General features: G+C 71.4%; 43 protein-coding genes (2 of these 43 running past the window's edge). 24 read left to right on the top strand and 19 right to left on the bottom strand.

The window, feature by feature from the left end; genetic code table 11:
- Positions 1-1,267: the 5' portion of a hypothetical protein gene (locus tag FM112_RS17250; protein WP_176386777.1), read on the bottom strand. 1,685 nt of this gene lie to the left of the window's left edge; the window shows 1,267 of its 2,952 coding nt (coding positions 1-1,267); the start codon lies at positions 1,265-1,267; its stop codon lies off the left edge, out of view.
- A 226-nt stretch (positions 1,268-1,493) separates the two neighbouring features.
- On the opposite strand from FM112_RS17250, the gene FM112_RS09910 reads away from it, so the two are divergent.
- From FM112_RS09910 to FM112_RS09900, 3 genes are all read left to right on the top strand, one after another.
- On the top strand, positions 1,494-1,790 hold the full coding sequence (locus FM112_RS09910) for a rhodanese-like domain-containing protein (protein ID WP_087007129.1): 297 nt from the start codon (positions 1,494-1,496) through the stop codon (positions 1,788-1,790).
- A gap of 92 nt (positions 1,791-1,882) precedes the next feature.
- Entirely contained in the window at positions 1,883-3,691 is a 1,809-nt protein-coding gene (recQ, locus tag FM112_RS09905) for a DNA helicase RecQ (RefSeq protein WP_087007007.1), read from the top strand.
- 592 nt (positions 3,692-4,283) lie between these two features.
- The gene (locus FM112_RS09900; protein WP_087007004.1) at positions 4,284-5,399 is read left to right on the top strand and encodes a Gfo/Idh/MocA family protein; all 1,116 of its coding nucleotides are present in this window, start codon (positions 4,284-4,286) and stop codon (positions 5,397-5,399) included.
- 60 nt (positions 5,400-5,459) lie between these two features.
- On the opposite strand, the gene FM112_RS09895 is transcribed toward FM112_RS09900, so the two are convergent.
- The 5 genes from FM112_RS09895 to FM112_RS09875 all read right to left on the bottom strand — a co-directional run bounded on the left by FM112_RS09895 (position 5,460) and on the right by FM112_RS09875 (position 11,929).
- Positions 5,460-5,834 carry a hypothetical protein gene (locus FM112_RS09895; RefSeq protein ID WP_087007002.1) on the bottom strand — a complete coding sequence of 125 codons (375 nt, stop codon included), beginning with the start codon at positions 5,832-5,834 and terminating at the stop codon, positions 5,460-5,462.
- 3 nt (positions 5,835-5,837) lie between these two features.
- Positions 5,838-6,797, bottom strand: a complete 960-nt coding sequence (locus FM112_RS09890; RefSeq protein ID WP_176386776.1) for a neutral zinc metallopeptidase — start codon at positions 6,795-6,797, stop codon at positions 5,838-5,840.
- A gap of 495 nt (positions 6,798-7,292) precedes the next feature.
- Positions 7,293-9,320, bottom strand: coding sequence for an acyl-CoA dehydrogenase (locus tag FM112_RS09885; RefSeq protein WP_254910447.1), 2,028 nt, complete (start codon positions 9,318-9,320; stop codon positions 7,293-7,295).
- A gap of 489 nt (positions 9,321-9,809) precedes the next feature.
- Positions 9,810-11,042, bottom strand: coding sequence for an ABC transporter permease (locus FM112_RS09880; RefSeq protein WP_087006998.1), 1,233 nt, complete (start codon positions 11,040-11,042; stop codon positions 9,810-9,812).
- The gene (locus FM112_RS09875; protein ID WP_087006996.1) at positions 11,042-11,929 is read right to left on the bottom strand and encodes an ABC transporter ATP-binding protein; all 888 of its coding nucleotides are present in this window, start codon (positions 11,927-11,929) and stop codon (positions 11,042-11,044) included. Before FM112_RS09875 ends, FM112_RS09880 begins: the two co-directional genes overlap by 1 nt.
- 247 nt (positions 11,930-12,176) lie before the next feature.
- Between FM112_RS09875 and FM112_RS09870 the strand changes: the two genes are divergently transcribed.
- From FM112_RS09870 to FM112_RS09860, 3 genes are read left to right on the top strand one after another with little or no spacing between them, the layout of a single operon-like run.
- Positions 12,177-12,908, top strand: a complete 732-nt coding sequence (locus tag FM112_RS09870; RefSeq protein WP_087006994.1) for an ECF transporter S component — start codon at positions 12,177-12,179, stop codon at positions 12,906-12,908.
- A complete protein-coding gene (locus FM112_RS17575; protein WP_087006991.1) occupies positions 12,905-14,995 on the top strand; it encodes an ABC transporter ATP-binding protein in 2,091 nt (696 codons plus the stop codon). Before FM112_RS09870 ends, FM112_RS17575 begins: the two co-directional genes overlap by 4 nt.
- Positions 14,988-16,016, top strand: coding sequence for an energy-coupling factor transporter transmembrane protein EcfT (locus FM112_RS09860; RefSeq protein ID WP_176386775.1), 1,029 nt, complete (start codon positions 14,988-14,990; stop codon positions 16,014-16,016). The genes FM112_RS17575 and FM112_RS09860 overlap by 8 nt, the downstream gene beginning before the upstream one ends.
- Positions 16,017-16,773: 757 nt before the next feature.
- Here FM112_RS09860 and FM112_RS09855 read toward each other — a convergent pair.
- The 3 genes from FM112_RS09855 to FM112_RS09845 all read right to left on the bottom strand — a co-directional run bounded on the left by FM112_RS09855 (position 16,774) and on the right by FM112_RS09845 (position 25,256).
- The gene (locus FM112_RS09855; protein ID WP_087006986.1) at positions 16,774-19,833 is read right to left on the bottom strand and encodes a lamin tail domain-containing protein; all 3,060 of its coding nucleotides are present in this window, start codon (positions 19,831-19,833) and stop codon (positions 16,774-16,776) included.
- A gap of 317 nt (positions 19,834-20,150) precedes the next feature.
- Entirely contained in the window at positions 20,151-21,941 is a 1,791-nt protein-coding gene (locus FM112_RS09850; protein WP_087006984.1) for a DEAD/DEAH box helicase, read from the bottom strand.
- 3 nt (positions 21,942-21,944) lie between these two features.
- Positions 21,945-25,256, bottom strand: a complete 3,312-nt coding sequence (locus FM112_RS09845) for an efflux RND transporter permease subunit (protein WP_087006982.1) — start codon at positions 25,254-25,256, stop codon at positions 21,945-21,947.
- A gap of 1,139 nt (positions 25,257-26,395) precedes the next feature.
- Between FM112_RS09845 and FM112_RS09840 the strand changes: the two genes are divergently transcribed.
- The 4 genes from FM112_RS09840 to FM112_RS09825 all read left to right on the top strand — a co-directional run bounded on the left by FM112_RS09840 (position 26,396) and on the right by FM112_RS09825 (position 29,370).
- Positions 26,396-27,715, top strand: coding sequence for a DUF4097 family beta strand repeat-containing protein (locus FM112_RS09840; protein ID WP_140400651.1), 1,320 nt, complete (start codon positions 26,396-26,398; stop codon positions 27,713-27,715).
- Positions 27,712-28,440 (top strand): PadR family transcriptional regulator, encoded by a 729-nt coding sequence (locus tag FM112_RS09835; RefSeq protein WP_087006978.1) that lies wholly within the window; start codon positions 27,712-27,714, stop codon positions 28,438-28,440. The genes FM112_RS09840 and FM112_RS09835 overlap by 4 nt, the downstream gene beginning before the upstream one ends.
- Positions 28,441-28,507: 67 nt before the next feature.
- Positions 28,508-29,005, top strand: a complete 498-nt coding sequence (locus FM112_RS09830) for a CrcB family protein (protein ID WP_254910440.1) — start codon at positions 28,508-28,510, stop codon at positions 29,003-29,005.
- Entirely contained in the window at positions 29,002-29,370 is a 369-nt protein-coding gene (locus FM112_RS09825) for a CrcB family protein (protein ID WP_087006976.1), read from the top strand. The genes FM112_RS09830 and FM112_RS09825 overlap by 4 nt, the downstream gene beginning before the upstream one ends.
- Before the next feature lie 91 nt (positions 29,371-29,461).
- On the opposite strand, the gene FM112_RS09820 is transcribed toward FM112_RS09825, so the two are convergent.
- Positions 29,462-30,595, bottom strand: coding sequence for an NAD(P)/FAD-dependent oxidoreductase (locus FM112_RS09820; RefSeq protein ID WP_176386774.1), 1,134 nt, complete (start codon positions 30,593-30,595; stop codon positions 29,462-29,464).
- Between the two features lie 189 nt (positions 30,596-30,784).
- Between FM112_RS09820 and FM112_RS09815 the strand changes: the two genes are divergently transcribed.
- The 4 genes from FM112_RS09815 (at position 30,785) to FM112_RS09800 (ending at position 33,815) form a co-directional block, all read left to right on the top strand.
- Positions 30,785-30,994: a DUF3073 domain-containing protein gene (locus tag FM112_RS09815; RefSeq protein ID WP_087006972.1), complete on the top strand. Its 210-nt coding sequence runs from the start codon at positions 30,785-30,787 to the stop codon at positions 30,992-30,994.
- Between the two features lie 18 nt (positions 30,995-31,012).
- Entirely contained in the window at positions 31,013-31,390 is a 378-nt protein-coding gene (locus FM112_RS09810) for an SdpI family protein (RefSeq protein ID WP_140400650.1), read from the top strand.
- 73 nt (positions 31,391-31,463) lie between these two features.
- On the top strand, positions 31,464-32,243 hold the full coding sequence (locus FM112_RS09805) for a hypothetical protein (RefSeq protein WP_087006968.1): 780 nt from the start codon (positions 31,464-31,466) through the stop codon (positions 32,241-32,243).
- A gap of 357 nt (positions 32,244-32,600) precedes the next feature.
- Entirely contained in the window at positions 32,601-33,815 is a 1,215-nt protein-coding gene (locus tag FM112_RS09800) for a dipeptidase (protein ID WP_087006966.1), read from the top strand.
- A 10-nt stretch (positions 33,816-33,825) separates the two neighbouring features.
- Here the strand turns inward: FM112_RS09800 and FM112_RS09795 are convergent, their stop codons facing one another.
- The 6 genes from FM112_RS09795 to purM form a co-directional block, all read right to left on the bottom strand.
- Positions 33,826-36,114: a zinc-dependent metalloprotease gene (locus FM112_RS09795; RefSeq protein ID WP_087006964.1), complete on the bottom strand. Its 2,289-nt coding sequence runs from the start codon at positions 36,112-36,114 to the stop codon at positions 33,826-33,828.
- Entirely contained in the window at positions 36,111-37,772 is a 1,662-nt protein-coding gene (locus tag FM112_RS09790; protein ID WP_217874504.1) for an ABC transporter ATP-binding protein, read from the bottom strand. The genes FM112_RS09795 and FM112_RS09790 overlap by 4 nt, the downstream gene beginning before the upstream one ends.
- On the bottom strand, positions 37,772-38,635 hold the full coding sequence (locus tag FM112_RS09785) for an ABC transporter permease (protein WP_087006960.1): 864 nt from the start codon (positions 38,633-38,635) through the stop codon (positions 37,772-37,774). Before FM112_RS09785 ends, FM112_RS09790 begins: the two co-directional genes overlap by 1 nt.
- A complete protein-coding gene (locus FM112_RS09780) occupies positions 38,622-39,650 on the bottom strand; it encodes an ABC transporter permease (RefSeq protein ID WP_087006958.1) in 1,029 nt (342 codons plus the stop codon). The genes FM112_RS09785 and FM112_RS09780 overlap by 14 nt, the downstream gene beginning before the upstream one ends.
- Positions 39,628-41,271: an ABC transporter substrate-binding protein gene (locus FM112_RS09775; protein WP_087006956.1), complete on the bottom strand. Its 1,644-nt coding sequence runs from the start codon at positions 41,269-41,271 to the stop codon at positions 39,628-39,630. Before FM112_RS09775 ends, FM112_RS09780 begins: the two co-directional genes overlap by 23 nt.
- 318 nt (positions 41,272-41,589) lie before the next feature.
- Positions 41,590-42,699: a phosphoribosylformylglycinamidine cyclo-ligase gene (gene purM / locus FM112_RS09770; protein WP_254910439.1), complete on the bottom strand. Its 1,110-nt coding sequence runs from the start codon at positions 42,697-42,699 to the stop codon at positions 41,590-41,592.
- A 142-nt stretch (positions 42,700-42,841) separates the two neighbouring features.
- Between purM and purF the strand changes: the two genes are divergently transcribed.
- Complete coding sequence (purF, locus tag FM112_RS09765; protein ID WP_087006951.1) at positions 42,842-44,296, top strand: amidophosphoribosyltransferase; 1,455 nt, start codon at positions 42,842-42,844, stop codon at positions 44,294-44,296.
- A 295-nt stretch (positions 44,297-44,591) separates the two neighbouring features.
- Here the strand turns inward: purF and FM112_RS09760 are convergent, their stop codons facing one another.
- Both FM112_RS09760 and FM112_RS09755 read right to left on the bottom strand, forming a co-directional pair.
- Positions 44,592-45,008 (bottom strand): hypothetical protein, encoded by a 417-nt coding sequence (locus tag FM112_RS09760; protein ID WP_087006949.1) that lies wholly within the window; start codon positions 45,006-45,008, stop codon positions 44,592-44,594.
- 42 nt (positions 45,009-45,050) lie between these two features.
- Positions 45,051-45,425, bottom strand: a complete 375-nt coding sequence (locus FM112_RS09755; RefSeq protein WP_087006947.1) for a sterol carrier family protein — start codon at positions 45,423-45,425, stop codon at positions 45,051-45,053.
- 35 nt (positions 45,426-45,460) lie between these two features.
- Between FM112_RS09755 and purD the strand changes: the two genes are divergently transcribed.
- Together purD and FM112_RS09745 are read left to right on the top strand one after the other, a co-directional pair.
- On the top strand, positions 45,461-47,821 hold the full coding sequence (purD, locus tag FM112_RS09750) for a phosphoribosylamine--glycine ligase (RefSeq protein WP_087006945.1): 2,361 nt from the start codon (positions 45,461-45,463) through the stop codon (positions 47,819-47,821).
- Positions 47,822-48,386: 565 nt separating this feature from the next.
- On the top strand, positions 48,387-49,349 hold the full coding sequence (locus FM112_RS09745; protein WP_140400649.1) for a hypothetical protein: 963 nt from the start codon (positions 48,387-48,389) through the stop codon (positions 49,347-49,349).
- Positions 49,350-49,939: 590 nt separating this feature from the next.
- Here FM112_RS09745 and FM112_RS09740 read toward each other — a convergent pair.
- Entirely contained in the window at positions 49,940-51,172 is a 1,233-nt protein-coding gene (locus FM112_RS09740) for an AI-2E family transporter (RefSeq protein ID WP_087006941.1), read from the bottom strand.
- A gap of 141 nt (positions 51,173-51,313) precedes the next feature.
- Here FM112_RS09740 and purS point away from each other — a divergent pair, with 141 nt between their 5' ends.
- The 7 genes from purS to FM112_RS09705 all read left to right on the top strand — a co-directional run.
- Positions 51,314-51,670 (top strand): phosphoribosylformylglycinamidine synthase subunit PurS, encoded by a 357-nt coding sequence (gene purS / locus FM112_RS09735; protein ID WP_087006939.1) that lies wholly within the window; start codon positions 51,314-51,316, stop codon positions 51,668-51,670.
- 2 nt (positions 51,671-51,672) lie between these two features.
- Positions 51,673-52,368, top strand: a complete 696-nt coding sequence (gene purQ, locus FM112_RS09730; RefSeq protein WP_087006937.1) for a phosphoribosylformylglycinamidine synthase subunit PurQ — start codon at positions 51,673-51,675, stop codon at positions 52,366-52,368.
- Between the two features lie 127 nt (positions 52,369-52,495).
- The gene (locus tag FM112_RS09725) at positions 52,496-53,734 is read left to right on the top strand and encodes a DMT family transporter (RefSeq protein WP_087006935.1); all 1,239 of its coding nucleotides are present in this window, start codon (positions 52,496-52,498) and stop codon (positions 53,732-53,734) included.
- A 29-nt stretch (positions 53,735-53,763) separates the two neighbouring features.
- Positions 53,764-54,195 (top strand): DUF3817 domain-containing protein, encoded by a 432-nt coding sequence (locus tag FM112_RS09720; RefSeq protein WP_087006933.1) that lies wholly within the window; start codon positions 53,764-53,766, stop codon positions 54,193-54,195.
- Between the two features lie 116 nt (positions 54,196-54,311).
- Entirely contained in the window at positions 54,312-55,559 is a 1,248-nt protein-coding gene (locus FM112_RS09715; RefSeq protein WP_087006931.1) for a hypothetical protein, read from the top strand.
- A 12-nt stretch (positions 55,560-55,571) separates the two neighbouring features.
- Positions 55,572-56,696, top strand: coding sequence for a hypothetical protein (locus FM112_RS09710; protein WP_087006929.1), 1,125 nt, complete (start codon positions 55,572-55,574; stop codon positions 56,694-56,696).
- Between the two features lie 125 nt (positions 56,697-56,821).
- Positions 56,822-57,671 carry the 5' portion of an NAD(P)/FAD-dependent oxidoreductase gene (locus tag FM112_RS09705; protein WP_087006927.1) on the top strand. It continues 599 nt past the right edge of the window, so 850 of the gene's 1,449 nt are visible here — the first part of the coding sequence; the start codon lies at positions 56,822-56,824; its stop codon lies off the right edge, out of view.

Raw genomic sequence — 57,671 nt, 5'->3', positions numbered from 1 at the left:
TGAGCGCCACCGCTGCGACGACGAGCAGGCTGAGGCCAGCGCCGTTGAACCAGCGCGCGACGGGGTGCATCGGCTTGACCCGAGCCTCGGCATCGGGCGAGAGCGCGAGCGCGCCGATCGGGGCCGCGAAGACGAGGAGCGCGGGGACGCCGAACAGCGCCGCCGACTCGCGGCCGGTGATCGAGAAGCCGAGGCCGAAGGTGCCGTCGAGCAGCAGCGCGACGAGCGCGGCGGCGCCGACGCCGATGGCCACGAGCCGGCCCGGGGCCGAGCCGAGCAGGAACAGCACGGCCGGCAGCCCGAACAGCGCGAGGTGGAGGATGAGGACCGCGAGCAGGAGCACGATCTGGCCGAACGCCTCCGCCTGGCCCATGTAGATGAAGCTCGCGATGAGGCCGAGCAGCAGGGAGAGCACTGCCAGGCCGGCGAACACGTAGGCCAGCGTCTTGCCCACGAGCGACATGGTGCGGCCGAGCGGCGACTGCAGGCCGCCGATGGCGCGCAGCTCGTAGTCGCGCGGCTGCAGGATGAGCACCGCGCCGACCAGCGCGGCGGCCACGCCGCCGCCCAGGCCGAACAGCGGCAGCGAGGGCCCGCTGCTGCCGGTCACCTGGAACGCGAACATCGCGTCGAAGACGAAGTAGACGAGCGTGGTGACGATGACCGGCGCCTGCGCGCCGAGCCGGATGTAGTAGGTGCTCTGCGGCGAGAGCGGCAGGACGCCGAAGCGCGCGAGCAGCTGGAGGAAGCCGCCGAGGGCGCCGACGATGGCGGTGATGAGCGGCGCGATGCTCACCGCGGTGAGCGCGACGCCGTTCCGGCGCTCGAGGTCGCCGCCCCAGACCATGACGAGGGCGAGCAGCAGCAGCACGGGGCCGCCGATGTCGCGCAGCCAGTCGAGCTTCGAGCCCTGCACGGCCTGCGGCTTCGGACGCGGGGGCGCCTGCTGCTGGCCGAACTGGCCGGGCTGGCCCTGCTGGTCGTACTGTCCGGGCTGGCCGAACTGCGGCTGCCCCTGCTGGGGAAACTGGCCCGGCTGCTGCTGACCGAACTGCGGCTGCGGCGCGCCCTGCGCACCGAACTGGCCGTTCGGCGCCTGACCCTGCGACGGCTGCGGGGGCTGCCCGAAACCCTGCGGAGGCTGCGGCGTCTGGCCGAACTGGCCCGGCTGCTGGCCCTGGTTCTGCTGGCCGTAGCCGGGCTGGCCCGAGCCGCCGAACCCGCCGGGCTGGCCGCCCGGCGCCTGGTTCCAATTGCTGTCGGTCACTTTGGCTCCTTCGTACGCGGAGCGAATCGCTCCACGGATCGATCGCGTGTCATCAAGACGATCCGAGCGGCACATGGGCCCGGAGGTCCACGGGCGCCGGACACGGTCATCGCCCAGCCACCGAGCCTAGCGTCATCGTCCAAATATGCGGAGAGCGTCCGCGCAATACGACCTCAACGGCCGCGAATATCCGTCGGCAGTCGGACGCCCGTTCTACTATGCGGCCATGAACGAAATCACGCCCACCCAGCTCTTCTCGCTCGGCACCAACGTGCAGATCATCGACGTCCGCGAACCGGACGAGGTGGCTGCGGTGCGCATCCCCTGGGCGAAGAACGTGCCCCTGAGCGAGTTCTCGGAGCGCCTCGACGAGGTGCCGGTGGGCGCGTACATCATGTGCAAGGCGGGCGGTCGATCGGCCCGCGCCGTGCAGTACCTCGAGCGCCTCGGCCGCGACGCGACGAACGTCTCGGGCGGCATGGACGAATGGGAGGGCGCGGGCTATCCCGTCGAGCGCGACTAGCCGCTTCTCCACAGCTTCGCCCGGATGCCGGCGCCGTCCACAGACCGCGGCTGCCCGGCGCCGGCGTCGCGGGCAGCCCCTAGGCTGGACGCATGACTGATGTGGCGCTGTCGACCCTCGAACGGGTGTGGGGGTACTCGGAGTTCCGCGCGCAGCAGCGCGAGATCGTCGACGCGGTGATCGCGGGCCGGGACGCGCTGGTGCTGATGCCCACGGGCGGCGGCAAGTCGCTCTGCTATCAGCTTCCCGCGATCGTGCGCGAGGGCACCGGCATCGTCATCTCGCCGCTCATCGCGCTCATGCAGGATCAGGTTGCGGCGCTCGAGCAGCTCGGCGTGAACGCCGCGTTCCTCAACTCCAGCCTTGACCTCGACACGAGGCGCGAGGTCGAGGCCCGGTTCCTCTCCGGCGAGCTCGACATGCTCTATCTGGCCCCCGAGCGGCTTCAGGCATCGCTGCCGCTGCTCAAGCGCGGCAGGATCTCGCTGTTCGCGATCGACGAGGCGCACTGCGTCTCGCAGTGGGGCCACGATTTCCGCCCCGACTACCTCGGCCTCGGCGTCATCCATGAGGAGTGGCCCGATGTGCCGCGCATCGCGCTCACCGCCACCGCCACCGTGCAGACGCGGCAGGAGATCGCCTCCCGCCTGCAGCTCGAGGACGCCGAGCACTTCGTCTCGAGCTTCGACCGGCCGAACATCCAGTACCGCATCGTGCCGAAGCAGCGCGCCCGCGACTCCCTGCTGCGGTTCATCGGCTCGGAGCACGAGGGCGACGCCGGTATCGTCTACTGCCTCTCCCGCAAGTCGGTGGAGCAGACCGCCGAGTTCCTCCGCAAGGAGGGCCTCGACGCGCTCCCCTATCACGCGGGGCTCACGCCGGAGCAGCGCCGCTTCAACCAGAAGCGCTTCCTCCGCGACGAAGGCGTGGTGATGTGCGCCACGATCGCGTTCGGCATGGGCATCGACAAACCGGATGTGCGATTCGTCGCGCACCTCGACCTGCCCAAGTCGGTCGAGGGCTACTACCAGGAGACCGGGCGTGCGGGCCGCGACGGCGAGCCCGCGACGGCCTGGCTCGCCTACGGGCTGCAGGACGTCGTGCAGCAGCGCCGCATGATCGAGCAGGGCGAGGGCGACGCCTTCCGGCAGCGGCAGCAGTCGCTGCACCTGGACGCCATGCTCGCCCTGTGCGAGACGGCCGGCTGCCGCCGCCAGATGCTCCTCGGCTACTTCGGCGAGGAGGCCGAGCCCTGCGGCAACTGCGACAACTGCCTGCAGCCGCCCGAGACGTGGGACGGCACGGTGCCCGCGCAGAAGCTGCTGTCGACCATCGTCCGGCTCGACCGCGCCACGGGGCGCGCCTACGGGGCCGGGGCGATCATCGACATCCTGCTCGGCAAGCGCACCGAGCGCTCCGCGGCGCAGGGGCACGACCAGGTCTCGACCTTCGGCATCGGCACCGAGCTCAACGACGCGGCCTGGCGGTCGGTAGTGCGGCAGCTGCTCGCGATGAACATCATCGCGGCGGTCGGCGAGTACGGCGTGATGCAGCTCACGCCGCGCGGCGCGGAGGTGCTGGCCGGGCGCGAGCCGGTGGAGCTGCGCAAGGACGTCTCGGCGCAGGTCGCGCGCAGCTCGCGCCGCGCCGCATCCGCCGCCGCGGTGGAAGAACTGCAGCCCGCGCAGCTCGAGCGCTTCGAGGCGCTGCGCGAGTGGCGCCGCGAGACCGCGAAGGCGCAGTCGGTGCCCGCCTACATCGTCTTCAACGACTCCACGCTGCGCGCTATGGCGGTCGACCGGCCGAGCACCCTCACCGAGCTCGCCGGGGTGTCGGGCGTCGGCCGCGCCAAGCTCGAGCAGTACGGCGACGAGGTGCTCGAGGTCATCGCCTCGTCCTAGCCGCGCCCCGGCATGGGGCCGTCCCGACTCGCCCCTCAATCAGCACCCAGTTTGGCCTGCCCGCGCCCGACATGAGGCCGGCGCCGTCTTGGCTCCCCCTCAGTTCGTCCCGGCACACCCGCGTCCTCGCCGGCATGCGGCTATTTCGGCTCGTTGCTCCTCAGTTCGGCAACCGGGCATCCCACGCCCAGGATCGGCGCGCCCACGAACGGATCCGGCCCGCCCGCGCCCAGGATCGGCGTGCCCGTTGCCCAGGCCCGGCCCACCCGTGCCCGACTTCCTTGTCCCCGGTCCCGGTCGGCGACCGCGCTCCGCGCGCCCGTTCGCCTTGCGGCCTGCTGTTCCGGATGCGAATAGGGCGCATATCGCCATAACCGGGTTCTGCAGCCCATACGCATCCGGAACAGCAGCCGGGCGCCGGCACCGCGACAGCCTGCACCTCACCCCCGTCCGGCCGACGGCACACCCCGCTCCGACCGACGGCGCTCACATCCCCGCCACCAACACCCCCAACCGAACAACCCCGGCCCCAGCTTCCCAAAGTCCCGACACGGATTCGCGCGCCGCGACCGCTCCTGGGACAATCGCGGACATGACGACGACCGCTCCGGCCGTGCTGCCGCCGCTCCCCGCCGCCCTCGCCCGCCTCGCCGAAGGCGTCGAGCTCCTCGACCCGATGACGGCACCCGCCCTGCGCTGGGGCATCATCGGCGCCGGGCACATCGCCCGCCGGTTCGCCGAGGAGGTGCCCGCATACTCCTCCTCGCGCGTCGAGGCCATCGCCGCCCGCGACCTCGACCGGGCCCGCGCCTTCGCGCAGGAGCACGGCGCGCCCCGCGCGTACGGCGGATACCGCGAGCTCCTCGAGGACCCGGAGGTCGACGCCGTTTACATCGCCACCGTCAACCCGGCGCATCGCGAGCAGGCGCTGCTCGCCGTCGAGGCCGGCAAGCCCGTGCTCGTCGAGAAGCCCTTCGCCCTGAACGCCGACGAGGCCCGCGAGGTCTTCGCCGCGGCCCGCGAGCGCGGCGTGTTCGCGATGGAGGCGATGTGGACGCGCTTCCTGCCGCAGTTCGAGGTCATCCGCCGCATCGCGCGCAACGGCCTGCTCGGCGCACCCGTCAACGCCCACGCGAACTTCTCCGGCACCATGCTCGCCGAGGTCCCGAGGCTCGTGGAGCCGGCGCTGGGCGGCGGGGCGCTGCTCGACATCGGCGTCTACTCGATCTCGGCCGTCGAGGATGTGCTCGGGCCGCCGGAGTCGGTGGTCGCAGCCGGCCGGCTCATGGCCGGGCATCCCGTGGATGCCTCCGCCGCGGTGATCATGCGCACGGCCGCCGCCCTCGGAACCGCCCGCTGCAACCTCGACGGGCGGGCCGCCTGCCCCGCCGAGTTCTCCTTCGAGCACGGTATCCTCGAGCTGCCGGCCGATTTCTTCGCACCCGGCACGCTGCGGCTCTACGAGTTCGACGGCGACGGGCCCACGGAGGAGTCCGCGGACGGCGTGCACGGCGCGCGAATCGTCGAGTGGGATGCGACGGTGCCGGGCGGCTTCCAGTACCAGGTCGCGTCCTTCGCGCGGGATCTCGCGGCAGGCCGGGCGGAGTCGGCCGTGATGCCTCATTCGGCGACGATCACCGCGATGTCGGTGCTCGACCGCGCCCGCGCCGACATCGGCGTGGTCTACCCCGGGGAGGTCGCGCGGTAGCGCCGGGCACCCGCCCGGCGCGGCCATCGGCTGTCACGGCCCCGGCTGGGGCCGCGGCGATCAGAACAGCAGCTGGATGCGCGCGTAAAGCAGCACGAGCCCGGCCACGAGCAGCAGCCCGCCGCCCAGCAGCAGCCGGTTCCCGGTGCGCTGCCACCAGCCCTGCCGGGCCGGCGCGGCGGCGCGGGGCTCCGCATCCTCGCCCTGCTCGGCGAAGTCGTACGCCCAGCGCGGAGTGTCCTCGAAGTCGCGGGGCACGCCGTCCTCCGAGGGGTACTCGACCGCGCTCGAGTAGCTCGGCGCATCCGTTCCCGTCCGCCGCCGCTCCCGCACCAGCGCGACCGCGCCCGCCCCGCAGAGCAGCACGCCGGCCAGGATCATGAGCCCCGCGAGGCCGAAGCCGAGGAGGTGCATGAACAGCTGGATGGAAATCATGGGCTAGAGCTCCGAGTCGGAAACGGTGAAGGTATTGCAGGATGTCACACCTTGCTCGTAACCGCGCAGAAGCCACGTCGTGCGCTGCTCGCTCGTGCCGTGTGTGAACCGCTCCGGGTCCACCTCCATACCCGCCTGCTCCTGGATGTGGTCGTCGCCGATCGCCTGCGCGGCCGAGATGGTCTGCTCGATGTCGCTCCGCGTGAACTCCTGCAGGAGCGGCTCGCCGCCCTCGCCGACCGCGGTCGTGGCGTCCCGCATCCACGCCCCGGCGAAGCAGTCGGCCTGCAGCTCGGTGCGCACCGCGCCGCCGGACGGCCCTTCGTCCTGCGTGTTCGCGCTCGAGAGGATGCCCGCCACCTGCTGCACGTGGTGGCCCCACTCGTGCGCCACGACGTACATCTCGGCCAGCGGCCCGCCGGCCGCGCCATAGTCGGAGACGAGCATGTCGAAGAACTCGACGTCGATGTAGATGCTCGCGTCGGCCGGGCAGTAGAACGGGCCGATCGCGTTCGACGCGGTGCCGCAGGCCGAGGAGGTCTGCCCGGTGTAGAGGTAGATCGACGGGTGGGAGTAGTCGTCGATGCCGAGTTCCTCGGCCGCGACCGGCCAGAACTGCTCGAGCGACACCGACGCGCCCTCGATGCGGCAGTCGGTCGAGGCGTTCGCCTCGGCGCCGGTGCACTGGAAGTCCTCCTCGCTGTACGAGGAGTCGCCGCTCATGGCCGAGAACATGCCGCCGAAGAACTGGCCGATCGGCACGCCCAGCGCGTTGAGGATGAACAGGACCACGACGACGACGATGATGCCGCCGATCCCGCCGCGCCGGCCGAGCAGCGAGAACAGCGCCAGGATGCCGAGGCCGCTGCCGCCGCGGTTGCCGCCGGAGCCGGAGCCGCCCGAGGACGGGCGCCGACGTCGAACGTTGCTCGAGTCGAAGCGGGAGTCCTTGTTGAAGGTCATGGCACTGAGCGTAGCGGGAGCGGCCCCGGGCTCATAGGCCCGCTGCCGCGCTGTGGAGCGGCAGGAGCCGATCTCGCGGATGACGACGGATACGACGCGGCCGCAGCCGGCCGTGGGCGGTCGCAGCCAGTCGCGGGGCGGGATCGCGTGCCTGCGTGGCGCCCGCCGCGCTTCCCGATGCATGACCGGGTGGAAGGCCGTAGCTCTGCCCGGACGGCAGGCCGCGGCTCTCTCTGCCCGGGTGGCAGGCCGCGGCTCTGCCAGGGCGACAGGACGCAGCTCCGGAAGAGGGAGAGATCCGGCAGCCGGGCGAGCGGCCGAGACCGGCCTCGCATTTTCTGGCGACGGTTTCATGAAGGGATAGGGGTTCTGCGCGGCGGCGAAGGGGCGAATAGCCCCGGCATCGTGCTCTACGACGCTGCTCGGCTATTCGCCCCTATCCGGCACGGCCCGAACCGGGCGAACGACCCCCGTCGCTCACCCGGCCCTGCGGCGCTACCGCTTGGACTGCTTCGCCTGCTTGCGCTTCGCGCGGTAGACCGCGCGCTCGTCCTCCGGCAGGTCGCCGGATGCCCGCAGCCGCTCGTAGTAGGCCGCGGCCTCCTCCTGCCGCTCGCGCTCGGCGCCCGACGCGATCTTCGCGCGCAGGTGCGCATCCGTGTAGCCGAACGCGTCCACGAGCGACTGCGCGTGCGGGCGCAGCCTGCCGACGAGCCGCGCGATGTACGAGCTCACGAGCCGCGCGCGCTTGTTCGTGAGGCGCCCCGACATGAGGTACCACGAGAGATCGCGCTCGATGAGGCTCAGGCCGAAGAGATCGCGCAGCCAGGTGAGGATGCGGTGCGTCTCACTCTCGGGCTCGAACTCCTCGAGCTTGCGCGTGAACGCCTCCCACTGGATGAGCTCGCCGTACGCGCCCGCGGTGGTGATGAGCTTGTCCTGCAGCGCATTGAAGACGGCGGCGGCCCGGCCCGGCTGCTTGGACGCGCGGTTGAGGGCCATCGCGATCTCCGAGATCGGCTCCTCGACGCGGGCCGCGAGCAGCGCGCGCTGGTTCTCCGGCCGGCGGATCCAGCCGACCGATCGAGCGCTCGAGCCGAAGTCGTACGCGGCGCCGCCGAGGCGCGCCAGCCCGATGTCGCGGAACGCCCGCGAGGCCGCCTGCGCGACCACGAGTCGCGCCGACTCGCGCGCATCCGCATCCTTGAACTTCGCCGCGTAGTCGTCGAGCAGGCGCTTGCCCACGAGCTGCAGCAGCACGGTGTTGTCGCCCTCGAAGGTGGTGTAGACGTCGAGGTCGTGCCGCAGCAGCGTCAGCCGGTTCTCGGCCAGGTAGCCCGCGCCGCCGCAGGCCTCGCGCGCCGTCTGCAGCGTATCCATGCCCTGCCAGGTGGAGGTGGGTTTGAGCGCGGCGGCCAGCGTCTCGAGGTCGGCGCGGCGCTCGGGGGTGTCCCCCTCTCCCGAGAACACCGCGTCGAACTCGCGCAGGAACTCGTCGTGGGCGAAGGTCGACGCATAGGCCGTGGCGATGCGCGGGATGAGGCGGCGCTGGTGGCGGCCGTAGTCGAGCAGCATCGTCTCGCGGCCGCTTCCCGTATTGTCGAACTGGCGGCGCTGGTTGCCGTAGGTGATGGCGATGGCGAGCGCGGCCTGCTGGGCCACCGCGGCCGATCCGTCGAGCGAGACCCGGCCCTGCACGAGCGTGCCGAGCATCACGAAGAAGCGGCGTCCCGGCGACTCGATGGGCGAGCTGTAGGTGCCGTCGGGCGCGACGTCGCCGTAGCGGTTGAGCAGGTTCTCGCGCGGGATGCGCACGTTCGTGAAGTGCAGACGGCCGTTGTCGATGCCGTTGAGGCCGCCCTTGACGCCGTCGTCCTCGCCGCCCACGCCCGGCAGGAACTCGCCGTGCTCGTCGCGGAGGTCCACGTAGAAGGCGTGCACGCCGTGGTTCATGCCCTTCGTGATGAGCTGCGCGAAGACCACCGCCGCCCGGCCGTGCAGGGCCGCGTTGCCGAGGTAGTCCTTCCACGCGCCGCGGAAGGGCGTGTGGATGACGAACTCCTCCGTCTCGGCGTCGTAGGTCGCGGTGGTGCCGATCGAGGAGACGTCGGAGCCGTGCCCGGTCTCGGTCATCGCGAAGGCGCCGGGGATGTCCACGCTCATCACGCCGGGCAGCAACCGGTCGTGGTGCGGCTCGGTGCCGAGGTGCATGATCGCGGCGCCGAACAGGCCGAACTGCACGCCCGACTTGATCTGCAGGCTCGGGTCGGCGAGAAAGAGCTCCTCGAACGCGGCGATGTTGCCGCCGGGGTTCTCGCCGCCGCCGAGGTGCTTGGGGAACGACAGGCGCGGGGTGCCCTTCTCGGCGAGCAGCTTGAGCTGCTCGAGCGTGCGCTCGCGGTGCTCGGGCATCGCGAGGATGTCGTCCCGCCACATCGCGGGGTCCTCGACGATCTTGCGGGACCGCTGCCGCTCCTCCGCCCACGTGCCGAGGATCGCGCGGTGCACCTTCTCGATGTCGATCCCGCCCGGTTCCGCCGAGTCGAGGTCGGAGTCCTCGAGGTGCTCGTCGACGAGTTCGGTGCTCTGGTCAGTCACGAATGCGCTCCAATCGGGTCGTCGTCGCGGGCCGCTTCGCCCGCGCTCGAAATCTGCCCCCAGGTTAGGACCGCGCCCGTGCGGCGTCGCGGTCCTGCGCCGCGGCGCACAATCCGAGCCGGGCCCGCCCGGCCGCAAACTGGGGCCACCCTACAAATGCATCCACCGCAGCATGGCCACCCCCGACAAAACGGCACCCGTTCCGGAATTCTGGACGGGCGGTAGTCGCCGCTCTCGCGCAGATGCGTCGCAGATCGTCGTTCTGCAGTGTGCAGAACGACGATCTGCGACGCATCTGTTCCATGTCGGATGCCGGAGGCCGGGGCCGGCAACCGGCCGACACCGGGCGCCCGGACCGGCATGCGCGCCGGGCGCCGGGCTTCGAAGGACCCGGAAGCCCGGCTCGATACCCGCCTACTTGTTGCGGAAGGCGTCCACGACCTTGATCTTCGAGCCCGTGCGCAGGATGGAGTTCTGGTAGATGCGGGCCGCGAACCACAGCGCCACGACCACGGTCACGACGAGGATCGCGAGCGCCAGGAACGGCTCCCACCATTCGGTGCCCGTGTTGAACATCCGCACCGGCATCGCCACGGGCGCCGAGAAGGGGATGTAGCTCAGCCAGGTCATGAGCGTCTCGTTCTGATTCGCGATGATCACCAGCATGTACGGGATCATGATCAGCACCGTGAGCGGCGAGGTCGCGCTGGCCACGTCCTCGGGCCGCGAGACGGTGGAGGCGAGCGCCGCGTAGAGCGCCGCGAACAGGATGAACCCGGCGAGGAACAGCACCGCGAACCAGATCATGGGCGAGCCGAGCATCGAGAGCATGTCCTGCTGCCCCGTCGCCGCGAAGCAGCCGAGCGCCACGATCACGATCAGCAGCACCTCCGCGAAGGCCATGACCGTGCCGCCGATCACCTTGCCGGCGAGCACCGTGACCGGCTTCACCGTCGCGAGCAGCAGCTCCACGATGCGCGAGGCCTTCTCCTCGATCACGGTCTGCGCGATGCGCTGGCTGAACATCATGATCGACATGAAGTAGAGCAGCGCGAAGGCGAGCGCGAGGAAGTAGTTGGCCATCGCGTCCCCGCCCGAGGCCTCGGGCTCGAGGAAGCCCTCTCCCGGCGCGATCGTGAGCATGCCCGAGAGCATCTCGGGCACCTCGTCGGAGCCCACGAGCACGAAGGGCAGCTCGGCGAAGGCGCTCGTGTCGAGCTGCGATCCGTCATCGGCGTAGAGCTGCAGGCCCACCGCCTCCGGTCCCGAGACGAGCGCGACGTCGGCACGATCCGACTCGACCGCGGCGACGGCGTCGTCCGCCGAGCCGGCCGACTCGAACGTGATGCCCTCGAGCTCGCCGAACGCCTCCGCGTCCACCGTGGTCGCGACCGTGGTCTCGTCGTCGCTCGTGAACAGCGACTGCATCATATTGCCGATCAGGTTCTGGCCGAGGATCACGGCCGCCACCGCGACCACCGTGATGACCATGCTCCAGATGAACGCCTTCGAGCGCACCGTGGTGAGGATCTCGCGCATGGCGATGAGCTGGATGCCCTTGCCCGCGCCGAGCGGCCGGGCCAGGGTGTCGGGCCGCCGGCCGTCGCGGGGCGCCCCGGTGGTCTCGGGAGTCGAGTTCGCAGTCATCAGCGCACCTCTTTGAAGATCGTCGAAAGCTTGACCAGTTCGTGGTTGAACGTGCGGACCGGGCCGCGGGCGATGGCCTGCTGCAGCAGCTGCTGGCTGCGCGCATCCGTGTCCTCGCCGTCGATGCGGAAGATCAGATCGCGGCCCTCGCGCGAGACCTCGGCGACGTCGGGCTCCTGCAGCAGCCACGCCTCGTCCTCGAGCTGGATGCGGAAGAGCCCGTGCGAATGCTGCTCCTGCAGCGCCTGCCGCGAGCCCGAGGCGCGGATCTGCCCGTTCGAGATGATGACGAGCTCGTCGCTGAGCCGCTCGACCACGTCGAGCTGGTGCGAGGAGAACAGCACGGGCACGCCGCGCGCCGCCTGCTCCTGCAGCACGCCGAGCACGACGTCCACCGCGATCGGGTCGAGTCCCGAGAACGGCTCGTCGAGGATGAGGAACTCGGGGTCGTGCACGAGCGCCACGCAGATCTGCGCGCGCTGCTGGTTGCCGAGCGAGAGCGCCTCGACGTTCTCGTTCGCCCGCTCCGAGAGGCCGACCCGCTCGATGAGCTCGTCCGCCCGCTTGGTCGCGGCGGCGGTGGCCACCCCGTGCAGCCGGGCGAAGTAGATGACCTGCTCGCGCACCTTCATCTTGGGGTAGAGGCCGCGCTCCTCGGGCATGTAGCCGAAGCGCGCGCGGTCGGTGTCGGTGATCGCGTGGCCGTCGAGCAGCACCTCGCCCCGCGTGGGGCGGATGAGGCCGAGGATGGACCGCATCGTCGTGGTCTTGCCGGCGCCGTTCGCGCCGACGAAGCCGGTGAGGTGCCCGCTCGTGACGGTGAAGGAGACGTCGTCGAGCACCTGCCTCTCGCCGTACCAGTGACTGATGTTCCTGACGTCGAGCACGGTGGTCTCCCCCTGTGTCGTTCCGCACGAGCGATTTGCCCACCGAAACTAGCATGCGGGTGCGGCCACAGCTTCACTGGAAGCCGACAGCCCGGAGGTTCTCCTCCGGGCCCGCTGTTCCGGATGCGAATAGCCTTCAGAAACCGATAATGCGGCTCCGAACCCTATACGCATCCGAAACGACAACCGCGGTCGAGAGCAGCCCCTTGCGGACTCCCGCGCGCCGGTAGACTGGTAAGGGTTACCTATGAAGAACATCAGCACTCGCCTCCTCCTCGCCTGCGCCGCAATCGGCGTCGCGGGCGGCGTTCTGTTCACCGCGCACGCCTGGGTGGGCGGGCTGACCGTCAACACGATCCCGTTCCTGTACGGCATCACGATGGGCCTCTACTTCCTGCCGGGCGCGCTCGCGCAGGCGCTGTTCCACCGCGGCGGCGTGGCGCTGCTCACGGCCGCGCTCTCCGGGCTCGTCGCGAGCCCGTTCCAGCCCATCGGCTTCATGGCCTTCCTCATCGGCCTCGCGATCGGCGCCGCGCAGGAGCTGCCGTTCCTCATCGCCCGCTACCGCTACTGGAAGCGCTGGCTGTTCGTCCTCAGCTCGGTGCTGCAGGGGCTCTTCGTCACGGGCGCCGCGTTCGGCATCCTCCGCGGCCACGACTACGACGTGCTCGGCTCCGCGCTGATCGTCGTCTGCTTCTTCATATCCCCGCCGATCTTCACGCTGATCGCATTGTGGCTCGCCGACGCACTCGACCGCGCCGGCGTGGCCCGCGGCCTGCGGATGGACGAGCGCCGCCTCGCCTCCCAGCGCAGGCGCCCGGCGGATGCCGCGGCACCGACCAAGGGAGCGGACGGCGCCGGAGCGGCCGCGACGGATGAGCATCCCGAGAGGTCGCCGCGCGGCCCCAGCGCGAAGCCCGATGCCCCGCCGGCCGGTGCGGGCACCGACGCATCCGCCTCGCAAGACCGGACCACGTGACCAACCCCGCGCTCATCCGCGTCGAGTCGCTGAGCGTCACGCACCGCGATGCCGAGCGGCCCACTCCGGCGGAGGTGTCGTTCGAGGTGCGCCCGGGCGAGGCGCTGCTCGTGCTCGGCCCCTCCGGCTGCGGCAAGTCCACGCTCTCGCTCTCGCTGAACGGGCTCGTGCCGAAGGCGATGTGGGCGGAGGTGGACGGCTCGGTCGCGCTGTCGGGTCGGCCGCTGGCCGACCTCGAGCTGGCCGAGGCGAGCCGACACGCCGCGATGGTCTTCCAGGATCCGGATGCCCAGATCGTCGCCGCCACCGTCTTCGACGAGGTCGCGTTCGGCCCCGAGAACCTGTGCGTGCCGGCCGAGGAGATCGACGCGCGGGTCGAGCGGGCGCTGCGCGACGTGGGGCTGTGGGAGCGGCGCGAGGATGCGCCCGAGCTGCTCTCGGGCGGCGGCCGCCAGCGCCTCTCGATCGCGGCGGCGCTCGCGCAGGGCTCGCCGCTCGTCATCCTCGACGAGCCGACCGCGAACCTCGACCCGCACGGCGCGCGAGAGGTCTACCGCGTGCTCGACCGGCTGCTCGAGGAGCGCCGCATCGGCGTGGTGCTCATCGAGCACAACCTCGACGAGGCGCTGCGCATCGCCACCCGGGCCCTCGTGCTCGACGCCGACGGCGCGCCCTTCCTGACGGGCACGCCGCGCGAAGTGTTCGTCGAGCACGCCGAGGAGCTGTCGGCGCTCGGAGTCTGGCTGCCGATCGCCACCGCCGCGGGCGCGCGGCTGCGGTCCGCGGGATGGGCGTTCCGGGAGCTGCCGCTCACCGTCGCGGAGCTGCGCGAGGCGCTGCTCGCGGCTCCGGCGCCGGGAGCCTCCCCGGGCTCCGGCGCTGCGTGCGACCCTGCCGATGCCGCGGCAGATGAGCCGGCTGCCTCCACTGCCGATACCGCCGCAACCAGCACGCCGGGCGCATCCGAGGGGCTCACCGGCCCGGCTACGTTCGCCGCCGACACCTGCACGGCCGCACCCGCCAGCCCCGCAACCGACGCGCCAAGCGTCCCCGACGGGCTCACCGTGTCGTCGGCTTCCGCACCGCCCGCCGCCGCACTTGCCGGATCCCCCTACTCGGCCGCCCGCTCCACGATCCCGACGACCGCGAGCGCCGATCCGGTGCTGCGGGCCGAGGGGCTCACCGTGCGCCGCGGCAGGCGCACCGTGCTCGACGGCGTCTCGCTCGACGTGCCCAGGGGCGCGTTCGTCGCGGTCGTCGGGCCGAACGGCGCGGGCAAGAGCACGCTGCTGCAGTCGCTCGCGGGCATCGAGACCCCGCCGCGCGGCGCGGTGACCGTGTTCGACCCGGACTACGCCGGCGCGCCCCCGACCGGCCGCGATGTCGCGCGCCTCGGCGTGCGCGACCTGCGCGATCGCATCGGCTACGTCTTCCAGAACCCCGAGCACCAGTTCCTCGCGAACACGGTCCGCGAGGAGCTCTCGCTCGAGCCGCGGGCCCGGCGGCTCGACGAGCCGCTCGTGACCGGACGCGTCGCCGCCGCCCTCGCCCGCTTCGGGCTCGAGCGGGTCGCGGACCTGCATCCCTTCCTCCTCTCGGGCGGGCAGAAGCGGCGACTCTCGGTGGCCACGGCGCTCATGTCGGAGGCGCCGGTCCTCGTGCTCGACGAGCCGACCTTCGGACAGGATCAGGCGCGCGCCGTCGAACTCGTCGACATGCTCCGACAGCTCAACGACGCGGGCACGACCGTGCTCATGGCCACCCACGATCTGCAGCTCGCGGCCGAGGTCGCCGACCGGCTCATCGTGGTCGACGCCGGCCGCATCGCCGCCCACGGCCCCACGCCCGAGGTGCTCGCGGGCCCCGTGCTCGAGGAGGTCGGGATCGGCCTGCCGCCGCTGGCCACGGCCTTCCGGAGGCTCGACTCGCAGCCGCGGCTCTCCGGGATCACGCGGATGCGCGATCTGCCGGGCCCCGCAGTCGGTCGCGGGCCCGGCGCGGCGGCCTTCGGCGGGCACCTCGGCGCGGCGCCGGACGCACCCGGCGCCGCCACTCCCGGATCCGGGGCGGGTGATCGCCGTGGCTGATCCCCGACCGCGAATCGACCCGGGAGACGCCCGGCCCGCCGACGAATCCGCATCGCTGCCTGCCGGACCCCCGACCGCCGGAGGACGGCGGGGCGCTTCCTCATCCGCCGCTCCGCGGCCGGGCGCGTCCGCCGTCGGGCGTCCGGAAACTGCACAGGTCCGGGCGGCCGCCGGCCGCGCCCGGAGAGCACGGAACCGCCGCTCCGGAAACCGCCTCGACCGTCCGTCGATCGCGGAGGCCGAATCGCTCGGGCTGCCGCTGCTGCACCGCATCCATCCCTTCGCGAAGCTCGGCGCGGCGCTCGTGCCGATGATCGCGGTCTTCTTCGTCGGCGGCTTCGCGATCCCCGCCGGGCTCGTCGCCGTCGCGGTGCTCGCGCTGCTCTTCGGGTCGGCGATGCGGTGGCCGCAGCGCGTGCTGCTCGTGCTCGGCTTCCCCCTGCTCGCGCTCGTGCTCTCCGTCACCCTCGGCATCTGGATCGACCCCGCGGAGGTGGCCGGCACTCCCCCGATCGTGAGCATCGGCGACTGGCATTTCCGCGTCGGGGCCTGGGAACGCGGTCTCGAGACCTCTTCGCGGCTCGTCGCGATCGTGGCGCTCGCGCTGTTCAGCGGCTCGACGACCGCGGGCGGCGACTTCGTCCGCGCACTCGTGCAGCAGCTGCGCGTCCCCTACCGATTCGGCTACGCGGGGCTCGCCGCGTTCCGCTTCGTGCCGCGCTTCCGGCTCGAGCTCGGCATCATCCGGCAGGCGCACCGGGCCCGCGGCATCTCCTTCGGCCGCGGGCCGTGGGGATGGGCGAAGCGGCAGCTCTCCTCGCTCGTGCCGCTGCTCGCCGCCGCGCTGCGCCACTCCGATCGCGTGGCGCTCTCGATGGATGCGCGCGGATTCGGCTACCGGCCCTACCGTACCGAGCGGCACCCGATACGCTTCCGTCCCTGCGACGCGGCGTTCCTCGCCGTCATGCTGCTGCTGTTCGCCGCGGTGTTCGTCGCCGGCGTCCTGCTCGGGCTCGCGTAGCGCGGGCGGGGCCGCTGCTCGGCCTCATGCGGGACGTGAGTGGACCCGCGGTGGAGCAGGGCGCCGCGGTTCGCGGCGGGCCAGCCGTGATCCCTGCCAACGGCATGACCCGGCCCGCGCTCTTTCGCAGCGTTCTGCGGACGCAGTTCCGACGATGCCCTGCGCTCCCGGGGCGGTTCCCCCGTTCTCGGGCACCCGTGAAGTCGGCATACATAGGACAAATGGCGGTGCCGCCGCTCCCGATCTGCACTAGGAGGGCAATTTCAGCGCTATCCCCCGCTATACGGGGACATAGCCCTGCGGCTGCCCTCCTAGTGCAGAACCACGTCGGCGGAAGCGGGGCGACGGCTGCGACGTGCGCTGTGTTCCGTCCCGGCGAGAGTGCGGCCGACACCCCTGTCCACCCACGGACGCCTCACCCTTCGGTCGCCCGCGGAAGCCGGCACAGAGACTGCCTGTCAGCCCCCGCCGAATCGCCCTGCGCCCCGCAGGAACCGGCGCAGAGACACCGGTCGACGGCCCACAGCAGCCGAGCTGCGCTAGGACGCCCGCACCCCATCCCTTCAAAGCCAGCGCAGGGGCTACTGATCAGGGATCCCCTATCGAATTGCCCTGCGCCTGCACCGCCCAACCCGGCAGAAGCCGGACCCCCGCGACCGAGCTGCACTAAGACGCCCGTGGCGCCCTTATCCCCGCAAATCAGCGGGGATAGGGCGCTCACAGACGTCTTAGCGCAGAACCTGACGGATATCGCCGGCTACTCCTTGCCGCTCCGGCGACGCAGGAAGAACAGCAGCGCCCCCAGGACCACGAGCACCACGCCGGCGATGATCACCCACGTGATGCCGTCGGCGCCGGTGCGCGCGAGATCGCCCGCCTCGGTCGAGCCGTCCTCGCCGTCCGAAGCGGCGCCATCGGCCGTGCCTTGAGCAGCGGCCCCGCTGTCCGAACCGCCTGCCGTCGCGCCATCCGCAGCGGCCGCGTCGCCCGTCCCCTCGGCGCCGGCATCCGCCGACCCGTCGGCGCCGGCGTCCGCGGAGCCATCGGCGTCCTGCCCGCCCTCGACGGCCCCCTGCGCGTCCTCGCCGCCGTCCGCAGCAGCGGTGTCGTCGCCGTCCTGACCGCCGTCGGCCGTGTCATCGGCCGAGCCGTCGTCGACGGGCGTGCACTCGAGCGGGGCGGTGCGCAGCGCCCCCGAGGTCACGCCATCCTCGAACCACCAGGCGGGCCGCTGCCCGTCCACGCAGTAGTCGGTCGGGGAGGTCGCGAAGCCCTCGTTGTTCACGTTCGGCATCGACGCGGGCCGGTCGACGTGGACCACCTCGACGCCGGGCTGCACCTCCACCGCGGCGGCCTGCGCCACGGTCGGCTGCACGAACGAGACCTGGGCGAGCCGCCCGTCGTAGCCGTCGTCCGACTCGACCCACAGCACGCCGAGCGCCTCGTCGTAGTCGAGGCCCATCGCGCCGCCGATCCGCGGGTCGATGTCGGCGATCTGCTCGGCCGAGCCGTCCTCGCCGAGCACGTAGGCGTAGACGTGCCCGTTGTCCTCGAGCGCCACGAAGAACACGCCGTCGGACACGGCGCCCGGGTAGTCGGCCGGGTCGAACGCCTCGCCGGTGCGCTCGTCGATCAGCACGCCCTCGAGCACGTCGTTCGAGACCCACTCCACGGCCTCGATGCCCATGTTCGCCGAGACGGCGGGCAGGGAATCGGTGAGGTCCCACTCGCGGTCGGCGACGATGTCCGGGCCGGGCTGCTCGGAGTCAACGCCGAGGATGGCGTTGAAGTTCGTGCCCTTGTCGGAGTTGTCGCGCTCGACCGCGAGATAGGCGGTGCCGTCGCCGGCGAGGGTGATGCCCTCCGCATCCGGGCCGGCCGAGGTCGGGTCGTCGGACTGGAAGCGCACGCGCTTGCCGTCCTCCCAGCCCTCGGCGAACGCGACGGAGCCGTCCCGCTCCGCGTCGAGCTTCCAGATGGTGCCGGTGCCGTTGTCGACGGCCCACAGCGCGCCCTCGTGGAAGTCGAGGCCCGAGGAGTCCTCGAGGAACATCGGCTCCTCGTCGACCACGGCCACCTCGTCGGCGCCGGGCCAGGGCTCGACTCCGGGGATGCCGGGGCACGAGTTCGCCGCGCCGGGCGTGGGCTCGGCGGTGACCGCGAACTCGCCGGTCAGATCGGGGCAGCGGCCCCAGGTCTCGGCCGCGTGGCCCTCCCACTCGGCGGATTCGACGAGGGCCCCGCCCTCGTAGATCCGCACCGAGTCGCTGCCGCCGAGGCCGAATCCGAACTCCGCCTCGGTGAGCACGAGGTAGCCGCCGACCTCGATCGAGGTGCCCTCCGGGAGCTCGTAGGCGTGGGCGTCATCGTCGTCCTTGATCACGAGGCCCGAGACGTCGAGCGGCTCGGATGCGGGGTTCGCGAGCTCGATCCAGTCCTCGCCGTCCGAGGCGTCGCTCGACTCGATCTCGTTGAGCACGACCGGGTTGCCGCAGGCGTTGGGCCGGCCCTTGGTCGAGACCTCGACGTCGGCGAACTCGCCCGTGCCGTCGGGGCAGCGCTGCAGGCTGCCGTTCCCGTGGCCGTTCCAGGTGTGCTCGTCGACGGTCTGGCCCGCCGCATCGCGGAGGGTCGCGGTGTCGCCGCTGCCGAGGCCGAAGGCGAACTCCGCGTTCTCGTCGAAGACGAAGAGCGCACCGGGTTCCAGCACCGTGCCCTCGGGCAGCGGCGTCGTGTCGTTCGCGTGACCGATCGGGTCGTCGTCCATCACCGTCCAGCCGGAGATGTCCACTGCCGTGCCGCCCGTGTTGATGACCTCGACCCAGTCGTTCGTGTCGCCGTTCGACTCGATCTCGTTGATCGCGACGGCGGGGGCGACGCACTCGTTCGCCTCGCCCGGCGTCGCGAACGCGAGCGCGAACGGGCCCGTCGTGTCGGGGCAGCGCCCGAGCGTGGCCGCCGCCTCGTCACCGTCGATGTTCGCATGCTCGGTCCAGGAGTGCTCCTGCACGAGCTCGCCCGAGGGGTCGTACACGCGGATGGAGTCGCCGGAGCCGATCCCGATGGCGGACTCGAAGGTGCCGGGCTTCCATTCGGCGCCGTCGAGGAAGAGGCCCTCTGCCTTCGCGTCCACGACGAGGTGCTCTCCTGCCGCGATCGACGCGCCGTCGGGGAAGCGCCAGCGGTGGTCGTCCGAGTTGTCGCGCACCTCGTAGCCGGCGAGGTCGAGCGCCTCGTCGCCCGGGTTGACGAACTCGATCCAGTCGGAGGGGCCGGAGTCGATCTCGTTGAGCACGAGCTCGGCGTCGACAGGCTCGGGCTCCGGCTGCTCGCAGTCGTTCGGGCCGCCGAGCGTGAGCTCGGCCGCGTGCGCCCAGTCGCCCGTGCCGTCGGGGCACCGGGCCCACACCGCGATCGGCGCGGTGTTCTCGTAGTCGAGGCGGTCGACGACCGCGCCGGCCGCATTCTTGAGCACAACCGAGTCGCCCTTGCCGAGGCCGAAGGGGAAGTCCTGCTCGTCGCCGAGCATGACGAAGTACTCGCCGGACCCCACGACCGTGCCCTCGGGGATGTCGGCCTCCCCCGGCCGATCCTTGTCGTCGTGCAGGCTCCAGCCCGAGATGTCGACGGGCGAGGCGCCCGGATTGTAGAACTCGACCGCGTCGACCTCGCCGGTGTGCGCGTCGTCGTAGTTCACCTCGTTGATGACGATGCCGTCCTCGTCCGGCGCCGCCATCGCGCCGGGGGCCGCGACGAGCACGGCTCCTCCGATCGCGATGGCCGCTGCCGCCGAGAGTCCTGGGCGCAGTCCGCGCATTCCTCGCTCCTTCGGTGTGAGAACACAACTGCGCCAGTGAAGCGGAGCGGAGCGAGCCGCCGGTTACCCGGAGGTGAACGGGGCATGACGGCGGCGGCCCGCGGCGGATTCCGCGGAATGGATCTGCACTAGGAGGGATGTTTCGGCGCCATCCCCCGCTATACGGGGACATGGCCCGCTGATTGCCCTCCTAGTGCAGATGGTCGGTGCTCAGGACGCCGTTGCACGCGCGATGTGCGCCCGGAACGGCAGCTGTGCAGACGCGCGCAGCCACGCGGGTCACACGCCCTGCCGCGACCAGCCGATGCCGCAGGGGTTCAGTACGCGAGGAACTCGTCGAGCTCCGGGCCGCCCGGACTCGCGCGGATGAAGGGCGCGTCGATCTCCGCGTCGCCGAGGACGGCCACCATCTTCCGCTCTCGGCCGGGCTGCACGAGCGTGGCCACCAGGCCCCGGTTGCCCGCCCGCCCGGTGCGACCGGCGCGGTGCAGGTAGGCCTTGTAGTCGGCGGGAGGATCGGCCTGCACCACCAGCCGCACGTCGTCCACGTGGATGCCGCGCGCCGCGACGTCGGTGGCGACCAGCACGTTCACGCCGCCGTGGGTGAACTCCGCGAGGTTCGCCTGCCGCTGCTTCTGATCGAGGTCGCCGTGGAGGGCGACGGCGCGCACCCCGTGCCCCGCGAGCGCCTGCGCGAGCTCCTCGGCACCGGCGCGCATCCGCCGGAAGATGAGGACGCGGCCGCCCGATCCGGCGAGCTGCGCGAGCACGGGCTCGCGGTCGCGGCGGTCGACGATGAGCACCCGGTGCTCGATCTCGCCGAGCGCGTCGTCCGCGACCTCGTGCACGGCGGGGCTCGGCAGGTACTTCTCGACGAGCCCGAGGACCTGCGCGTCGAGCGTGGCCGAGAACAGCATCCGCTGCCCGGTGGGCCGCGTCTCGTCGAGCAGCCGCTCGACGGGCTCGATGAAACCCATGTCGCTCATCTCGTCGGCCTCGTCGAGCACCGTGATGACCACCTGCGAGAGGTCGAGGTTGCCGCGGCGCACGAGGTCCTCGACCCGCCCCGGCGTGCCGATCACGATGTCGACGCCGCGGCGCAGCGCCGTGTTCTGCTTGCCGTAGGCGACACCGCCGTAGACCTGCGTCGTGAAGAGCCCGAGCGCGCGGGCCAGGGGCTGCACCGTGCGGTCGAGCTGCAGCGCGAGCTCGCGCGTGGGCGCGAGGATGAGGGCCTGCGGCGCGCGGCCGACGCCCTGCTTGCGGTTGCCTCGCAGCCGGTAGAGCCGCTGCACGAGCGCGCTGCCGAACGCGATGGTCTTGCCCGAGCCGGTGCGGCCGCGGCCGAGCACGTGCCGCCCGCCCAGCGCATCCGGGATCGTCGCCACCTGGATGGGGAACGGCTCGTCGGCGCCGAGCTCGGCGAGCGCGCGGATGAGCTTCGGATCGAGCCCGAGGTCGGCGAAGCGCACGCCCTCGGCGTCCGCGACGGAGGTGATGCGCGCCTCGAGCCGGTCGTGCACGACGTGCTCGCGCTCGCGTCGCGGCTCCCGCGCCTGGTCGCCCGCGAGGAACTCGTCGATCGCCCGATCGCGCTCACGCTGGGCGCGCGCCTTGTCGCGCTTCTGCCCGCCGGTGCGGGCGCGGGATGCGGACGCCCCGGCGGAGCCGCCGGATGCGCCGTGCGCGGGCCGCGAGCCGGCGGGCCGCTCGTGGCGGGCATACCCGTCATGCGAGCGCTCGCCGCCGGGCCGGTCTTCGCGGGACCGCTCGCCGCGGGACCGGCCGTCGCGGGCACGCTCATCACGGGCGCCGTCTTCGCGGGACCGCTCGCCGCGACCGGGCGCACCCGCGCCCCGGCCCCCGGAGTCCCGGCCGTCCCGCGCCGGAGCGCCGTGCGCGCGACCGCCGCGCGCATCCGCGCCGCGACCCGGCCGGCCCGAACCCGAGCCGTCGCGGGAGGCCCCGCCATCGCGCCCGGCGCCGTCCCGCGCGCCCGCCGACTCCCCGGCATCCTGCGCCGGGAGCCGCCGCTTGCGGGCGCCCTTCTTCTGCGCCGCCTTGCGGGGGTCGTAGTCCCTCGGGGGCCGGTAGCCGCGTTTCGCCATGGATTATTCCTGTTCCGCGGCCGTCAGGCCGGCTTCGCGCAGCTTGCGCTCGTTGCGCGCCTCGCGGCGCTCGGCCCGGCGGGCGATCGCGCCCTCCACCACCACGTACAGCGCGGGCAGCACCACGAGGGTGAGCAGCGTGGACGACAGCAGGCCGCCGATCACGACGATCGCCATGGGCTGCGATATGAACCCGCCCTGCCCGGTGATGCCGAGCGCCATCGGGGTGAGGGCGAGGATGGTCGCGAGCGCGGTCATGATGATCGGGCGCACGCGTCGGCTCGCGCCGGCGAAGGTGGCCTCGCGCACGCTCAGCCCCCGGGCGCGGTACTGGTTCACGAGGTCGACGAGCACGATCGCGTTCGTCACCACGATGCCGATGAGCATCAGCACGCCGATGAGCGAGGGCACGCCAAGCGGGATGCCCGTCGCCACCTGCAGCAGGATCGCGCCGGTCGCGGCGAAGGGGATGGAGATGAGCAGCAGGAAGGGCTGCAGCAGGCTCTTGAACGTCGCGACCATCACGATGTAGACGATGAGGATCGCCGCGAGCAGCGCCAGTCCGAGCTGCTCGAACGCCTCCTGCTGGTCGGCCGCGGTGCCCGAGAGCTCGGCGGAGGCGCCGAGGGGCAGGTCGACGTCCGCCAGGGCGGTCTCGATCGCGGTGCTGAGCCCGCCGAGGTCGGCGCTGTCGCTCGCCACGGTGATGTCGACGTACGGGGTGCCCGACTCCGCGTTGATGGAGACGGGGCCGTCCACGACCTCGACCTCGGCGAGATCGCTGAGCGGCACGGTGGTCGGGCCGACCTGGATCTCGAGGTCGCGCAGTTCGTCCACGCTCTGCGGGGGCTCCTCCGAGCCCACGAAGTAGATGCTCATCGACTGGCCGTCGAGCATCACCTGCCCGACCTGCACGGGCTGCAGGGACTGCGCGATCTGCCCGCCGAGCGCCGCCTCGCTGAGGCCCAGGCTCGCCGCCTCGGCCTGGTCGATGTCGAGGCGCACGAAGGGCCGGGTCTCGTCGAGGTCGCTCGTGGCCTGGGTCACCTGCTCGACGCCGCGGATGGCGGGCAGGGCGAGGTCCTCCGCCTCGGCGAGCACCTCGAGGTCGGGGGCGGAGACGCGCACGGTCACCTCGTCGGAGAAGCCGCCGCCGGCGTAGCCCACGGTGATCTCGCCGAGGTCCTCGCGCTGCTCGAACTCGGCGATGAGCTCCTGCTGGATCGCGTCGGCGTCCGCATCGGGCGCCACGGTCACCGAGTAGCTCATCGTGGCGCCGCCGCCACCGCCGAGCATCGACATCATCGGGTCGGTGCCGTAGTTGAGCTGCACGATCTCGATCTCGTCGTACGCCTCGAGCAGCGTCTCGACTTCGGCGGCCTCCTCGCTCATCGCCTCGATGGACGCGTTCGCGCCCGCCTCCTGCGTGATCGTGAAGGTGTTCTGGCCGGCGGATCCGAGGAAGTTGGTCGTGAGCAGCGGCGCCATCGCGGCCGTGCCGCCGAGCAGCAGCACGGCGGCGCCGAGCACGTACCAGGGATGCCGGATGACCCCGCCGAGCATGGGCTCGAAGCCGCGCTGCAGCCAGTTCCGCGGCTCGGCCTCGGCCTCCGCGATGGCGGCCTCGCGGGCCTCCTCGTCGACCTCGCGGCTCACGAGGGCGGTGGAGAACGAGTCCTCGGCGTCAACGGGGCCGGTCGTCGGCGCCTCCTCGACCTCCGCGGGCGCGGCGTGCTTGCCGGCCGCCGTCTCGGCGTCGGCGTGCCTGCCCGAGCCGCCGGCGGCGCCGCGGCGGGCCTTCGACCCGGCCATGAACCAGTATGCGAGCACCGGCACGATCGTGAGCGAGACCACGAGCGAGGCGAGCAGCGCGAGCGCCGAGGTGAAGGCGAACGGCCGGAAGAGCTCGCCCGTGATGTCGGCGACGAACATGAGCGGCACGAACACTGCCACGGTCGAGATCGTGGACGCGGTGATCGCCGCGGCGACCTCGCGCACGGCGCGGCCGATCACGACCACCCGCTCGCGTCCGCGCAGGGAGGCGGTGGGGTTGAGCCCCAGGTGCCTTCGGATGTTCTCGACCACCACGATCGAGTCGTCGACCACGCGGCCGATCGCGATCGTGAGCGCGCCGAGCGTCAGCACGTTGAGCGAGTAGTCCATGAACTGCAGGCCGATGAACGTGACCAGCAGCGAGGTGGGGATGGAGATCGCCGTGATGATCGTCGCGCGGATCGAGAACAGGAAGAGGAAGATGATGACGACCGCGAAGAGCAGGCCGAGCAGGCCCTCGTCCACGAGCGTCTCGATCGACTGCTCGATGAACGGCGCCTGGTCCATGCTGACGAGGATCTCGATGTCCGCGCCCGTGGCGGCGGCGAGCCCCTCCTCGAGCTCGGGCAGCGCCTCGGCGACCACGTGCGAGACCTCGACCGTGTTCGCGGCGGGGCGCTTCGTGATCGACAGCGTCAGCGCGTCCTCGCCGTTGATGCGCGAGATGGAGTCGACGGGCGCGTAGTCGCGCACCACCTCGGCGACGGCGCCGAGCGTGGGCACGTCGCCGGATTCGTCCGCCTCGGCGCCGATGAGCGGCAGCTCGGCGAGGTCGTCGACCGTCTCGAGCACGTGCCCGGCCTGGACCGTGAGCGTCTCGCCGTCCTCGGTGAGCTGGCCCGCGGGGACGAGCACGCCGGCATCCTCGAGCGTGTCGGTGATGGCCTCCATCGAGAGCCCGCGCGAGGCGAGCTCCTCGGGGTCGGGCTCGATGGTGATGCGCTCCTGGCGGTCGCCGTAGAGGTCCACGCCGCGCACGCCCTCGAGCCCGCGCAGCTCGCCCACCGTCTCAACCCGCAGGTACTCGGCGACCTCGATGGGGTCGCCGCCGGTGACGGCCAGCTGCACGACCGGCAGGTCGTCCACGCCGCCCGACATGACGTTCGCGTCGGCGTCCTCGGGCAGCGTGCCCTCGATGCGGTTGAGCGCCTGCTGGATGCGCTGCTCGGCGTAGACGATGTCGGTGCCGTAGGTGAAGCTCGCGACCACCGTCGAGGAGCCCGCGCTCGAGGTGGTCCAGGTCTCCTCGAGCCCCTGGAGCCCCTGGAGGGCCGACTCGATCGGCGCGCTCACGTCCTCATCGACGATCTCGGGCGAGGCGCCCTGGTACGTCGTGATCACCGCCACCTGCGGCAGCGAGACCGAGGGGATGAGCTCCTGCTTGAGCGAGGTCATCGAGGTCACGCCGAAGAAGGCGATGGTGACGGTGACCAGCGCGATGAGGGCGCGGTTCGTGAGGCTGAGTCGAGCGAGGCGGTGCACTGATCGAGTCTTTCACCTCGAGCCCGTCCGCGCACCCCGCCGCGACGGGTCCGGCGGATGCGGTGCGGCTTTCCCGCCCCCCTCGGCCCGAGCTGCGGCGAGTTCGCCGGACGCGTCCCGGTTCTGCGCCGTCCGCGCCGTGGATGTGAGGCTCGCGCGGTTCCCAACCGCGGACGTGCGGCCCATGCGCCCCAACCGCGGACGTGCGGCCCCAGCTGCGGATATGAGAGTGGCGCGGCCCCTGGCTGCGGATGTGAGAGTGGCGCAACCCTTGGCCGCGGATATGAGGGCGGTGCAACCCTTGCCCCCGGATATGAGAGCCGTGCTCGCTATCCGAGGCGCATTCCCCGCATATCCCTCACATCCGCATATCCCTCACATCCACGAGGGTGCGAAGCTCCCGGCCTCCGCGCCGCGGATGCGAGGGCCGTGCGGCTTCTGGCCGCGGACGTGAGGCTCGCGTGGTCTCCGACCACGGACGTGCGGCCCTCGGCCGCGGATATGCGGCCCACGCGGCCCTCGGCTGCGGATATGAGGGCGGTGCAACCCTTGGCCGCGGATATGAGAGCCGTGCTCGCTATCCGAGGCGCTTTCCCCGCATATGCCTCACATCCTCGATATCCCTCACATCCGCATATCCCTCACATCCACGAGGGTGCGAAGCTCCCGGCCTCCGCGCCGCGGATGCGAGGGCCGTGCGGCTTCTGGCCGCGGACGTGAGGCTCGCGTGGTCTCCGACCACGGACGTGCGGCCCTCGGCCGCGGATATGCGGCCCACGCGGCCCTCGGCTGCGGATATGAGGGCGGTGCAACCCTTGGCCGCGGATATGAGAGCCGTGCTCGCTATCCGAGGCGCTTTCCCCGCATATGCCTCACATCCTCGATATCCCTCACATCCGCATATCCCTCACATCCACGAGGGTGCGAAGCTCCCGGCCTCCGCGCCGGGGCGCGCCCTCGCCTCCCCTCGCCTCCCGGGCCCACCGGACCCCGCATGACGAAGTGCGCTCGGCGGATCCCCAGGCTGCAGCGTTGCGGCGCGGCCCGCCCGCCGGTAGATTCGAAAACGCGATATATCGCGATAGTGGATGTATCGGACCAGCAGAGCGGGCGCAGCGCCCGAGACTTGGAGGACCAGCGTGGCCATCGAACAATGGCATGTGGACGCCCCGAAGACCATCGACCTCGAGCTCGTGCGCCACGTGCGCGTGAACCTCATGGGCGGCTCGTGCAACATCATCGCGCACGACCTGCCGTCCGCCCGGGTGGAGGTGTCGGCCATCACCGGTCGCGACATGAAGATCGCGATCGACGGCGACACCCTGCTCATCGACCACCCCCAGCTCGGCTGGAACTCGCTCGGCGAGTCCGCCCGCACGCTGGTGGACCAGCCCCGGGCGACGGTGAGCGTGCTCGTCCCGAAGTCCGTGGGCGTCAACGTCAAGTCCACGAGCGCCGACATCCTCGTCGTCGGCGTGGACGGCGACATCTCGATCACCACCGTCGGCGGCGAGCACTTCATGGACGACACCGCCGGCAAGCTCAGCCTCACGTCCGGCGGCGGCGAGCTCAGCGTGCGCGGCCACCGCGGCTCGGTGGATGCGCGCACCGCCACCGGCGACGTGACCGTCACCGGCCCCATCACCCGCTTCGACGGCAACACCATCTCGGGCTCGACCGTCGTGGACGTCTCCGAGCAGGAGGAGGCGCCCGCCCACATCGCGAACGCCTCGGTCTCCGGGGCCACCACGGTGCGGCTCCCCGAGCACGCGAACGCCTCGTTCCAGGTGACCACGGTCGCCGGCAAGGCGCAGCTCGGCGAGGAGATCATCGACCCGCTCTACGGCAAGCAGCTGCGCCGGCCCGCGGCGGACGAGGATGCGGACGTCACCGAGGTGCGCCTGTCCACGGTCGCGGGGCGCATCACCGTGCTCGGCGGCGGCGCGGGCGCGAAGGCGCCGGCGGATGCCGGGACGCCCGGCACCGCCACGGAGGCGCCCGAATCCCCGGCGGCCCCGACCGGCTCGAGCGTGTTCGAGGCCACCGCCGCGGGCACCGTGACCGACACCGGCGCCGCAGGCGGATCGCCCGACGCCGAGGCCCCCTACGACGGCGCCGCGCCGGCCGAGGACCCCGATGAGGCCGCGAGCGAATCGCGCGAAGCCGACCGGCCTGAAACCGAGCCGTCGGGCACCGACGCGACCGGGCCCGCGGAGGACGCATCCGCCCGCAGCGCGGCCTGGCGCGTCGATCCGAACCCGAACGTCGACTTCTCGCAGGCACCGCACGTCGAGGGGAGCATCGTCCCGCCGCAGCGGCCGACGGCGACCGAGCAGACCCCGCCCCCGCCGGGCACGCACCTCGCCGGCGGCCAGGTGCCGAACGCCCCGGTCGACGGCGCGGACGGCCCCTTCGACCCCACCCGCCCGCACGCCGACGACGAGGAGGCCCAGCGATGACCCCGCCAGTCTTCGGCCACGGCGAGCTGCGGCTCGTCATCCTCACCCTCATCGCGCAGGAGCCCCGTCACGGCTACGAGCTCATCACGGCGCTGAACGAGCACTTCGACGGCGACTACTCGCCCTCGGCTGGCACCATCTATCCGCGGCTCTCGAAGCTGCAGGAGGAGGGGCTCGTCACCAAGGACCAGTTGGGGCGCAAGACGATCTACACGATCACCGAGGCCGGCCGCGCCGAGGTCGAATCCCGGCGGGAGGAGTTCGAGCGCATCACGAGCGAGCGCACCGACACGGTGCGGAGCCTCGCGGACACCGCCCGGGAGGGGCTGGCCCAGGCGCGGCGCGGCCTGCGGACCGAGCTCGACGAGATCGCGAAGAAGGCCCGCCGGGCGGCCGAGGATGCGGTCCGCACCGCGAACGGCCGGCCGGCCGGCGACGGGAGCGCCGAGGAGGCCCCCGCGGACCCGTCGACGCCGACCGCACCGGAACACGAACCGGGCGCGGCCGACGCCCCGCCGGCCGACGCGCCCCGCACGAAGGCGGATCAGTCCGACCTGCTGCGCCGCGTGGACGTCGCGCTGCAGCAGTTCCGGATGGAGGTGCGCCAGGATGCGCGCGAGTGCGCCCAGCTGCGCGCGCTCGACGAGGACACCGTCGCGGAGCTCGAGACGCAGCTGCGCGAGACCCGCCGCCGGTTCGGCGCGCTGCTCCGCGTGCACCGCTGACCCGTTCCGCTCCCCTGCGCCGTGCGGTCGCTTTCGCGGCCGCACGGCGCAGTAGTACCGTGACGGGGTGAATACCGACCCCAGCGAGGGCCCCGACGCGGAGGAGCCCCGCGAGCACCCGTCCGGCTCGGAGCCCGGCGGCCCCGCGGCCCCGGCGCAGACGCCCGTGCCCCGCCTGCTCTCGAACGCCGCCCTCGTCTTCCTCGGCGGCGCCATCGGCTGCCTCGCCCGCGCCGCGCTCGTGGCGATGTTCCCCGCGAGCGCCGAGTCCTGGACCGTCTTCGGCATCAACATCCTGGGGTCGTTCCTGTTCGCGCTGCTGACCGCCGCGACGCTCAGCCGGCGGGATCGCATCCGCGCCCTCGTGGGCACCGGCATGCTCGGCGGCTTCACCACCTACTCGGCCCTCGCGATCGAGGTGGGCGTGCGGAGCGCGATGGGCGACCCGTTCGGCATCGTGCTCGGCCTCGCGTCGATCGTGTGCGGGCCGCTGCTGGCGCTCCTCGGCTGGCGGATCGGCGACGCCCTCGCACGCGGCGGCTCCTCGTCGGAGGCCGCCGCATGAGCCCCGGGCTGATGCTCGGCATCGCCCTGCTCGGCGGGCTCGGCGCCGCGCTGCGCTACCTCCTCAACACGTGGCTCGTGGAGTACCGCCGCTGGGGCGGCCCCGGCGCGATCATGCTCATCAACGTGATCGGCTCGTTCGGGATCGGCCTCACCGTGGGACTCGGCTTGGAGGGGATGTGGGGCGCCTGGCTCGCGACCGGGTTCTGCGGCGGCTTCACCACCTTCGGCACCGTGAGCAGCGATGCGGCGCGCCTGGCCCGCGAGGGGCGCTGGGGGCAGGTGGTCTGGTTCACGCTGGGGCAGCTCGCCGTCACGGCGGTCTTCGCGGTCGCCGGCGCGCTGTTCTTCACCGCCCGCCCCTGACCCGCTCCCCCTCCCGAATCTTGGCCGCGAACGGTCTGTTCGGGCCGGCCGGAACGACGATTCGCGGCCAGGATCCGGGAGCGCGGGATTCTCAACCGACCAGGCGGTCGATCGCGTCCTCGCCGACGCGGACCGCCTCGTCGAGCGCACCCGCGGTATCCACGCCCGGGCCGTATCCCACGAACGCGATCCGCGGATCCCGCCGCGACCAGCCGCCGCTGATCTTGGGCGTGCCGCCCGCATCCCGCAGCCCGAGCGGCGCGAGATGCCGGGCAGACTCCCGCGGGCCCGTCGCCCAGATCACCGCGTCGAGGGGCTCGCGGGTGCCGTCGGCGAAGCGCATCCCGTCCTCCTCCAGGTGCGCGACGGGCCCGCGGGTGCGCAGCACGCCGCGGCGCATGCCCTCGAACACCTCCTTGGTGAGCGGGATGCCCCGCACCGAGACGTCGCTCGGCATCGGCTTGCCGCGGGCGGCGAGCCGCGCGATGCGGTGCCGCACCGCGGGGTTGAGGTCGCCCACCATGATCGGCGTGATGCTCGCGATCGAGAACCTCGGCAGCGGATGGAAGTCGGGGGTGCGGCGCGTGGACCAGAACGGCTTGGCGCCGACGCGGTCGAGCTCGAGCGCGATCCGCACGGCGGTGCGGCCGCCGCCCACGACGAGCACCCGGCGCCCCGCGAATCCGCTCACCGTCTCGAGCGTCTGCGCGTGCCGCTGCTCGCCGCGGAAGCGGTCCATCCCGCGGTACCAGGGCACGAACGGGGTCGTCCACGTGCCCGTCGCGTTGATGAGCAGGGAGGCGCGGAAATACGATTCCCGCGCACCCGCGCCGCGGGCGGTCACGAGCAGGTCCGACTTGCTCCGGATGGATTCGACGCGCGTCACCCGCATGGTGTGCGCGACGAACAGGTCGTAGGCGTCCTCGTAGGAGCGCCACACGCGCGGCAGCACGTCGCGGATGCGCGAGGAGGAGTCGAGGCGCGAGAAGCCGAGGTCGATCTCGGCCTGGCCGGGCAGCTCGACGACGTCGCGCGAGCGGAGCCCTTCGCGCAGGGTCAGGAAGTCCCAGCCGGACCGCCAGGCCCCGCCCGGACCGGCCTGCTCGTCGAGGACGATGAAGTCCGCCAGCGGCTCCAGCCCCATCGCCCGCAGCGAGTAGGCGACCGTGAGACCCGCTGCGCCCGCGCCGACCACGACGATGTCGATATGCTGCGCCGCGGGCATCCCGCCTCCTGTCGTCTCCCCCGACTTTCCGGTCGGGAATGGCCACAGTCGAGGATACGGGCAGGAGGTCCTGGAAAGCCCGGGGGCATGTGACGTCATGGTAAACTCGCCCCGAAGGATTTCATCATCAGTGGAGGCCGGTTCGACTCATGGCTCAACCGGCCCTTGAGCATTGAGGGGGTTACGCATATGGGGCGTGGCCGTCAGAAGGCAAAGCACACGAAGGTCGCCCGGGAGCTGAAGTACAACGTTCCCGAGACGGACTACGAGCAGTTGCAGCGCGAGCTGCGAGGTGCGCAGGCCTCGGAGCAGGAAGACGAGCTCTCGAAGTGGCAGGAGTACCTCGATGAGGAAGACGTCGACGGGTACGGGGACTACGAACAGCGTCGCCTGGCGTAGCGTTCCACGCGCGAGCGCATGACCTCTCTTCAGGCTCCTGGCATCGGGATGGCGATCATCCTCGGTGCCATCCTCTTCTTCGGCAACCTCATGGCCATCTACGCCGTGCGCGCGGCGATCGACGGCCGCATCACGCCGCACACCATGGCGGGGATCCGCACCAATGCCACGCGTGCGAACGCCGAGACCTGGGAGGTCGCGCATCGCGCCGCCCGCCCGTGGGCGTTCACGCTGAACGGGCTCGGCGCCGTCGCCGCGCTCGGCGTCATGGCGCTCGGCAGCACCGTCGGCCCCTTCCTCACCGCCGCCTCCTGCTCCGTGGTCTTCACCCTGGCGGGGGCGATCAGCCAGCTCATCGTCGGCCATCGCGCCGCCGCGCGGGTGCTCGGCCGATAACCCGCTCCTCGCCGCAGCCCATGCGATGCCGCATCCGACCGGCCCGGCAGGAACCCCTCCGGGAGGACCGCTGATGCGACGCGGGGCGTGGCTGTGGGCGCAGGGCTGGGCAGTCCTGCCCGCGGGCGCCGTGCTCGCGGCGCTCATCCTCTCGGTGCCGCTCGCCGAGGGGCTCCCGGACGGCCGGCAGCGCATCGTGCTTCTGGGCATCATCGCGATCGGGGCGCCGCTGGCGGTGCTCGGGCATCGCGCGTTCGGGGTTCCGAGCGTGCGCCGCGCGGTCGAGCGGGAGCGGACGGCCTGGGCCGCCCGGGAGGGATGGCGCTACGACGGCCCCGCGAGGGTCGCGCCCGAGCTCGCCCGCCTCGGGCGTCCCCACGGCCGGCGGGATCCGGTGCCCGAGGCCTCGATGCACGGGACGTGGCGCGGACGGCCGGCGTTCGCGCAGACCTGGATGCTGCGCTCCGCCGTCGGGTCGACGCGGCTGCCGGCCCGTCGGGAGGTGGTCGCGGTGGCCGCCCGCACCGGCCCGACCCGGCTCGTGGTGACCAGCGCCGGCGGCATGCCGGTGTTCGCCGTCATCCCCGCCTGGGCGCATCGCGGCCGCGACGACATCCGCTCCCTGCAGCCCGAGGGCGAGCGGCGCACGCTCGTGCACGGCGACGCCGACTCGCTGGCGCGGCACGGCGACGCGGTCCGCTCCGCGGCGGATGCCCGCGCCGAGCTGCCGTACAGCGTCGTGGTCGGCGAGGGGCTGGTCATGATCCTGGCCTTCGACGATCCGCGCGGCGAGACCGTGCGGGATCGCCTCGACTTCGCGGCGCGCATCGCGGAGCTCGTCGAGCGCCGGTAGCCCCGCAGTCGGCGGATGGCCGTGTGCGTTGCAAGCCCTGTCATGGGAATCGCGCTCACCATCGTGCTCGCGGCCGCGACGTGCCATCTCCGCTACTGGATCGTGCGGAGGGCGGTCGCCGCGGGGATCCGCGACGCGCTCCCCGCGGTCCGGCAGGCCGACGGACCGACGGACCGACGGACCGACGGACCGACGGACCGACGATGACGTTCTTCGCCAGGCGGGACTGCATTGTGTTCACGTACGTCCGGCCTCGAAACGACATGAGAGGACACGGTTCTTCATCCCGCCGACTTCTCGGTCGATTCCGTCGCGGCTTCGCCCTACGCTCATCCGGATCGCAACGTAGGAGGAAACATGCCTGTTCCGGAAAAGTCCCCGCAGACTCCGCTCCGTCGAATACCGATATTCGACGGGCACAACGACCTCGCGACCGCGCTTCGCTACCGACGCGCATATTCGGTTCAGGGCCTGGACCGGAGATCACCCGATCTGCAGACGGATCTGCAACGGCTCCTGGAGGGCGGCGTCGGAGCGCAGTTCTGGTCCGTATACGTGCCTTCGACGCTGCCTGCTGCGGAGACGATCATCTCGACCCTCGAGCAGATCGATGCCATTCGTCGCATGGTCGCGCGCTATCCGGATCGCCTGGCCTTCGCCGTCACCGCCTCGGACGTCGACCGGGCGGTCACCACCGGCAGAATCGCCTCGTTGCTCGGCGCAGAGGGGGGACACAGCATCGTCAACTCCCTCGCCGTACTTCGGGCCTACGCGCGCCTCGGCCTTCGATATCTCACGCTGACGCACAACAATGGCAATGCACTCGCAGACTCGGCGACGGACGACGCGCGCCACGGGGGTCTCAGCGACGACGGCGAGGCCGTCGTCCGAGAGCTCAACCGCATCGGCGTGCTCGTCGATCTCTCCCACACTTCGGAGGCGACGCAGAGAGATGCGCTGAAGGTCAGTCGGGCCCCCGTGCTCTTCAGCCACTCCTCGGCCTATTCGGTCACCGCTCATGCGCGGAACGTCAAGGACGACGTGCTCGAAGCGGTCCGAGCAAAGCACGGCGTGGTGCAGGTGACGTTCGTCCCCGCGTTCGTCTCCGAACGCGTCCGCGAATGGAGCGAGGAGTTCGCCCGGATTCATCGAGAGTTCGGCGGCGCAGCGCTCCACCCCGCCTGGCCCGCGTCCAATGCTCCCTCACTCGAAGCATCACGATCGACTGCCGTGCCGATCGGGACGACATCCCTGCCCGATGGCCTGCGCCGATGGCTCGACGCGAACCCTCGGCCAGAGGCGGATGTCGCCGACGTCGCCGACCATGTCGAGCACGTGCGCGAAGTCGCCGGCCTCGATCACGTAGGACTCGGCGGCGACTACGACGGGATCGACCGGCAGCCGCGCGGGCTCGAGGATGTCTCGGGCTATCCGCGTCTTCTGGAAGCGCTCTCCGCACGAGGCTGGTCCGACGACGAGCTCGCCAAGCTGGCCTTCGGCAACGTTCGACGCGTGCTCCAGGATGCGGAAGACGCGGCCGAGGAGTTCCTCGGAACGGTCGACCGCTCCTGAGCCTGCAGGGTCAGAGCGGTTCCCCCGAGGGGATCTCCGACCACGCGACGCCCCTCTTGGAAGCCCCTCCGTACAGTGCCAGTGCGGTGGAGCGCGCCTCCGACGCCGTCCGGGATACCGGCCAGTCCTCGAGCGCCTCGACCAGTTGCCGTCGCACCCACGCGTGCGCGCCTTCCGCAGCCACGGCCACGGACTCGACCACCGTGGCTGCAGCCGGAGGGAAATCTCCCGCTGCCGACGCAGCAGCATGGATGACTTCGACGACCGTCGGCGGAGCTTCACCCGCAGTCGTGCGCAGCGCCTCGGCCTCGGCCAACCGGTTGAGCCGCTCGGGACGGAAGAGCTCCCGCAGGACGAGCGAGACGGCCGCTTCCACGAGACGCATCGAGTCGAAGGGCCCGCCGGCGGCCCCGGCCGGTTCTTCCCGGCTTCGACCGTATCCGCGGGCGTGCGGCGAGAGAAGCGGATGGGAAGGCGCGGGCGCAAGCAGGAACTCTCTCGTGAGCAATGCGGTCAGTGCGGTCAGGGCCTGTCGCTGCTCTGCGGCCGGCACCGGCCTCACCGGGCGCGCCCGTGCGATGTCCGTGTGCTCGTACTCGATGCCGCCGAGCAGCCGTACCGTTTCCGGAATCGCGTAGCGGTGCAGCAGGTACAGGCGCGCATACCTCCCCCGCAAGACATCCCTGGGAGCGTCGGGAGGCGCGACCCCCGGGCCGAATCGTCGCAGGGCGCGCCGCCGCACCTCGAGCAGCCGGTGGAGTGCGGGCAACGTCCCGGCGGCTGGACCGGGCCCCGCCACTCGAGGCGCCCAGGCCACGGATCGCGGGGTGCTGCTCGATGCCGGCCGCGCGTCGGGGTCGGAGGAGTACGCCGGTGCGAGCTCCTCATGGCCTTCCTCGCCGGGACGACCGTATGCCCGTCTGATCAGTCTGTGGTCCCATGGCCCGAGTGCGGTCGGATAGGGCTCCTCGGCGAGCTCTACACGGTCCTCCCCGACGAATCGCAGACCGGGGAAGGGGTAGTCCATCACCGAGGGGGCCTCGTGGAGGTGGCTCGAGAAATTATGCGCGAACCCGAGCGCATGCCCGACCTCGTGTGCTGCGAGCAGGCGGGCCCGGGACCGGAGCCCGTGATCGATCTGCTCGAGAAGCTCCGCCTCCCTCCCATCGCCGTATGGTGCGAGCAGCGATTCGAACAGCTCCCGCAGCTGGGCGAAGCGCTCGCCTCCGAGCCGGACGTTGCCGCGGATGATCTCACCGGTATGCGGTTGGCTCTGGGCATCCCCGAGAGACCAGCCGCGGCCGTCTCGATGCACCCACCACACCGCGTTGCGGCCGGGCAGCCACGACATGTCCTCCGGGCTCGCCGATACGGCGCGTATCCTCGAAACCGCGCCCGCCCGTTCGAATCCCTCGCGCCACCAATCGACCCCTTCGAGCACTGCGCCGCTCAGCGCCGACGGCACGCCTCGGTCCACCGCGAACTCGATCGGACGGCCGTCCATGCGGAAGCTCGGCGAGAGGAGCAGATCCGCGTCGCCCTCGAATACGCGTCGGGGATCTGCCGCGGCCACCGGCACCATCCCCTCCCCGGTCCGATGCCGTCGGCGCTCGAATCCGTCCCGGGGCTCGGCGAACACCACGTGCTGACGCACGAGCACAGGCGATCCGGCCTCTTCGCCTTCCTCGAGCCCCTCGACGGCGACGCCGATATCCGCGACGAACTCGATTGCACCGGAACCACCGGGTATCGTCTCCGCACGGGTCGACGCCGACACCGGCGCAGCCGCCTCGGAGACGATGCTCGCCCGGGCCCCGATCTCCTTCGCGCGCACGGAGGCGCCCTCGACGATCCCCAGCAGATCCGAGGCGACGAGCCACGTGCAGTCGAGCACGCGGACGCCGTCCGTCTCCATCGGCTCGATGCCGAGACGCCGTCGGTCCTCATCCGATACCAGCGGTGCGAAGCCGATCGGGGAGGGCGCGAAGGAGTCGTCGACGGCCGACGCCTCGGCCGCCGCGAAGACCTCATCGTCAGCGCCGATACCCGCTCCCCGTCGATGGGCGAGGCGCAGGAGCAAGGCGCCGGGCCGGTCCGTATCCACGTGCCGCCAGGCGACGAGTCGCACTTCGGAGGCCTTCCCCCGGTCGAGGTCGAGTCTGCTGGATCCGAGCCCCCGCGACAATCCGCCGTAGAGGAGCAGCGGACGCCGGGGGAAGGCCGCGAGTATCCGACCACGACTCGTCGTCCACGCGGAGAGCCCGTTCGCGGCGAACCTCTCGGAGATGCGCTCGGTCATCTACTCGCCCCTGCGAGTGCTTCTGCCGCCCGGCGTCCCGCGAAGTCGCCGCCGGGAATGGCGTCGAGCAGCTCACGCGTATAGGGATGCTCCGGCCGTTCGAAGATCGAAGCCGCATCCGCGATCTCCACGATGCGACCATGACGCATCACCGCGGTCCGATGGCTGACGGATTCGACGACCGCGAGGTCGTGCGAGATGAACAGCATGCTCAGCCCCCGATCCCGCTGGACCCTCCTGAGCAGGTCCAGCACCTGGGCCTGCGTGATCACATCAAGTGCTGAGACCGGCTCATCGCACACGAGCACCTCCGGATCGGAGGCGAGCGCCTGCGCGATCGAGACCCGCTGCCGCTGGCCTCCCGAGAGCCTGCGGGGCTTCACGTCCAGATGCCGTTCCCCGAGTCCCACCGATTCGAGCAGTTCGAGTGCACGATCGCGGCGGGCTCCTCGAGCGAGGCCCGAATGCAGCCGGAGCGATTGGTCGAGCAGCTCGCCGACGTTCAGCAGCGGGTTGAACGTCCCCGACGGATCCTGCGAGATCACCTGGATGCGGTGCCGGTCCCTCCGCCGCGACGCCTCGGGCGCCGCGTCCCAGCGGCGGCCGAACAGCTCCACGGCGCCGGAGTCGAGCCGTTGCAGCCCCAGGAGCACTCGTCCGAGCGTCGTCTTCCCCGAGCCCGATTCGCCCACCAGTCCCAACGTCTCGCCCGCGCGCAATTCCATGCTCACGTCATCCAGCGCGGCCCGAGTCGAGCCCTTCGGCCCGTGAAAGGTCACCCGCGCACCCCGGATGACGGCCACGGGCGATTCGGAAGGCGCGGTTCCCTCACGGCGCCGTTGCGCATGCGATGGGTCGGGGATCGCGGCGAGGAGTTCACGGGTGTACGCGGACCGCGGGGAGCGCAGCAGCTCCGCAGTGGCGCCCTGCTCCTGCACCGAGCCATCGCGGAGGACGACCGTGCGATCGGCGAGCTCGCTCACGACTGCGAGGTCATGGCTGATGAAGACGATCGCCGCACCCTCATCGGCGAGCCGGCGGAGAAGCCGCAGGATGCGCCGCTGGACGGTGACGTCCAGCGCCGTAGTCGGCTCGTCCGCGATCAGCACGTCCGGGCCGTTGACGACCGCGCTCGCGATGAGGGAACGCTGCCGAAGCCCTCCGGAGAGCTCGAAGCTGAACTGCCTGCGACGCTGCTCGGGATCGTCGATGCCGGCATCGCGAAGCGCCCCCTCGACCCGCCCTGTCACGTCTGCGCGCGATAATCCGCGATGATGCACCCGCACCGCCTCGCCGATCTCATGGCCGATCGTCCGCAACGGGTCGAGCGAGGTGAGCGCGTCCTGGAGCACGAAGCCGATACGGCTGCCGCGAAGCGTCCGCCATTCCCGTTCCCGCAGCTGTTCCAGCTCCTCGTCGCCGAGCGAGATCTTGCCGGTGATCGATGCGTCCGCACCGGCAAGACCGACGAGCGAACGGGCCGTCACGGATTTGCCGGACCCCGACTCGCCGACGATCGCGAGGATCTCGCCCGGACGGACGTCGAAGGAGACGCCCTCGACAGCGCGAGTCCAGCCGCCCTTCCGATCGGGGAAGCGCACGGTCAGATCGACGACCCGGAGCACTGGTGGTTCCTGAGGCGTGGAGATAGTGGTCATCATTGCTCCTGGTTCGCGAATCGACGTTGGAGATATCGCCCGAGCACCATGAGCGAGATCACGGAGCCTGCGACGACGGTGGCCGGCAGGATGCTCGCCCATGGCGCGACCTGGAGGTTGCTCCGTCCTTCGGCGAGGAGCGCGCCCCATTCAGCGGCCGGCGGCTCGACCCCGAGGCCGAGGAAGCTCAGCGAGGAGGCCGCGAGGATGGAGTTCGCGATGCCGATCGTGCCGAGGATGACGAGCGGGCGGATGGTATTCGGGATGACATGGCGCAGCAGGATCCGCAGTGGCGGCTCCCCGATGATCCTGGCGTGCTCCGCGTACCCGGAGAGCCTCGCTTGGAGGAGCTGCGAGCGGATGAGCCGCGCATATGCGGCGATTCCGGCGAGGCCGACCGCGAGGAGCGTGTTCGTGGGGCCCTTGCCCAGCACCGCGATCACGATGAGGGCCAGCAGTATCTCGGGGAAGGCGAGCAGCAGGTCGACCAGCCGCTCGAACACCCGGTGCAGGCCGAAGGGCGTGTACACGGCGAGCACGCCGAGAAGGATCCCGAAGACGAGGGCGATCGCCGTCGCGCCGATCCCGATCAGCAATGAGACGCCCGACCCGTAGACGACACGCGTGAACACGTCCCGTCCGAGCTGGTCGGTGCCGAACCAGTGCTCCCAGGAGGGAGGCTGGAACACCGCCGCCAAATCGGCCCGGTCGGGCTCGAACGGGGTCAGCAGCGAGGGGAAGAACGAGGCGAACAGGACCAGGGCCACCACGGCCGCCGCGAGGATCGTCCCGATCGGCGGCGCATCCCGCGGCGGGGCCGAATCCGCCCGGATCCCCTTGACGAGTCCCTCAACGGCCGACATCTCCGGCCCCCTTCCGCAGTTTCGGGTCGATGACCGCATAGCTCACATCGACGAGCGCATTGATCAGGTAGTAGGCCAGCGCCACGAGCACGACGATGGTGAGGATGAGCGGCATGTCGCGGGAGGAGATGGCCTGCAGGGTCATCTGCCCGAATCCGGCGCGGCCGAAGACGGTCTCGGTGAGGATCGAGCCCGAGAGGATGCCTCCGAGCACGGTGCCGCTGACCGTGGTGACCGCGAGCAGCGAGTGCCGCAGGGCGTGCGAAAAGCGCACGCCCCATTCGCTCACGCCGCGCGTGCGGGCGGTCAGCACGAACGGCTCGTCCAGGGCCTGTTCGAGGCCGTCTCGCATCACCTGCGAGATGGTGGCGGCCAGCGGCAGCGCCAGTGCGAACGCCGGCAGCACGAGCGAGCGCCAGCCGTGATCGCCGACCACCGGGAACCAGCCCAGCCCGAAGCTGAAGACGATCAGCAGCATGGTGCCGATCCAGTACACCGGCGTGCTCAGCATCAGCAGTTCCAGGCCGCTCAGCGCGAATCGCGCCCTGCCGCGCCTGGATGCGGTGAGCAGCGCCGACGCGAAGGCGAGCATCAGCGCCAGCAGGAACGCGGTCGCCGCCAGGCCCAGGGTCGGAGCCGCCGTCTCGGCCACGACCTCGACAGCGGGCTTGCGGAAGAGGTAGCTCTCGCCGAAGTCGCCGGTGAACGCGCGCGCCAGGTAGCCGAGGTACTGCTGCCAGACGGGACGGTCGAGCCCGTAATGCCGGGCCAGACGTTCGCGCTGCTCGGCGTCGACGATATTCTCGCCGCCCGCGATGATGCTCACCGGATCGCCCGGGATGGCTTTCACCGCCAGGAAGGTGATGGTGGCCGCAGCCCACACCACCGCCACCGCGCCGAGCAGTCTGGTGCCGAGGATCGATAGCAGCGGCCGGCGACGGCGTCCCGGCACCTGCGGTCGCCGGGACGCGTCGCTCGCGCGCTCGCGCCGGTCAAGCGTCGACGAGCCAGGCATCGTAGAACAGCGGCTTCGCGTTGGTGGCCCAGGTAATGCCCTGGAGGTCCTGCGTCCGCCCCAGCTGGTAGGCGACCACGTAGAGCGGCACCGAATAGGCCTCATCGATGATCTCGTGCTGCACCTCGGAGTACAGCTCCTCTCGCCGTTCCGGAGCCGCGCCCACCGCTTCCTCGAGCTGCTCGTCCAGCGATTCCACTCGCGAGACGTTGCCGCTGCCGTTCGGCGGGATATTCGCCGAGGAGTAGACGGTGCGGAGGATGTCCGCTTCCGGCCGCACGAAGAAGAAGGAGATCGTGTCGTAGTCGCCCGACTCGCTGCGGCTGGTGTAACCGCCGGAGTCGACCGAGATGAGCTTCAGCTCGAGGCCGATATCGCGGTACTGCGATTGGAGCGCCTGGACAAGGTTGACGTTGAGCTCACCTGTCTGCGACTCGTCGTACACCCAGTCGACGGTCAGCCGCTCGCCGTCTTTGATCCGGTATCCCTCCGAATCGCGTTCGCTCCAGCCGGCTTCGTCGAGCAGCGTGTTGGCGCGATCGGCGTCGTATCCCCATGTGCCCGCGACGGTCTCGTCGTAGAATTCCGTGTTCGCGCCGACGATGTTGTCCGCCGCGTTGAGCGTGCCGAAGAAGGTGGCGTTCACGGCCTCCTCGATATTCGCGCCGGACTGGAACGCCTGCCGGACCCGGACATCGTCGAACGGCGCCTTCGTGGTGTTCAGCTGGAAGGCGTAGTTGACGCCGGGGTTCTCGTAGGTATCGATCGCGAACGAGGGGTCGGCATCGAGGGCCTCGTAGTTCGCCGGCGGGACCTCGTCGATGGCGTGGACCTGGCCGGACTGCAGCGCTCCGAGCCGGGTCGAGGCTTCCGGGAGAATGCTGAACTCGATGCCGTCGAGGTAGGCGGGCCCCGTGTGCTCCGCGTAGCCGGGGCCCCAGTTGTAGTCCTCGCGCTTGCTCAGCACGCTGCCCTGTCCCGGTGCGTAGGAGTCGAGCACGAACGGTCCGGAGCCGACCACGCCGCTGCTGGTGTCCTCGCCGCTGTTGATGAAGGCCGGCGATTGGATGCCGAGGTAGGGCAGGCTCAGCCCCTGCAGCAGCGAGGCGAAGGGCTCGCTGTAGGTGAGCACGACGGTGGTGTCATCCGGCGCCTCGACCGACTCGACCGGGCCGAGCAGCGAAGCCGCGTAGCTCGAGTTCGTCTCGGGGTCGAGGATCCGATCGAAGTTCGACTTGACTGCGGCGGCGTCGAGCTCCTCGCCGTCGCTGAACGTCACGTCCTCGCGCAAGGTGAACACGTACTCGGTATTGGTATCGTTCACCGTCCATTCCGTGGCCAGCCAGGGGGTGTACGAGTTGTCCGGAGCCTGGCCGACCAGCGAGTCGACCACGTTGCGACCGATGAGCGCCGCCACCGAGTTGCCCGTGAGATGCGGGTCGATGACGGGGGTGTCGCTCGCCAGGCCCACGCGGAGGATCCCACCTTCCACGGGCTCGCCCGCGGCCGCGGTCTCCCCTGCGGGAGCGGTGCCGCCGGAGCAGGCGGCCAGGGCGGCGGTGAGGACTGTTGCGATGATTGCGACGCCGAGACGGCGAAGAGATCGTGGACTGTTCGACATGCGGGCGGTTCCCTCTGCTCGGGACCTTGCGGTCCTTCGTCACTAATGGCCGACGTCGCGGGGGAGGCGTGCCGGGCTATCGGCTCACCGGTACGGCGTCTTGGCAGGGAATGCTATGGATGCGCGAAGCTTCGCCGGTAGCGCTCGTGACCGTTCATGACCGCTCATGACCGCTCCGCACGAACTATGTCGATGTATTGCCGCGCAGGGCCTCATCGATGATGCACATCCGGGAAAGGCTTGCGCCAGTCCACCGAAACGAAGAGAACTCGCCGACGCCCCGGGGCCGGGCCCACGGCGGCGAGGTAGCGCCGGCGGCTACGAAGAGTAGGTACCGACGAGGCGCACCGCGCCGCCGTCGACGCCCTTCGCGCCCTGCTCGAATCCGGCGAAGTCGTGCTCGACGGTCGAGACCGTGCCCGCCGCCCAGCCCTCGAGGCCCTCCGCGCGGCAGGCGGCGAGCACCGCATCCGCCTGCTCGGCCGCGACCACCGCGAACATGCCGATGCCGAGGTTCCAGGTGCCCTCCATCGACTCGAGCGGGGCGTCGGCGAGGTCGGCGAGCACGCGGAACACCGGCAGCGGCGACCACGCGCCGCGGTCGAGCTCCACCCACGAGCCCTTGGGCAGCACGCGCGCGAGGTTCGCGGCGATGCCGCCGCCGGTCACGTGCGAGAACGCGTGGATCGCGCCGGCGAGCTCGGGGCGGCGCAGCACGCGCACGAGCTCGCCGGTGTAGAGGCGCGTGGGCTCGAGCAGCGCCTCGCCCCAGGTGGTGCCGAAGTCGTCGGCGCGGTCGGCATAGCCGATGCCCCTGTCCGCGATGATGCGGCGGACGAGGGAGTAGCCGTTCGAGTGCAGGCCGGAGGAGGCGAGCGAGAGCACGACGTCGCCGTCCTGCACGCGCTCCGCGCCGAGCACGCGGTCGGCGTCGACGACGCCGGTCGCGGCGCCGGCCACGTCGTAGTCGTCCGGCCCGAGCAGGCCGGGGTGCTCGGCGGTCTCGCCGCCGGTGAGCGCGGTGCCCGTCGCGGCGCACGCGCGGGCGATGCCCTCCACGATCGCCGCGATGCGCCCGGGCACGACCCGGCCGCACGCGATGTAGTCGGTCATGAACAGCGGCTCCGCGCCCACCACGACGATGTCGTCGACGACCATGCCGACGAGGTCCTGGCCGATGGTGTCGTGCTTGTCGATGGCCTGCGCGATCGCGACCTTGGTGCCCACGCCGTCCGTGGAGGTCGCGAGCAGCGGCTTGCGCATCCCCTGCAGCTTCGAGGCGTCGAAGAGGCCCGCGAATCCGCCGACGCCGCCGAGCACCTCGGGGCCGTGCGTCGCCTGCACCGCCTGCTTCATCAGCTCCACGGCTCGGTCGCCGGCGCGGGTGTCCACCCCGGCGGATGCATACAGGTCGCGGTCTTCAGCCACGGTGTTCCTTTCGTCGCCACACACTGCCCACCAGCCTAGCCGCCGCCACCGCCCGCATCCGCGAACCGGTATCTCGGAGCGCCGAGAGGTGACAGAATGGTGCACTGTCCCAAATTCTTCAGCCAAGGGAGCACCATCTACCGTGTGCGGCATCGTCGGTCACGTCTCAACCAGCCTCGTCAACCAGCAAATCTATGACTCGCTCCTGCTCCTGCAGCACCGGGGTCAGGACTCGACCGGCATCGCCACGGCCGAGGGCAGCACGTTCCACACCGTGAAGGCCCGCGGGCAGGTGCGCGAGGCGTACCGCACCCGCGACATGCGCACGCTGCTCGGCAACATGGGCATCGGCCACGTCCGCTACGCGACCTCCGGCTCGGATGGCGAGGACGAGGTGCAGCCGTTCTACGTGAACGCGCCCTACGGCCTGCTGCTGGTCCACAACGGCAACCTCACGAATACGCGCCAGCTCACGGACGAGCTGTTCCGCATCGACCGCCGCCACCTCAACTCCTCGAGCGACACCGAGCTGCTGCTCAACGTGCTCGCGAACGAGCTGCAGCGCTCGATCGACGGCCAGGAGCTCACGCACGACGACATCTTCGACGCCGTCGCCGCCCTGCACCGCCGTGTGGAGGGCTCCTACGCCGCGATCGCCCTCGTGTCGGGCCACGGGATGCTCGCCTTCCGCGACCCGTTCGGCATCCGCCCGCTCGTGCTCGGGCGGCGGATGGACGCGAACGGCCGCGACGAATGGGTCGTGGCCTCGGAGTCGCTCGTGCTCTCCGCGGGCGGCTACGACGTGGTCCGCGAGGTGGAGCCCGGCGAGGCGATCTTCATCAGCCAGTCGGGCCGGATGCACTCGCGCCAGTGCGCCGATACCCCCGTCACCTCGCCCTGCTCCTTCGAGTACGTGTACCTCGCGCGGCCCGACTCGATCATGAACGGCATCTCGGTGTACGACACCCGGCTGCGCATGGGCGAGAAACTCGGCCGCAAGGTGGAGCGCGAGATGGACCTCGCCGAGATCGACGTGGTCATGCCCATCCCGGACTCCGCGCGGCCCTCGGCCATGCAGCTCGCGCAGACCCTCGGGCTGCCCTACCGCGAGGGGTTCTACAAGAACCGCTACGTGGGCCGCACCTTCATCATGCCCGGCCAGGAGGTGCGCAAGCGCTCGGTGCGGCAGAAGCTCAACGCGCTCTCGCAGGAGTTCGAGGGCAAGAACGTGCTGCTCGTGGACGACTCGATCGTGCGCGGCACCACCTCGAAGGAGATCATCGAGATGGCCCGCGCGGCCGGCGCGCGCAAGGTGTACTTCGCCTCCGCCGCCCCGGCGGTGCGCTACCCGCACGTGTACGGCATCAACATGCCGACCCGGGCCGAGCTCGTCGCCTCGGCCCGCTCGGTCGAGGAGGTCTGCTCGGTGATCGGCGCGGATGCGCTCATCTACCAGGACGTCGACGACCTCTTCGACGCGATCACCGCCGGCACCGGGCTCACGCAACTCGACCTCTCGCCGTTCACCGGCGAGTACGTGACCGGCACCGTGACGCCCGAGTACCTCGCGTACCTCGAGGAGCACCGGGTCTCGTAGGGCTGGTGCGGCTGCGGCCGGGCCGCTGTGGTCGCCCGGCTGCGGCAAGTCCGGGCGTGGTCGCCCGGCTCGTGCCGCCCCTCCCGCGATCACCGATGCGTCGCAGTTTGCGGTTATGAGCACCGAATAACCGCGAAGTGCGACGCATCTGGCGCTCAACGTGCCCGTGGGCCGCGGGCCGGTCGCCCAGGGCCACTGGTCGGCCGTGCATACGCGGCCCGCCTGACCGGGGCGCCCGGGATCGCGCCTACTCGGGACGCCTTCGGCGCGTCAGCCCGCGGCGGACCAGGCCGCGTCAGCGCCGGCCGGGCTCCTCCGCGGCATCGGATCCGCTCGAGCCCTCGGCCCTTCCGGCGGCGTCGGACGCGCCGGGGCCCTCGGCGCCACCGGCCGGCTGCGCGTCCGGGAGCCGGCGCAGGAGCACCCGCTCGGTCTTACCCCGGCCGACCCACCAGTTGACGATGAGCCCGACCGCGGTGCCCAGCAGGGCGCCGAGCGCGACGAAGAAGACGCCGAAGAAGCCGAAGACCTGGCCGGGCGAGTACTCCTCCTGGCCAGGCAGGAAGAAGGTGACGCCGAACGCCGCGAGCAGGCCGACCGCCGCGCCGCCCCAGATCCAGTTGGTGAGCTTGATGCCCGGCCGCTTCTCGAGGACGATGTACTCATCCTCGGACACATCGGGACGCGGGGTGTTCTCGGGCTCGGCAGACATGGATGCCATTCTCTCACCTGCGCGCGACCGCCGCAGACCGCCCTACCGGCGCGCGACCGGGAGCGCGAAGGACACGTCCGCGCGCGTGCCGGAGGCGTGAAGCTCGCCCGTGGCGGCGGCCTCGTCCCAGCCCATCGCGCCCGTGGCGAGCGGGATCCACAGCGCCGCGGGCAGCTCGATCACGTTCGGCGGGGTGCCGCGCGTGTGTCCCGGGCCCTCGACGCACTGTACCGCGCCGAACGGCGGCACGCGCACCTCCACCGAGTGCCCCGGCACCCGCTCGGCGAGCAGCTGAAGCGTGTACCGCACGGCGGTCGCGGTCGTCGAACGGCCCGCATCGTCGCCCGATTCCCGGGCCGCCCACCAGTCCGCGAGCGCCGATCGCCCCGCCGCATCCTCGATTTTCGCTCGTGCCATGCCGCAATTCTCTCTCACCCCGGTAGCCTGGTGCGGTGAAGATTCTCGTACTTGGCTCAGGTGCGCGCGAGCACGCGATCCTCGACTCGCTCGCCGCAGAAGGCACCCACGAACTGATCGTGGCTCCCGGCAACATCGGCATGGAGGCCATCGCCGAGCGCATCCGCATCGATCAGACCAAGCCCGACCTCATCGCGGACTTCGCCGAGGACGAGCAAATCGACCTGGTCGTGATCGGCCCGGAGGCGCCGCTCGTGGCGGGCGTCGCGGATGCGGTGCGCCAGCGCGGCATCACGGTGTTCGGCCCGTCCAAGGCGGCCTCGCAGATCGAGGGCTCGAAGACCTTCGCGAAGGACATCATGCAGCGCGCCGGGGTGCCCACCGGCCAGGCGCGGCTGTTCGAGGATCTCGAGCAGGTGGCGGCCACGCTCGACGAGTTCGGCGCCCCCTACGTGGTGAAGGCCGACGGCCTCGCCTCGGGCAAGGGCGTCATGGTCACCGGCGACCGCAACGACGCGCTGCGCCACGCCGAGCACTGGCTCGCACACGGCCCCGTGCTCGTCGAGGAGTTCCTCGACGGCCTCGAGGTGTCGCTCTTCTGCTTCTCGGACGGCGAGACCGTCCGCGCCCTGCCGCCCGCCCAGGACTTCAAGCGGCTCCACAACGACGACGCCGGCCCCAACACGGGCGGCATGGGGGCGTACACGCCCGTCCCCTTCCTCGTGGACCGCTTCGGCGGCGAGCGCGAGTTCATGCGCGAGGTCGTCACGACCGTCGCCCAGCCGGTGATCGACACGATGCGCGCCGACGGCACGCCCTTCCAGGGGCTCCTCTACTGCGGCCTCATCGTCACCGCGGCCGGCATCCGCGTCATCGAGTTCAACGCACGCTTCGGCGACCCGGAGACGCAGGTCGTGCTCGGCCGGCTCGCCGAGCCGCTCGCGCCCCTGCTCGAGGCATCCGGCGACGGCACGCTGGGCCGGCACCCCGAGGAGCTCGCGCTCAACGACACGTCCGCCGTGACCGTCGTGCTCGCCTCGGAGGGGTACCCCGACAAGGTGCGCTCGGGGCGCGAGATCCTCGGCCTCGAGGATGCGGCGGCCACCGGTGCGCGCATCTTCCACGCCGCGACCGGCCCCGGCGAGCACGAGGGCGGCATCACCGCGACCGGCGGCCGCGTCCTCAACGTCGTCGGCGAGGGCCCCACGCTGCAGGATGCGCGGCAGCTCGCGTACACCGCGCTGAGCCGCATCCGCCTCGAGGGCGGCCAGTTCCGCACCGACATCGCGCAGACGGGCGCGGCGCTGCAGAACTCGCTCCTCGCGCGCGACGGCCGCATCACCTCCGACCAGGCCTCCGACTCCGAGGCGGCGGCCAACGCGATGGCCGAGCAGGCCTTCGAGTCGATGCCCGCGGCCCCCGTGACGGCCGAGGTGCCGAACCAGACCTCCCCCGGCCTCGAGGAGACGCCCATCGCCGCCCAGATCGCGGCGCAGCGCGGCATCGAGCTCGGCGAGCGGCAGAGCCAGCCTGCGCTCGACGGCTGGCGCCACATCTATTCCGGCAAGGTGCGCGAGGTCTACCAGGCCGACGGGGATGCGGATGCGCTGCTCATCATCGCGAGCAACCGCGTGTCGGCCTTCGACCACATCCTCGAGCCCGAGATCCTCGGCAAGGGCGAGCTGCTCACGCAGCTGAGCCGGCGCTGGTTCGCGGCGCTCGAGGTGCCGAACCACCTGCGCGAGCCCGAAGGCTGGGCCGCGGGGCTGCCCGAGTCGGTCGCGAGCCGGTCCATGCGGGTGGCGCGCCTCGACATGTTCCCGATCGAGTGCGTGGTGCGCGGCTACCTCACCGGCTCGGGGCTCAAGGAGTACCAGGAGTCCGGCACCGTGTGCGGCATCCCGCTGCCCGAGGGGCTGGGCGACGGGGACCGTCTGCCCGCGCCGATCTACACGCCCGCGTACAAGGCTCCGCAGGGCGAGCACGATCAGAACATCACGTTCGAGCAGACCGTGGAGCTCGTCGGGCCCGAGGCCGCGGCCGCGCTGCGGGATCTCTCGCTGTGGATCTTCGCGACGGCGAGCGAGCGGGCCCTCTCGCGGGGCGTCATCCTCGCCGACACCAAGTTCGAGTTCGGGCGCGATCCGCGCACCGGCGAGATCACCCTCGCCGACGAGGTGCTCACCTCCGACTCCTCGCGCTACTGGGATGCGGCGCTGTACGAGAACCGGGAGCTGCCGCTCGAGGAGCGCCTCGCCTCGTTCGACAAGCAAATCGTGCGCAACTGGCTGCTCGCCAACTGGGACGGCCAGGGCACCCCGCCCGAGCTGCCGGCCGAGATCATCGAGCAGACCCGCGCGCGCTACGCCGAGCTGCTGACCCGCCTCTCGAGCTAGGGGCGGGGCGCCTCGCTGCAGGCGGGCCGCTTCGCTAGCGGGGCCAGGCCGCTTCGCTGGCCGGGCCGGATCGCCTCGTGAGTGGGCCGCTCTGCAAACTAGGAGCGAGGTCGTCTCACCGGCGGGCCCGGCACCTCATTAGCGCGCCACCTCTCAAGCTAAGGGCGGGGCAGCCTCTCAAGCTGGGGCTGGGCGCCTCACTGCGCGCGACGGGGCAGCCTCACTGGCGAGCCGCACCGGGGCGGCGTTGCCGTCGCTCGGACGACTCTTTCCGTTGCGGGTCGCCTCGCTCGCGAGTGCTGCCGCCATATGAGCCGTCAACGTGAGCCCTGAACGCGACTGCCGACCGGCTCGCTCCGCGCCCTGACACAGATGCGTCGCAGAATGCTGTTCTGACACCGTCGAAACCGCATTCTGCGACGCATCTGTGTGCGTCGCTCGCGACCGAGACTCGCGGGCACCAGAGGCGGCCCCGGTTTTCCACATTCGCGAGTGTCGGGTGGGTTATCCACAGCCGGATGATCCGGCCCTCGCCGGGTGACACCGCGCGGCTAGTTTGCGTGGCATGAGAACACCGCAGCCGCTGCCGACAAGCCTCTTGAACACGGGATTCAGCGTGGCCGAGGCGAGGGCACTCGGCGTCACGCCGGCGCGCCTGCGCAGTGGCGACCTCTTCACGCCGTTCTACGGCGTCCGCACCGTCCGGCCGCCGAGTTCTATCTGGGAGCGCGCCTCCGCCCTCGCGAAGCGGCTCGGCCCGGGCAAGGCGATCGCGGGGATCGCCGCGGCGCAGCTCTGGGGCATGCCGGTGCCGCGGCGGATGCAGCACCTCGGCTCAGACCTGGAAGTGCTGACCAGCAGGTCGGCCACGAGAGTGCGGACCAAGGGCGTGCACTCCCGCTCGATCCGAGACGAACTCTTCCGAGCCGTCTCGGTGCGCGGCGTGCCCATCGTGCAGCCGACGCTCGCTCTCGTCACCTCGGCGGTGCATCTCGATGTCGAGGAAGTCACCGTGATGCTGGACTCGCTCCTCGCCTCTGCTTCGAACTATCCTGGCCTGCTGCTGCGCGCCCGGCCGCACCTGCGTCCTGACGATCTGGGGTGGATGCTCGAGGACTTCCACGGTTTGGCCGGCGCTCGAACGCTGCGCAAGGCGGTGCTGCGGGCGCGTGCGAGCGTGGAGTCCCCGATGGAGACGGTGACTCGGCTCCGGCTCGTGGATGCGGGACTGCCCGAGCCAGAGGTCCAGCCCTGGTTCGTGCTGCCGAATGGCGAGGAGTTCCGTCCCGATCTCGGCTATCCGTGGGCCCGAACCTATGTGGATTACGAGGGCGGGCACCATGCCCGCGATCCCGAGGTCTTCGCGAACGACCTCCGACGGGAGCGCGCTATCCGCGATGCTGGCGGACAGCTGTTCCGCATCACCGGCAGCGATCTGCGAGGGGAGCGCCTCCGGGCTCTCGTGCAGAGCATCCGCCGTGCCATCGCCTCGGGGCAGTCGCAGTCAACGGATTCGGACCGGCCATAGACCGCGATTTGCGAGGCGCTCGGGACGGGCCAATAGCCTGACGCTGGGCGGTCTTCCCGGGACAATCACCGACGTATCCGGAGCGTAGTCCGGGCTCAGCTCACCTAAGCCCGGGCCAACGTGCCCCCGACGCCCATCACAGATGCGTCACAGTCTGCGGTTACGACCACGACGTAACCGCAATCTCTGACGCATCTGTTGTGTGGGGCCACTGAAAATATCCCGAGGCAGCGTCCGCTCATCCGGCTCACGCGGGACCCAGAATGAAGGCGGAGCCCTCCCTGCCCACAGATGCGTCACAGTTCGCGGTTTTGGGGAGTCCGTAACCACAATCTCTGACGCATCTGTTGCGGGGAAGGCCCGGGCCCCGCCTCTCAGGTACAGCTTTGGGACGCCCAGACCCCACAGGAGGCCGGGATGACGGCGGAGCCCAGCCCGAGGCCCACAAATGCGTCACAGTTTGCGGTTACGGACACGGCATAACCGCAGACTGTGACGCATCTGTTGCGCGGAGGGCTCGGGACCCTGCTCAGGTACGGCGTTAACGCCGCGGGGCCGCCCACCGGGTGGGCGGCCCCGCGGGGGTCCGACTAGTTCGCTTTTCGGCGCCAGTTCTCTCGCAGCCGTTCTCGGATGTTGTCGCCGTCCGGATCCCGCTCGAGATCGGGCAGCGGCTCGTTCCAGGCCTTGATGAGCGCCCAACCCACCGCCGTGAGCGGCACAGCGATGAGCGTGCCGACGATGCCGCCGAGCACCGTACCGGTGGTCAGCGCGAGCAGCACGACCAGTTCGTGGAGCTTGAGCGAGCGGCCGAGCACGATCGGCTGCAGCAGGTTGCCCTCGAGCTGGTTCACGACCACGACGATGATCACGACGATCACCGCGGGCCAGAGGCCGTTCGTCACGAGGGTCACGAGCGCGGCGATCACGCCGGCGAGGGTGGCGCCCACGACCGGGATGAAGGCGGTGATGAACACGACCAGCGCGAGCGGGAAGGCCAGCGGCACCTGCAGCACCACGAGTCCGATGCCGATGAACACGGCGTCCACGAGCGCGACGATCACGGTGCCGCGCACGTAGCCGCCCATGACGCTCACCGCGCGCAGCCCCATGAGCTCGGCGCGGCGGTGGTGCGCCTCCTTGAGCGGCTTGATGAGGAACGACCAGATCGTCGGGCCGTCCTTGAGGAAGAAGAAGAGGATCACGACGAACAGCACCGCGGACATCGCGAAGGAGCCGAAGGCGCCGATGCCGGAGGCCACGCCCGAGCCGACCGCGCCGTAGTTGAGGTTCTGCAGCCACTCCTGCGCGGTGCCCCACAGGTCGGTGAGCGCCTGGTCGTTGAGCTCGAACTGCGGGAAGGTGCTGTTCCACCAGGCGATGAGCTGCGTGATGCCCTCGGTGACCTTCTCGGCCATCCCGTCCCACTCGGCCATGATCTGCGCCACCACGAGCCAGACGGCCCCGCCGAGCAGCAGCACCACCACGAGCAGCACGAGCACGGTGGACAGCAGCCTCGGCCATCCCTTCGAGCTGAGCCAGGAGAGCACGGGCTCCATCGCCGAGGCGATGATGAGCGCGAGCAGCAGCGGGATGACGATGATCGAGACCTGCAGCGCGCCGAACACCAGCACGCCGCCGGCGGTCAGGATGAGCAGGAACTGCAGCGCCCGGACGGCGACGAGCCCGATGCCGTCGGTCCACGGGGCGGCGACGGTTCTCGCGCCGCCGAGCCTCCCCTCCTGCCGGGCCTGTTCGAAGTCGTCGGGGCCCGGTACCGCGTCACCGCGGCCTGTCGACGTGTTCTGACGCCGTTTCGCCATGATGCCTCCTAGTCAACGCTGATGGCCAACGCCGGCTCTATCCTTGCGCATCCCTCCTGACCGCGCAGCATGGTGCGCCGGTCCGTGTCCGCACCGTTAGGATGGTGAGACCTCGCCGTCCCGTTTCCACAGGAGTTCCGAATGCCGAAGATTCTCGTGCAGGTCATGCCCAAGCCGGAGTTGCTCGACCCCGCGGGCAAGGCCGTGCAGCGCTCGCTCGCCGCGGAGGGTCGGGACCACCTGGTGGATGTGCGGATCGGCAAGCGCTTCGAGATCACGACCGATCGCGAGGTCACCCCGGAGCTCATGGAGGAGATCTCGGAGCTCGCCGCGAACCTGCTCTCGAACGACGTGATCGAGGACGTCGTCTCGATCGAGGTGGCGGACGACGAGGCGGAGTTCGACCCCGCGCAGACGGAGACCGTTACCGACGACGGCCTCCTGCCCACCGGCGCCTCGAGCGACGAGCAGGCCCGCGAGAACGTGCAGGGCGAGTAGTCGTGCGCGTCGGCGTCATCACCTTCCCCGGCACCCTCGACGACCGCGACGCGCAGCGCGCGGTCGAGATCGCGGGCGGCGAGCCTGTCGCGCTGTGGCACGCGGACCACTACCTGCAGGGCGTGGATGCGGTCGTCCTGCCCGGCGGCTTCAGCTACGGCGACTACCTGCGCAGCGGCGCGATCGCCTCGCGCGCCCCGATCATGGCCGAGCTCGTCGAGCAGGCCGGCAAGGGCCTGCCCGTGCTCGGCATCTGCAACGGCTTCCAGATGCTCGTGGAGGCGCACCTGCTGCCCGGCGGCCTCATCCGCAACGACCACGGCCGGTTCGTGTGCCGCGACCAGCGGCTGCGCGTCGAGAACGTCGACACCCCCTGGACCGGCGCGTACGAGCAGGACGAGGAGATCGTCATCCCGCTCAAGAACGGCGAGGGCGGCTACATCGCCGACGCCGAGACGCTCGAGCGCATCGAGGGCGAGGGGCTCGTGGCCTTCCGCTACCTCGGCGCGAACCCGAACGGCTCGCTCAACGACATCGCCGGCCTGCGCAACGAGGCGGGCAACGTGGTGGGCCTCATGCCGCACCCCGAGCACGCGGTCGAGCCGGGCTTCGGCCCCGACACCGCCGAGCGGATGCGCTCGGGCGTCGACGGCCTCGGCATGTTCGCGAGCGTGCTGCGCTCGCTCGCCTCGGCGTAGCCCCGACCCGCGCCGCAGCGCCGTTTCACCCGTCGCCCAGTCCACCCGCCGTCGCTTGTGCAGCGGGTGAATCGTCGCGCCCTCGGCAGCCCCTAGGATCGTTCAGACGAGTGACGCAGGAGGTGGGATGAGCGAGGAATTCGGCGGGTCGGACCGTTCGCACTGGGCCAAGCCGCACGACAAGCAGCACGACCGGGTGGAGCGGATCAATACGACGATGACCGGCGTGCCGATCTCGCCGGCCCCCGACGTCAACGAGCTGGTGGCCGCCGCGCCGGTGCTGGGAACCTCCACCACGGCGATCACCACGACGATCTCGACCGAGGAGGCCGAGCGGCTGCGCGCCGCGGGCCGTCCCGTGCCGAAGGACCTCTTCGGCTTCCTCAACCGCATCGACCCGCGCGCGGTCGCGCTGATGGGGTCGATCGCGGTGGGCCTCAACCCGGTGCTCACGCGGCTGTCGGGCGAGAACGCCGCGACCGCCGTGTTCTTCCGCTTCGCGATCGCGCTCATCCCGCTCGCCGTCTTCGCCGTCCTGGAATGGCGCATGAACGGGCCGATGAAGGCGCGCCCGGTGCTGCTGCACCTGCTGGCCGGGGTGTTCTTCGGCCTCGACGTCGGGCTCTGGATCCCCGGCGTGATGCTCGCGGGCGCCGGCATCGCCACGGTCGCCGGCAATCTGCAGGTGATCATCGTGCCGCTCATGGCGTGGCTCATCTTCCGCGAGAAGCTCACGCTGCCCTTCATCCTGGCCATCCCGGTGATGCTCGGCGGCGTGGTGCTGCTCAGCGGCGTGATCGAGCAGGGCGACCTGACGGGCGACGCGTTCCTCGGCGTGCTGCTCGCGGTGGCGGGCGGCGTCGCGTACGCCGGCTACATCATGATCATCGGCCGTTCGCGCCCCACGGGCCACGCGTCGACGAACGTGTTCCTCTCGACCCTGACCTCGATGGTCGTGGGCACCACGGTGGCCTCCGCGTTCGGCGCGCCGAACTTCACGCCCGAGTTCCAGCCGTTCATGATCCTCATCGCGATGGCGCTGCTCAGCCAGGTGATCGGCTGGGTCACCACGTCGAGCGCGCTGCCGCGCCTGGACTCCTCGACCGGCTCGATGCTGCTGCTCACGCAGCCGCTGGTCGCCGTGGTCGGCGGCGTGCTGCTCGTGGGCGAGTTCATCTCGCCGCTGCAGTGGGTGGGCATCGTCGCGATCGTGCTGGCCGTGTGGTTCACCTCGGTGGCCTCGGCGCGGATGAAGAAGAGGGCCGCGCTGTCGAGGGTCACCGGGTCCGTCCCGGTCGGCACGAGACCCCCGCGCTCGAGGCGCTCCTCGAAGGAGCGGAAGACGCGCTCCCGGCGCTCGAAGTAGCCTCCGCGCTCGCCTAGGCTGGAGGGGCTATGCGTCCCTCCCGTCTGCTCCACGTCGCCTCCTTCGCCGAGGCCGCGACCTGGGCCTTCCTCATCCTCGCGATGCTCACGAAGTACGTGTGGGCGCCCGAGCTCGGCGACGTGCTCGTCTCGTTCGCGGGCGCAGCGCACGGCACCGCGTTCCTCGCGTACCTGTTCGCGACCACGGTGATCGGCGTCAACGGCCGCTGGCGCTGGTGGATGCTGCTGCTCGCGTGGGCGAGCTCGGTGCCGCCGTTCTTCACGCTGCTCTTCGACTGGTTCGCGCATCGCCGCGGTGCGACGCGGGGCGATTGGCTCGAGTCGCCGCTGCCCCGCCGCATCGAGGGCGTCATCCGCTGGACTACCTCGCGCCCCATCACCCAGACCGCGATCGTGGTGGCGGCCTTCCTGTTCATCCTCACGCCCTCGCTGGCGGGCTGACCGCCGCTTCTCCCCCGCCCGGACCGTGCCGGTTGCAACTCGCGGCTGAATCGCGCGGGGCGGCGCTCCCCTAGACTGAGGCGCACGAATCGAGGGCGCGAAGGAGCAGTTGGGGCGTGAGCGGCAAGCCGGAGGACGAGGGATCCGAGGACCGGGATTCCTCGCTGCCCTGGACCGGCACGAACTCGCCCTGGCAGCAGGACCTGCCGCCCATCCCCGATACCTCCGCGCCGCAGCGCTACCCGGGCCAGTACGTGTTCGGCGGCGACAGCTACGACGGCGGCTACGGCGCGGATGCGCCGCAGGACGGCCATCGCGACGCCGAGCGCGGACCGGACGAGACCGCCCCCTCGGCGCAGCGGCCCGCATCCTCGATGCCCGACCTGCCGCCGCTGTCCGAGCGGCACGCCCCGGGCGACGCCGCCCCGACGCACGCCGCGCAGACGCGCCCGGCATCGGCCGGCACCGGCTACGACCGGACCGGCCATGACCCGGCCGGGCACGACCGGACCGGGTACGACCAGGCCGGCTACCACGACGCAGCCACGCGACAGGTACCGGGACGCTCGGCGCCGGCGGACCCCGGAAGTCCCTCGACGACGGCCCGCCCCGGGGCCGAGGGCTCGTCCGGCCCCGGATCATCGAACCCCGGATCATCGAGCTCCGGATCATCGAGCTCCGGCCCTTCGCCGAGGCGGCGGCGCCGGCGGCTGCGCGTCATCGCCTGGTCGGCCGCCGCGGTGCTGCTCATCGCGGGCGCCGGCATCACCGCCTTCATGCTCTTCATGCCGCCGGAGCCGGGCTACCACCTCGGGGCCAGCACCGGCGTCGAGTCCATCGAGGCCGATGTCCGCACCACCCCGGGCTGGGAGGCCAACCAGCAGGGCACGAGCAACCTGCAGGTCTGGAACAGCGACGGGCTCAGCCACACCTTCTCGGTGGACTACGGCAGGCCGAACGACGGCTACTTCGCCGACCGGGAGTTCGAGACGGGCGCCGAGCTCGCGTCCTTCCCCATGATCGAGGGGGCGGACGACGGGGAGGTCACGGAGCAGACCGCGCTCGAGGTGCTCGGCCTCGCGTCGGGCGCGAACGGCACGGTGACCGAGCTCGCGCCGATGACCATCGACGTCGCCCTGCCCGACGGCGGCGTCGAGCCGGTGGAGTTCGCCGTGTACCGCTTCGACACCGAGGAACGCTCGGCGTTCGTGGCGCTGCGGGTCTTCAACGAGGACGGCACGGCGCTGCTGCTGCACTTCGCCGGCAACGACGAGGCCGGCGGCGAGGAGCCCCGGATCACCTACCAGGAGTTCGAGCGGTTCGTCCGGGACCGCCTGCTGCTGACGATCGAGTTCACGGAGTAATCGAGGATGCACATGACGCTGCGGCGCTCCGCGCCGGCCCGGCTGCTGGCGCTGCTGCTCGCGGGCCTCGTCCTGCTGACCGGCTGCGCCGCGACCCCCGAGCCCGAGGACGAGGAGCACCCCGGCGGGATGACGGCGCGCGGCGCGATCGTGCAGTTCTACGAGTCCCTCGCCTCGCAGGACGCCGAGGCCCTGCAGACGCTGCTCGGCCCGCACGTGCCCGTGGACTCCGTGCTGCTGCCCGACACGGCGCCGGAGCTCGCCGAGATCATCGGCGGCGAGGAGCCGAACCCGCGCCCCTCGGACGACAAGTACCGCGTGATCGACGTGACGCACACCATCGGCGAGGACACCGCGGAGTGGCAGGCCGTGGTCCGCTACGTCGAGTACGACGGCGGCGAGCCGCACTGGGAGATCGTGAACGCGACCCAGCCGTTCCGCACGCCCGAGGCCGGGGAGCTCGCGCTCGACATCCCCGAGGAGGCGCTGCTGCCCGAAGACGACTCGCTCCCCGCCGGCTCCGATCCGCTCACCGGCCCCGCGGCGCTCGCGCTCCCCGGCACCCACGAGTTCGAGCTCGTCGCGGCGAACCCCGCGCTCGCCGTCGCCGGCGAGCCGATCGCCGTGCCGGTCACGCCGGGCGACGCCTCGGGCATCCACAGCGCCCTGGCCGACGGGATCGAGGGCGCGACGCTCGAGCTCTCCGAGGCCGGCGCCGCACTGGTGCAGGACGAGGTCGACGCCATCCACGAGCGCTGCTCGAACTGGTGCAGCGAGCCCGAGCCGAACCGCTTCGAGGCCGCCGACTGGGCGGGCATGAGCGAGGACACCGGCATCTTCATGATCGCGGCGAAGGACCGGGCCGATCTCGTCCCCCTGCTCGACGAGTCCGGGTACGGCGACTGGCAGAGCGATATCGACGAGGCGGGCGGCCCGGACGCGTGGGACGCCTTCGTCGAGGTCAGCCCGCTCACCATCAACTACTCGACCAGCGAATGCTCGGACGGCGGCTCGTCCACGACCTGCCACGAGTCGAACGATCCGGAGCTGCCGATCGTGGTCGACACCGTGCAGTTCCTCTTCGCGATCGCCGACGATCGCGTCGAGCTGATCGGCGTCGCGGGCAACACCGCGTGACCGGGCCCGTCTCATCGAACTCTCACAGGCGGCTCATCGCGGCCTCATCCCGCTCCCCCAGGGTTGAGGCATCCCCCGATGCCGCCCCGCCCGGGCGGCACCCCCCGCAGCATGAGGAGCACGCCATGACGAGCGACCCCCGCAGCGCCGTGGTCGTCGGCGCCGGGCCCAACGGCCTCACCGCCGCCGCCCTGCTCGCCCGCGCCGGATGGCGGGTGGAGGTCTTCGAGCGCGACGCGCTGCCCGGCGGCGCCGCCCGCTCGACGGCCGCCCTCGGTCCCGGAACCGTCGTCGACCTCGGCGCGGCCGGCCACGCGTTCGGCGCCGCGAGCCCCGTGTTCCGCGAGCTGGAGCTCGAGCGGCACGGGCTCGAGTGGCGCCACTCCCGGTACCCCCTCGCGCACCCCCTGCCGGGCCGGCCGACCGCGGTGCTGCACCGCGGCCTCGAGGACACGGCGGCCGAGCTGGGCCGCGACGCGCGGGCATGGCGCCGCATCCACTCGCCGCTCACCGCGGACATGCCCGCCCAGCTCGAGAACCTGCTGGGGCCGATGCTGCGCCTCCCCCGGCATCCGCTCCGGCTCGCGCGGTTCGCGCCGACGGCGCTCGCGCCGGCGGGCCTGATCGCGCGCCGCTGCTTCGCGGGCGCCCCCGCCCGGGCGCTGTTCGGCGGCTCCGCGGCGCACGCGATCGCGCCGCTCGGGCATCCCTTCACCGGCGCCTTCGGCGCCCTCTTCGGGGCGCTCGGGCAGACGAGCGGATGGCCCGTGGCCCGCGGCGGCTCGCAGGCGATCGTGGATGCGCTGGTCGCCGTGCTGCACGAGCACGGCGGGCGCATCCGCACGGGCGTCGAGGTCGTGGATCTCCGCGAGCTGCCCGCCGCCGACGCAACGGTGCTCAACCTCACACCCGCGCAGGTGCTGCGGCTGCGCGGCCCGGCGATCGACGGCCTCCGCGCCGGCACCGCGAGGCGGC

Origin of the sequence: Gulosibacter sp. 10 (assembly GCF_900163695.1) — a bacterium.
GTDB lineage: Bacteria > Actinomycetota > Actinomycetes > Actinomycetales > Microbacteriaceae > Gulosibacter.
This window is presented reverse-complemented; position numbering and strand designations above follow the sequence as displayed.

Bases quoted from the DNA above. Each gene is read 5' to 3' on its own strand.
- FM112_RS09910 (WP_087007129.1), top strand. From the start codon at position 1,494: ATGAACGAAATCACGCCCACCCAGCTCTTCTCGCTCGGCACCAACGTG.
- recQ (WP_087007007.1), top strand. From the start codon at position 1,883: ATGACTGATGTGGCGCTGTCGACCCTCGAACGGGTGTGGGGGTACTCG.
- FM112_RS09900 (WP_087007004.1), top strand. From the start codon at position 4,284: ATGACGACGACCGCTCCGGCCGTGCTGCCGCCGCTCCCCGCCGCCCTC.
- FM112_RS09895 (WP_087007002.1), bottom strand. From the start codon at position 5,834: ATGATTTCCATCCAGCTGTTCATGCACCTCCTCGGCTTCGGCCTCGCG.
- FM112_RS09890 (WP_176386776.1), bottom strand. From the start codon at position 6,797: ATGACCTTCAACAAGGACTCCCGCTTCGACTCGAGCAACGTTCGACGT.
- FM112_RS09880 (WP_087006998.1), bottom strand. From the start codon at position 11,042: ATGACTGCGAACTCGACTCCCGAGACCACCGGGGCGCCCCGCGACGGC.
- FM112_RS09870 (WP_087006994.1), top strand. From the start codon at position 12,177: ATGAAGAACATCAGCACTCGCCTCCTCCTCGCCTGCGCCGCAATCGGC.
- FM112_RS09855 (WP_087006986.1), bottom strand. From the start codon at position 19,833: ATGCGCGGACTGCGCCCAGGACTCTCGGCGGCAGCGGCCATCGCGATC.
- FM112_RS09850 (WP_087006984.1), bottom strand. From the start codon at position 21,941: ATGGCGAAACGCGGCTACCGGCCCCCGAGGGACTACGACCCCCGCAAG.
- FM112_RS09835 (WP_087006978.1), top strand. From the start codon at position 27,712: ATGACCCCGCCAGTCTTCGGCCACGGCGAGCTGCGGCTCGTCATCCTC.
- FM112_RS09825 (WP_087006976.1), top strand. From the start codon at position 29,002: ATGAGCCCCGGGCTGATGCTCGGCATCGCCCTGCTCGGCGGGCTCGGC.
- FM112_RS09820 (WP_176386774.1), bottom strand. From the start codon at position 30,595: ATGCCCGCGGCGCAGCATATCGACATCGTCGTGGTCGGCGCGGGCGCA.
- FM112_RS09815 (WP_087006972.1), top strand. From the start codon at position 30,785: ATGGGGCGTGGCCGTCAGAAGGCAAAGCACACGAAGGTCGCCCGGGAG.
- FM112_RS09810 (WP_140400650.1), top strand. From the start codon at position 31,013: ATGACCTCTCTTCAGGCTCCTGGCATCGGGATGGCGATCATCCTCGGT.
- FM112_RS09805 (WP_087006968.1), top strand. From the start codon at position 31,464: ATGCGACGCGGGGCGTGGCTGTGGGCGCAGGGCTGGGCAGTCCTGCCC.
- FM112_RS09800 (WP_087006966.1), top strand. From the start codon at position 32,601: ATGCCTGTTCCGGAAAAGTCCCCGCAGACTCCGCTCCGTCGAATACCG.
- FM112_RS09795 (WP_087006964.1), bottom strand. From the start codon at position 36,114: ATGACCGAGCGCATCTCCGAGAGGTTCGCCGCGAACGGGCTCTCCGCG.
- FM112_RS09790 (WP_217874504.1), bottom strand. From the start codon at position 37,772: ATGACCACTATCTCCACGCCTCAGGAACCACCAGTGCTCCGGGTCGTC.
- FM112_RS09785 (WP_087006960.1), bottom strand. From the start codon at position 38,635: ATGTCGGCCGTTGAGGGACTCGTCAAGGGGATCCGGGCGGATTCGGCC.
- FM112_RS09780 (WP_087006958.1), bottom strand. From the start codon at position 39,650: ATGCCTGGCTCGTCGACGCTTGACCGGCGCGAGCGCGCGAGCGACGCG.
- FM112_RS09775 (WP_087006956.1), bottom strand. From the start codon at position 41,271: ATGTCGAACAGTCCACGATCTCTTCGCCGTCTCGGCGTCGCAATCATC.
- FM112_RS09760 (WP_087006949.1), bottom strand. From the start codon at position 45,008: ATGTCTGCCGAGCCCGAGAACACCCCGCGTCCCGATGTGTCCGAGGAT.
- FM112_RS09755 (WP_087006947.1), bottom strand. From the start codon at position 45,425: ATGGCACGAGCGAAAATCGAGGATGCGGCGGGGCGATCGGCGCTCGCG.
- FM112_RS09745 (WP_140400649.1), top strand. From the start codon at position 48,387: ATGAGAACACCGCAGCCGCTGCCGACAAGCCTCTTGAACACGGGATTC.
- FM112_RS09740 (WP_087006941.1), bottom strand. From the start codon at position 51,172: ATGGCGAAACGGCGTCAGAACACGTCGACAGGCCGCGGTGACGCGGTA.
- purS (WP_087006939.1), top strand. From the start codon at position 51,314: ATGCCGAAGATTCTCGTGCAGGTCATGCCCAAGCCGGAGTTGCTCGAC.
- FM112_RS09725 (WP_087006935.1), top strand. From the start codon at position 52,496: ATGAGCGAGGAATTCGGCGGGTCGGACCGTTCGCACTGGGCCAAGCCG.
- FM112_RS09720 (WP_087006933.1), top strand. From the start codon at position 53,764: ATGCGTCCCTCCCGTCTGCTCCACGTCGCCTCCTTCGCCGAGGCCGCG.
- FM112_RS09710 (WP_087006929.1), top strand. From the start codon at position 55,572: ATGACGCTGCGGCGCTCCGCGCCGGCCCGGCTGCTGGCGCTGCTGCTC.